Source organism: Reyranella sp. (genome assembly GCF_004296935.1).
Lineage (GTDB): Bacteria > Pseudomonadota > Alphaproteobacteria > Reyranellales > Reyranellaceae > Reyranella.
Map to the genome: position 1 here is coordinate 1 of NZ_SCVH01000013.1, position 53,871 is coordinate 53,871.

General features: G+C 66.7%; 56 protein-coding genes. 26 read left to right on the forward strand and 30 right to left on the reverse strand.

The window, feature by feature from the left end:
- Both EPO55_RS01185 and EPO55_RS01190 read left to right on the forward strand, forming a co-directional pair.
- Positions 1-377: enoyl-CoA hydratase-related protein (locus EPO55_RS01185; RefSeq protein ID WP_296334551.1), on the forward strand; the 377-nt coding region annotated here is incomplete at its 5' end.
- Positions 378-388: 11 nt separating this feature from the next.
- Complete coding sequence (locus EPO55_RS01190; RefSeq protein ID WP_296334552.1) at positions 389-1,321, forward strand: SMP-30/gluconolactonase/LRE family protein; 933 nt, start codon at positions 389-391, stop codon at positions 1,319-1,321.
- Between the two features lie 9 nt (positions 1,322-1,330).
- On the opposite strand, the gene EPO55_RS01195 is transcribed toward EPO55_RS01190, so the two are convergent.
- From EPO55_RS01195 to EPO55_RS01205, 3 genes are read right to left on the reverse strand one after another with little or no spacing between them, the layout of a single operon-like run.
- Entirely contained in the window at positions 1,331-2,725 is a 1,395-nt protein-coding gene (locus tag EPO55_RS01195) for a malonyl-CoA decarboxylase family protein (RefSeq protein WP_296334553.1), read from the reverse strand.
- 55 nt (positions 2,726-2,780) lie between these two features.
- Positions 2,781-3,410, reverse strand: a complete 630-nt coding sequence (locus EPO55_RS01200) for a DNA-3-methyladenine glycosylase (RefSeq protein ID WP_296334554.1) — start codon at positions 3,408-3,410, stop codon at positions 2,781-2,783.
- Positions 3,407-3,955: a methylated-DNA--[protein]-cysteine S-methyltransferase gene (locus tag EPO55_RS01205; protein WP_296334555.1), complete on the reverse strand. Its 549-nt coding sequence runs from the start codon at positions 3,953-3,955 to the stop codon at positions 3,407-3,409. The genes EPO55_RS01200 and EPO55_RS01205 overlap by 4 nt, the downstream gene beginning before the upstream one ends.
- 108 nt (positions 3,956-4,063) lie before the next feature.
- Between EPO55_RS01205 and EPO55_RS01210 the strand changes: the two genes are divergently transcribed.
- The 3 genes from EPO55_RS01210 (at position 4,064) to pcaF (ending at position 7,398) form a co-directional block, all read left to right on the forward strand.
- On the forward strand, positions 4,064-5,296 hold the full coding sequence (locus EPO55_RS01210; protein WP_296334556.1) for a DUF3419 family protein: 1,233 nt from the start codon (positions 4,064-4,066) through the stop codon (positions 5,294-5,296).
- 3 nt (positions 5,297-5,299) lie between these two features.
- On the forward strand, positions 5,300-5,953 hold the full coding sequence (locus EPO55_RS01215) for a class I SAM-dependent methyltransferase (protein ID WP_363718232.1): 654 nt from the start codon (positions 5,300-5,302) through the stop codon (positions 5,951-5,953).
- 242 nt (positions 5,954-6,195) lie between these two features.
- Complete coding sequence (pcaF, locus tag EPO55_RS01220; RefSeq protein ID WP_296334557.1) at positions 6,196-7,398, forward strand: 3-oxoadipyl-CoA thiolase; 1,203 nt, start codon at positions 6,196-6,198, stop codon at positions 7,396-7,398.
- A 3-nt stretch (positions 7,399-7,401) separates the two neighbouring features.
- On the opposite strand, the gene pncA is transcribed toward pcaF, so the two are convergent.
- The 5 genes from pncA to purD are packed head-to-tail and all read right to left on the reverse strand — an operon-like array spanning position 7,402 to position 12,616.
- Complete coding sequence (gene pncA / locus EPO55_RS01225) at positions 7,402-8,010, reverse strand: bifunctional nicotinamidase/pyrazinamidase (RefSeq protein ID WP_296334558.1); 609 nt, start codon at positions 8,008-8,010, stop codon at positions 7,402-7,404.
- A 28-nt stretch (positions 8,011-8,038) separates the two neighbouring features.
- The gene (gene tgt / locus EPO55_RS01230) at positions 8,039-9,163 is read right to left on the reverse strand and encodes a tRNA guanosine(34) transglycosylase Tgt (RefSeq protein ID WP_296334559.1); all 1,125 of its coding nucleotides are present in this window, start codon (positions 9,161-9,163) and stop codon (positions 8,039-8,041) included.
- Positions 9,160-10,173: a tRNA preQ1(34) S-adenosylmethionine ribosyltransferase-isomerase QueA gene (gene queA, locus EPO55_RS01235; RefSeq protein ID WP_296334560.1), complete on the reverse strand. Its 1,014-nt coding sequence runs from the start codon at positions 10,171-10,173 to the stop codon at positions 9,160-9,162. Before queA ends, tgt begins: the two co-directional genes overlap by 4 nt.
- A gap of 5 nt (positions 10,174-10,178) precedes the next feature.
- Positions 10,179-11,306, reverse strand: coding sequence for an MBL fold metallo-hydrolase (locus tag EPO55_RS01240; RefSeq protein ID WP_296334561.1), 1,128 nt, complete (start codon positions 11,304-11,306; stop codon positions 10,179-10,181).
- 32 nt (positions 11,307-11,338) lie between these two features.
- The gene (gene purD / locus EPO55_RS01245) at positions 11,339-12,616 is read right to left on the reverse strand and encodes a phosphoribosylamine--glycine ligase (protein ID WP_296334562.1); all 1,278 of its coding nucleotides are present in this window, start codon (positions 12,614-12,616) and stop codon (positions 11,339-11,341) included.
- Positions 12,617-12,674: 58 nt separating this feature from the next.
- Between purD and xseA the strand changes: the two genes are divergently transcribed.
- From xseA to EPO55_RS01260, 3 genes are read left to right on the forward strand one after another with little or no spacing between them, the layout of a single operon-like run.
- Complete coding sequence (gene xseA, locus EPO55_RS01250) at positions 12,675-14,207, forward strand: exodeoxyribonuclease VII large subunit (RefSeq protein WP_296334563.1); 1,533 nt, start codon at positions 12,675-12,677, stop codon at positions 14,205-14,207.
- Positions 14,208-14,218: 11 nt separating this feature from the next.
- Positions 14,219-14,950 (forward strand): ribonuclease activity regulator RraA, encoded by a 732-nt coding sequence (locus EPO55_RS01255; protein WP_296334564.1) that lies wholly within the window; start codon positions 14,219-14,221, stop codon positions 14,948-14,950.
- A gap of 11 nt (positions 14,951-14,961) precedes the next feature.
- The gene (locus EPO55_RS01260; RefSeq protein ID WP_296334565.1) at positions 14,962-15,396 is read left to right on the forward strand and encodes a hypothetical protein; all 435 of its coding nucleotides are present in this window, start codon (positions 14,962-14,964) and stop codon (positions 15,394-15,396) included.
- On the opposite strand, the gene EPO55_RS01265 is transcribed toward EPO55_RS01260, so the two are convergent.
- Positions 15,397-15,780, reverse strand: a complete 384-nt coding sequence (locus EPO55_RS01265) for a VOC family protein (protein WP_296334566.1) — start codon at positions 15,778-15,780, stop codon at positions 15,397-15,399.
- Positions 15,781-15,945: 165 nt separating this feature from the next.
- Between EPO55_RS01265 and EPO55_RS01270 the strand changes: the two genes are divergently transcribed.
- Complete coding sequence (locus EPO55_RS01270) at positions 15,946-16,626, forward strand: hypothetical protein (RefSeq protein WP_296334567.1); 681 nt, start codon at positions 15,946-15,948, stop codon at positions 16,624-16,626.
- Here the strand turns inward: EPO55_RS01270 and EPO55_RS01275 are convergent.
- Positions 16,609-18,339: an aminotransferase class III-fold pyridoxal phosphate-dependent enzyme gene (locus tag EPO55_RS01275; RefSeq protein WP_296334568.1), complete on the reverse strand. Its 1,731-nt coding sequence runs from the start codon at positions 18,337-18,339 to the stop codon at positions 16,609-16,611. The two genes, EPO55_RS01270 and EPO55_RS01275, sit on opposite strands and share 18 nt — an antisense overlap.
- A gap of 29 nt (positions 18,340-18,368) precedes the next feature.
- On the opposite strand from EPO55_RS01275, the gene asd reads away from it, so the two are divergent.
- Positions 18,369-19,235 carry an archaetidylserine decarboxylase gene (gene asd, locus EPO55_RS01280; RefSeq protein ID WP_296334569.1) on the forward strand — a complete coding sequence of 289 codons (867 nt, stop codon included), beginning with the start codon at positions 18,369-18,371 and terminating at the stop codon, positions 19,233-19,235.
- Positions 19,236-19,252: 17 nt separating this feature from the next.
- Here asd and EPO55_RS01285 read toward each other — a convergent pair whose 3' ends face one another.
- Entirely contained in the window at positions 19,253-20,314 is a 1,062-nt protein-coding gene (locus EPO55_RS01285; RefSeq protein ID WP_296334570.1) for a glycosyltransferase family 1 protein, read from the reverse strand.
- Between the two features lie 5 nt (positions 20,315-20,319).
- Complete coding sequence (locus EPO55_RS01290) at positions 20,320-21,138, reverse strand: UDP-2,3-diacylglucosamine diphosphatase (protein ID WP_296334571.1); 819 nt, start codon at positions 21,136-21,138, stop codon at positions 20,320-20,322.
- A gap of 121 nt (positions 21,139-21,259) precedes the next feature.
- Between EPO55_RS01290 and EPO55_RS01295 the strand changes: the two genes are divergently transcribed.
- The 3 genes from EPO55_RS01295 to EPO55_RS01305 all read left to right on the forward strand — a co-directional run bounded on the left by EPO55_RS01295 (position 21,260) and on the right by EPO55_RS01305 (position 23,526).
- Positions 21,260-22,198, forward strand: coding sequence for a diacylglycerol kinase family protein (locus EPO55_RS01295; protein ID WP_296334572.1), 939 nt, complete (start codon positions 21,260-21,262; stop codon positions 22,196-22,198).
- A 163-nt stretch (positions 22,199-22,361) separates the two neighbouring features.
- Entirely contained in the window at positions 22,362-23,000 is a 639-nt protein-coding gene (locus EPO55_RS01300) for a hypothetical protein (RefSeq protein ID WP_296334573.1), read from the forward strand.
- Positions 23,001-23,073: 73 nt separating this feature from the next.
- Positions 23,074-23,526, forward strand: coding sequence for a hypothetical protein (locus EPO55_RS01305; RefSeq protein ID WP_296334574.1), 453 nt, complete (start codon positions 23,074-23,076; stop codon positions 23,524-23,526).
- Between the two features lie 193 nt (positions 23,527-23,719).
- Here EPO55_RS01305 and EPO55_RS01310 read toward each other — a convergent pair whose 3' ends face one another.
- From EPO55_RS01310 to EPO55_RS01330, 5 genes are all read right to left on the reverse strand, one after another.
- Positions 23,720-24,934 (reverse strand): lytic murein transglycosylase, encoded by a 1,215-nt coding sequence (locus EPO55_RS01310; RefSeq protein WP_296334575.1) that lies wholly within the window; start codon positions 24,932-24,934, stop codon positions 23,720-23,722.
- A gap of 13 nt (positions 24,935-24,947) precedes the next feature.
- Entirely contained in the window at positions 24,948-26,300 is a 1,353-nt protein-coding gene (locus EPO55_RS01315; RefSeq protein ID WP_296334576.1) for a TldD/PmbA family protein, read from the reverse strand.
- A 17-nt stretch (positions 26,301-26,317) separates the two neighbouring features.
- Positions 26,318-26,635 carry a hypothetical protein gene (locus EPO55_RS01320; protein WP_296334577.1) on the reverse strand — a complete coding sequence of 106 codons (318 nt, stop codon included), beginning with the start codon at positions 26,633-26,635 and terminating at the stop codon, positions 26,318-26,320.
- Positions 26,636-26,641: 6 nt separating this feature from the next.
- On the reverse strand, positions 26,642-28,339 hold the full coding sequence (gene leuA, locus EPO55_RS01325) for a 2-isopropylmalate synthase (RefSeq protein ID WP_296334578.1): 1,698 nt from the start codon (positions 28,337-28,339) through the stop codon (positions 26,642-26,644).
- Between the two features lie 278 nt (positions 28,340-28,617).
- Complete coding sequence (locus EPO55_RS01330; protein WP_296334579.1) at positions 28,618-28,953, reverse strand: hypothetical protein; 336 nt, start codon at positions 28,951-28,953, stop codon at positions 28,618-28,620.
- Positions 28,954-29,112: 159 nt separating this feature from the next.
- On the opposite strand from EPO55_RS01330, the gene EPO55_RS01335 reads away from it, so the two are divergent.
- The 4 genes from EPO55_RS01335 to EPO55_RS01350 all read left to right on the forward strand — a co-directional run bounded on the left by EPO55_RS01335 (position 29,113) and on the right by EPO55_RS01350 (position 33,253).
- On the forward strand, positions 29,113-30,306 hold the full coding sequence (locus tag EPO55_RS01335; RefSeq protein ID WP_296334580.1) for a CoA transferase: 1,194 nt from the start codon (positions 29,113-29,115) through the stop codon (positions 30,304-30,306).
- 39 nt (positions 30,307-30,345) lie between these two features.
- Positions 30,346-31,317, forward strand: coding sequence for a tripartite tricarboxylate transporter substrate binding protein (locus EPO55_RS01340; RefSeq protein WP_296334581.1), 972 nt, complete (start codon positions 30,346-30,348; stop codon positions 31,315-31,317).
- A gap of 127 nt (positions 31,318-31,444) precedes the next feature.
- On the forward strand, positions 31,445-32,437 hold the full coding sequence (locus EPO55_RS01345; protein WP_296334582.1) for a tripartite tricarboxylate transporter substrate binding protein: 993 nt from the start codon (positions 31,445-31,447) through the stop codon (positions 32,435-32,437).
- A 165-nt stretch (positions 32,438-32,602) separates the two neighbouring features.
- Entirely contained in the window at positions 32,603-33,253 is a 651-nt protein-coding gene (locus EPO55_RS01350; protein ID WP_296334583.1) for a hypothetical protein, read from the forward strand.
- A 63-nt stretch (positions 33,254-33,316) separates the two neighbouring features.
- On the opposite strand, the gene EPO55_RS01355 is transcribed toward EPO55_RS01350, so the two are convergent.
- Complete coding sequence (locus EPO55_RS01355) at positions 33,317-33,736, reverse strand: DUF2852 domain-containing protein (protein ID WP_296334584.1); 420 nt, start codon at positions 33,734-33,736, stop codon at positions 33,317-33,319.
- A gap of 96 nt (positions 33,737-33,832) precedes the next feature.
- Positions 33,833-34,465, reverse strand: a complete 633-nt coding sequence (locus EPO55_RS01360; RefSeq protein WP_296334585.1) for a TetR/AcrR family transcriptional regulator — start codon at positions 34,463-34,465, stop codon at positions 33,833-33,835.
- Positions 34,466-34,566: 101 nt separating this feature from the next.
- Here EPO55_RS01360 and EPO55_RS01365 point away from each other — a divergent pair, with 101 nt between their 5' ends.
- The 3 genes from EPO55_RS01365 to EPO55_RS01375 all read left to right on the forward strand — a co-directional run bounded on the left by EPO55_RS01365 (position 34,567) and on the right by EPO55_RS01375 (position 37,272).
- Positions 34,567-35,001: a GNAT family N-acetyltransferase gene (locus EPO55_RS01365; RefSeq protein WP_296334586.1), complete on the forward strand. Its 435-nt coding sequence runs from the start codon at positions 34,567-34,569 to the stop codon at positions 34,999-35,001.
- A 37-nt stretch (positions 35,002-35,038) separates the two neighbouring features.
- Positions 35,039-36,130 (forward strand): LLM class flavin-dependent oxidoreductase, encoded by a 1,092-nt coding sequence (locus EPO55_RS01370; RefSeq protein WP_296334587.1) that lies wholly within the window; start codon positions 35,039-35,041, stop codon positions 36,128-36,130.
- A 140-nt stretch (positions 36,131-36,270) separates the two neighbouring features.
- On the forward strand, positions 36,271-37,272 hold the full coding sequence (locus EPO55_RS01375) for a 2OG-Fe(II) oxygenase (protein ID WP_296334588.1): 1,002 nt from the start codon (positions 36,271-36,273) through the stop codon (positions 37,270-37,272).
- 1 nt (position 37,273) lies between these two features.
- Here the strand turns inward: EPO55_RS01375 and EPO55_RS01380 are convergent, their stop codons facing one another.
- Together EPO55_RS01380 and EPO55_RS01385 are read right to left on the reverse strand one after the other, a co-directional pair.
- Positions 37,274-38,788: a UbiD family decarboxylase gene (locus EPO55_RS01380; protein WP_296334589.1), complete on the reverse strand. Its 1,515-nt coding sequence runs from the start codon at positions 38,786-38,788 to the stop codon at positions 37,274-37,276.
- Between the two features lie 112 nt (positions 38,789-38,900).
- Entirely contained in the window at positions 38,901-39,992 is a 1,092-nt protein-coding gene (locus tag EPO55_RS01385; RefSeq protein ID WP_296334590.1) for an LLM class flavin-dependent oxidoreductase, read from the reverse strand.
- Between the two features lie 91 nt (positions 39,993-40,083).
- Between EPO55_RS01385 and EPO55_RS01390 the strand changes: the two genes are divergently transcribed.
- On the forward strand, positions 40,084-40,806 hold the full coding sequence (locus EPO55_RS01390; protein WP_296334591.1) for a hypothetical protein: 723 nt from the start codon (positions 40,084-40,086) through the stop codon (positions 40,804-40,806).
- Positions 40,807-41,215: 409 nt separating this feature from the next.
- On the opposite strand, the gene EPO55_RS01395 is transcribed toward EPO55_RS01390, so the two are convergent.
- The 5 genes from EPO55_RS01395 to ubiA all read right to left on the reverse strand — a co-directional run bounded on the left by EPO55_RS01395 (position 41,216) and on the right by ubiA (position 45,048).
- Positions 41,216-41,671, reverse strand: a complete 456-nt coding sequence (locus EPO55_RS01395; RefSeq protein WP_296334592.1) for a CreA family protein — start codon at positions 41,669-41,671, stop codon at positions 41,216-41,218.
- A 1-nt stretch (position 41,672) separates the two neighbouring features.
- On the reverse strand, positions 41,673-42,593 hold the full coding sequence (locus EPO55_RS01400) for a DMT family transporter (protein WP_296334593.1): 921 nt from the start codon (positions 42,591-42,593) through the stop codon (positions 41,673-41,675).
- Between the two features lie 27 nt (positions 42,594-42,620).
- Positions 42,621-43,367: a hypothetical protein gene (locus tag EPO55_RS01405; RefSeq protein WP_296334594.1), complete on the reverse strand. Its 747-nt coding sequence runs from the start codon at positions 43,365-43,367 to the stop codon at positions 42,621-42,623.
- An 80-nt stretch (positions 43,368-43,447) separates the two neighbouring features.
- Entirely contained in the window at positions 43,448-44,119 is a 672-nt protein-coding gene (locus EPO55_RS01410) for a 50S ribosomal protein L11 methyltransferase (RefSeq protein ID WP_296334595.1), read from the reverse strand.
- The gene (ubiA, locus tag EPO55_RS01415) at positions 44,119-45,048 is read right to left on the reverse strand and encodes a 4-hydroxybenzoate octaprenyltransferase (protein WP_296334596.1); all 930 of its coding nucleotides are present in this window, start codon (positions 45,046-45,048) and stop codon (positions 44,119-44,121) included. The genes EPO55_RS01410 and ubiA overlap by 1 nt, the downstream gene beginning before the upstream one ends.
- Positions 45,049-45,082: 34 nt before the next feature.
- Here ubiA and EPO55_RS01420 point away from each other — a divergent pair, with 34 nt between their 5' ends.
- The 5 genes from EPO55_RS01420 (at position 45,083) to EPO55_RS01440 (ending at position 49,233) form a co-directional block, all read left to right on the forward strand.
- Positions 45,083-45,871, forward strand: coding sequence for a 16S rRNA (uracil(1498)-N(3))-methyltransferase (locus tag EPO55_RS01420; RefSeq protein WP_296334597.1), 789 nt, complete (start codon positions 45,083-45,085; stop codon positions 45,869-45,871).
- Between the two features lie 142 nt (positions 45,872-46,013).
- Complete coding sequence (locus tag EPO55_RS01425) at positions 46,014-47,378, forward strand: glutamate--cysteine ligase (RefSeq protein WP_296334598.1); 1,365 nt, start codon at positions 46,014-46,016, stop codon at positions 47,376-47,378.
- Between the two features lie 14 nt (positions 47,379-47,392).
- The gene (locus EPO55_RS01430; protein WP_296334599.1) at positions 47,393-48,247 is read left to right on the forward strand and encodes a VOC family protein; all 855 of its coding nucleotides are present in this window, start codon (positions 47,393-47,395) and stop codon (positions 48,245-48,247) included.
- Positions 48,244-48,777, forward strand: a complete 534-nt coding sequence (locus tag EPO55_RS01435; protein ID WP_296334600.1) for a hypothetical protein — start codon at positions 48,244-48,246, stop codon at positions 48,775-48,777. The genes EPO55_RS01430 and EPO55_RS01435 overlap by 4 nt, the downstream gene beginning before the upstream one ends.
- Before the next feature lie 36 nt (positions 48,778-48,813).
- Positions 48,814-49,233 (forward strand): cupin domain-containing protein, encoded by a 420-nt coding sequence (locus tag EPO55_RS01440; protein ID WP_296334601.1) that lies wholly within the window; start codon positions 48,814-48,816, stop codon positions 49,231-49,233.
- A gap of 146 nt (positions 49,234-49,379) precedes the next feature.
- Here EPO55_RS01440 and tldD read toward each other — a convergent pair whose 3' ends face one another.
- The 4 genes from tldD to EPO55_RS01460 all read right to left on the reverse strand — a co-directional run.
- Positions 49,380-50,741 carry a metalloprotease TldD gene (gene tldD / locus EPO55_RS01445; RefSeq protein ID WP_296334606.1) on the reverse strand — a complete coding sequence of 454 codons (1,362 nt, stop codon included), beginning with the start codon at positions 50,739-50,741 and terminating at the stop codon, positions 49,380-49,382.
- Between the two features lie 99 nt (positions 50,742-50,840).
- Complete coding sequence (locus EPO55_RS01450) at positions 50,841-51,812, reverse strand: zinc-binding dehydrogenase (protein WP_296334602.1); 972 nt, start codon at positions 51,810-51,812, stop codon at positions 50,841-50,843.
- Between the two features lie 43 nt (positions 51,813-51,855).
- Positions 51,856-52,287 (reverse strand): nuclear transport factor 2 family protein, encoded by a 432-nt coding sequence (locus EPO55_RS01455; protein WP_296334603.1) that lies wholly within the window; start codon positions 52,285-52,287, stop codon positions 51,856-51,858.
- A gap of 58 nt (positions 52,288-52,345) precedes the next feature.
- On the reverse strand, positions 52,346-53,871 hold a 1,526-nt coding region (locus EPO55_RS01460; RefSeq protein ID WP_296334604.1), incomplete at its 5' end, for an AMP-binding protein.

Here is a 53,871-nt window from a genome sequence, read left to right on the forward strand (position 1 = left end):
GCATCGGCCTGCTGCCCGACGGCGGCAGCACGTGGTTCCTGCCGCGCCTGGTGGGCGACCAGCGTGCGCGGGCGCTCGCCATGCTGACGCCGCAGATCCCGGCCGACAAGGCCAAAGAATGGGGCCTGATCTGGGACGTCGTCGACGACGCCGCCCTGATGCCGACCGCCGTAGAAATCGCGCGCAAGCTCGCCGACGGGCCGACGATGGCCCTGGCGCGGATCAAGGGCGCGCTTGCCCAGTCGAGCGCCAACGATCTTTCGGCGCAGCTCGATGTCGAGCGCGACTACCAGCGCGAGTTGGGCCGCAGCGACGACTTCAAAGAGGGCGTTGCTGCCTTCCTCGCCAAGCGCAAGCCGGACTTCGAAGGCAAATAGGGGAAACGACCATGACGACGCCGCACAAGGAAATCACCTCGGGCCTGCAGTTTCCCGAAGGCCCGATCGCCATGCCTGACGGCTCGGTGATCCTGGTCGAGATCGCGCGCGAGACGCTGACCCGCGTCATGCCCGACGGCAAGCAGCAGGTCGTGGCCAAGATGCCGGGCGGCCCCAACGGCGCTGCGATGGGGCCTGCGGGCAAGATCTATGTCTGCAACAACGGCGGCTTCAACTGGATCAAGCGCCCCGACGGGCGGCTGTTCCCCGGCACCCAGCCCGCTTCCTACAAGGGCGGCTCGATCCAGACCGTCGATCCCGAGACCGGCAAGGTCGAGACGCTTTATGATTCGTGCGACGGCCGCAAGCTGAACGGCCCCAACGACATCGTCTTCGACAACGCCGGCGGCTTCTGGTTCACCGATCTCGGCAAGACGCGCGAGCACGACAGCGACCGCGGCGCCGTCTACTACGCCAAGGCCGACGGCTCGAGAATCGAGCAGAAGGTCTTCCCGCTCGAGCGCCCCAACGGCTGCGGCCTCTCGCCGGATGAGAAAACCCTCTATGTCGTGGAGACGCCGACCGCGCGCTGCTGGGCCTTCGAGCTTTCGGCGCCCGGAGTCATCAAGGATGCCAACGGCCCCTATCGCGGCGAGAAGGGTCGCGTGATCGCGGGGCTGGGCGGCTATCAGATGTTCGATTCACTGGCCGTCGACTCGGCCGGCCACATCTGCGTCGCCACGCTGATCACCGGCGCCGTCTCCGACATCTCACCCGACGGAAAATCCGTGACGCAATACAAGCTGCCCGATCCGATGGTCACCAACGTCTGCTTCGGCGGTAAGGACTTGCGCACGGCATACGCCACGCTCTCGATGACCGGCAAGCTTGTGAGCTTCGAATGGCCGCGGCCGGGTCTGAAGCTGAATTATCTGAACAAGTAGGAGCCGCGGCTACCCCTTCGTCAGCGCCCGGACCTCGCGGCTGGCGACGATGCGGCCATTCGAATAGGCCTCGTGGTTGGCGTCGACGTCAGCGAGCTTGTAGCGGTAGTTCACCATCATGGCGTAGGACTGCTTGAAGCCGTTGGCGCTGGTGTCGGCCAGCCAGTTCAGCCGCTCGACGATGGCGCCATTGCCGAGATGGAAATGTGCCACGCGATCGAGCGCGCGGCCTTTGTCGTCGGCCGTCGTGAGATACTGCGCCGCCAGCCGCGACAGGATGGGCCGGAGTGCCTTGTCGATCGCTGGCACTTCCCACCAGTTCGGCCGATCGAGCAGCTTGCGCACAGCGGCGGCGCCCCTGGCCTCGCCGATCACCGGCGCCAGGGAGGCGATCTCGGATGCCGTCAGCGCATCGTCGCCCTCGCTTTTCAGCCGGCTGTCGATGTGCTGGCGCAGGCCGGGAAGGGGGGACAGGGTCGCGAACTCCTTGATCTTCGGCAGCTCCTTCGCGAGTTGGTCGGCCACGCGCTTGATCAGGAAGTTGCCGAAGCTGATGCCGGCCAGGCCCTGCTGGCAGTTGGAGATTGAATAGAAGATCGCGGTGTTGGCCTCGCCGGGGTCGCTGGTCTCCGCGCGCGCGTCGAGCAGACGCTGCACGTTGCCGGCGAGCCCCGCCACCAGGGCGACTTCGACGAAGATCAGCGGCTCCTCGGGCATGCGCGGGTGGAAGAAGGCGAAGCAGCGCCGATCCGAATCGAGCCGGTTCTTGATGTCGCGCCATGACCGGATGGCGTGCACCGCCTCGTAGGCTACGAGCTTCTCCAGGAGCGATGCGGGCGATTGCCAGTCGATGCGCACGAGGTCGAGGAAGCCGACGTCGAACCAGTCGCCGAGCAGGGGCCGCAGGTCCTCGCTGAGCGCCCGTGCGGCGGCATCGCTGCGCCCCAGCGCCAGCAGCTCGGCGCGGAGATCGACGACGAACTTCACGCCCTGCGGCACACCCACGAATTCGCGCAGCAGCCGCACCGCCGGTGGCTCGAGGGCGCGGCGGAGCGCCCGCGCCGGCTCCTTGGAGGTGCGCCAACGGTCGACGGTGGCCATCGCCGCTTCGCGCGGCAGGCCGTAGTCGTGCGCCAGCGTCAGCAGGAACTTCCTCCGGCCGGCGGGCGAGAGCGAGAGGTAAGCCTGGCCGAGCTCGGCGGCGCGGCCTCGCCGTGCCGTCTCGCCGCCCTTGCCTGCGAGGCAGGCATCGATGCGGCTTTTCAGCCGCGGGACGTCGTCGTCGGGCAGGTCGGGGCGAAGCGGGGCGCCCACCACCTCGCGGGCGCCGCGGGCAGTGTCGACGAAGGCGGTCCGCAGGCGTTCCAGCGTGCGGTCGACGGTATTGGAAAACGGAAGAGCCATGCGCCGATTATGTCACGGCGGATGTGTCACTCCAGTGGCACAGATGAACGCAGCTTCATATCTCCAATGCCCGCCACAGATACCAACTCGCCACCGTTCGGTAGGGCCGCCATTTCTCGCCGGCCTTCTCCAGCGCCTGCGGCGAGGGGAGCACGCGCTTCCTGAAGGCCTTCGCATAGGCCTTGCGCAGGCTGTAGTCGTCGAGCGGCAGAACGTCGGGTCGGCCCAAGCGAAACATCAGGAACATTTCGGCGCTCCAGCGGCCGATGCCACGCACCTGCACCAGCCGTTCGATCAGCTCGGCATCTTCGAAGCCGTGCGCCGCTTCGAGCGTGGGCAGTTCGCCGCTTGCCACGCGGCGTGCGAGATCCTGCACCGCCAGCACCTTGGCGCGCGACAGGCCGCAACTGCGCAGCCTTTCGTCCGGCGTCGCCAGGACATGGCGCGGCGTAAAACCCGCCGTCGCCCGCGGATAGAGCGCTTCGACGCGGCCGTAGATGGTGGCCGCCGCCTTGTTGGAAAGCTGCTGGTAGACGATGGCCTCGGCCAGCGCGCCGAACAGGCTGCGCGAAGCCTTGAGCTCCATGCGGAACGGACCGACCGCTTCGATGATCTCCGCCAGCGCCGGATCCGCAGCCTTGAGATGCGCGACCGCCTTGGCGATCTTGAACGGAAAGCCGCTCATCGCGCGGCGAACAGCGGACCGGCGCCCACTTCCGGTGCGCCCTCGATCTCCAGCATGCGCCGCTTGGTCGAGACGCCGCCAGTGGCCGAGAAGCCGCCCATCTTGCCGTCGGCGCCCAGCACGCGATGGCAGGGCACGATGATGGCCACGGGATTGCGGCCGAGCGCCTGGCCGACTTCGCGCGATTCGTGCGGCACGCCGAGACGCTTGGCGATCTCGCCATAGGTCATGGTGCGGCCGGGCGGGATGGTACGCGCCACCTCGTAGACCTTGCGGTGGAATTCCGGCGCAGCTTCCAGGTCGAGTGGGATGTCGGCGAGATCTGCGGCTTCGCCCTTCAAGAGCTGCAGCACGCGTTCGATGGCGCGGCCGACCCCGGGCGGTGGGTCGCTCTCGACCGCGTCGGACCAGCGTCGCTGCAGGCGCTTGCGCGTCGCCTCGGCCGACGCTTCGGGCAGTTGCAGGCCCGCGATGCCGCGCGCGCTCCAGGCGAGGCCGCAGGTACCGATCGGCGAGTCGAACAGGGTGAAACCCAGCGTGCTCATGACCTCAAACTCCCTCTAACCTGACATCCCGTCAAGTGCGTGCCTGTCATCAAACTGGCACCTGGGGTGGATATATTGTGCAGGTCGAGTAGAGCCGGAGTTGTCTGGTTGGCCTATCCGCGGGATGAGAGCAATGTCCGCCTGAAAAAGGCGGTTCGCCGAAATCGGGTTCTATCCCGCGAGGGACTCCTGGAGCATGTCTTCGAACGGCTGTTCCGCGGCCTCGTCTACACCCAGATCTGGGAAGATCCCGAGATCGATCTCGAGGCGCTGGCGCTCGCGCCCGACAGTCATGTCGTGGCGATCGCCTCGGGCGGCTGCAACGTACTCTCCTACCTCACGGCGGGGCCGGCACGCATTACGGCGGTGGATCTCAGCCAGGCTCACGTGGCGCTCAACCGCCTGAAGCTGGTGGCGGCCAGCCGCCTGCCGTCGTGGGAAATGTTCTACCGGTTCTTCGGAGCGGCCGACGACGCGGCCAATGTGGCGGCCTACGACCGGCTGATCGCGCCGCACCTAGACCCGCAGAGCCGCGCCTACTGGCAGGGTCGCAGCCTGCAGCACTTCGGGCGGCGGCGGATCTCGATCTTCGCCCGCCATGCCTACCGCCACGGTCTGCTGGGGCGTTTCATCGGCCTCGCCCATGCCGCAGCGCGCCTTCATGGCGTCGACCTGCGCGACCTGCTGAGCGCCCGCACGATGGACGAGCAGCGCGCCTTCTTCGAGACGGCGCTGGCCCCGCTGTTCGATCGCCGCGCGGTGCGCTGGGCGACTGGCAATCGCCTCTCGCTCTATGGCCTCGGCATTCCGCCGGCGCAGTACGAGGCGTTGGCCGGCGGTCGCGGCATGAGTGTGGTGCTGCGCGAAAGAGTCGAGCGGCTGGCCTGCGGCTTCAGCCTGAATGACAACTACTTCGCCTGGCAGGCCTTTGGCCGCGGCTACAGCGGCGACGGGCAGGGACCGCTACCACCCTATCTGCGGCGCGACCAGTTCGACTTCGTCCGTGCCCGGGCCGACCGGGTCGAGGTGATGAACCGCTCGGTCACGGAGTATCTCGCCGCCTGTCCGGCCGCCTCGCGCGACCGCTATGTGCTGCTCGATGCCCAGGACTGGATGACCGACGACCAGCTGAACGCGCTCTGGACCGAGATCACGCGGACGGCGCGACTCGGGGCGCGGGTGATTTTCCGGACCGCGGCCGAACCGTCGCTGCTGGAAGGCCGCCTCGACCCGGCGCTGCTCGACCGCTGGCACTACGAGGCTGCCGCCTCGCAGGAATTCACGGCGCGCGACCGTTCGGCGATCTACGGTGGCTTCCATCTCTATGTCCTCAGGGATTGATCCGTGAGCGACACTGTCGCCATGTCCAACCTGATGGACCGCATCTACCGCCGGCAGCGCCATCTCTACGACAGTACGCGCAAATACTATCTGCTGGGCCGCGACCGGTTGATCGAGCGCCTGTCGCCGCCGTCCGGCGGCAGGGTGCTGGAGATCGGCTGCGGCACGGCACGGAATCTGGTGGCGGCGGCGGGGGCCTATCCGCACGCCGCGTTCTACGGCATCGATATTTCGGCTGCGATGCTCGAGACGGCCCGCGCCAAGGTCGTGCGCGACGGCCTGTCGCCCCGCATTCGGCTGGCCTGTGCCGACGCCACCCGGTTCGATCCCGCGCTGCTGTTCGGTGTGCCCGGATTCTCGCACGTCTTCCTGTCCTACAGCCTGTCGATGATCCCCGAGTGGCACCTGGCGCTCGGCCAGGCGCTGGCCTGGGTGCAGCCTGGTGGCGAGCTGCATATCGTCGATTTCGGCGGCCAGGAGGAACTGCCGCGCTGGTTCCGCCGTGGGCTGCGGACCTGGCTGGCGCAGTTCCATGTCGATCCGCGCGACGGTCTGGAGGCAGCGCTCGCCACCTTCGACGGAAGCGCCGGCACCCTGCTCACCTTCGAGCGACCCTATCGCGGCTACGCCCAGTACGCTGTGTTTCGGCGGGCCTGACAGAACAGAGTCCGGCCGATCGGAGTTAGCCGACCAAGCCTCAGGGCAGGCCGGCGCATGTCCATTCTCTCCCTCTCCCGACCCCTCGCGCTGCGACATCGCCCTCGCGCCTTACGATCCTGGGAAACGTCGCGGCCGCGGCCTGTCGTGACTCGCATAGCCCCTCTGCCCATGAGGTATTGGCAAGCGGCTGGGCCGGGTGCTAACCCGGCAGCAACGAATTTGTGGTGGGAGTACCCAAGATGACCGAGGCCTTCATTTGCGACGCCATCCGCACCCCCGTCGGCCGCTATAACGGCGGACTTGGCGCCATGCGGGTCGACGACCTGGCCGCCCATCCGATCAAGGCGCTGATGCAACGGAACGCCAATGTCGATTGGGGCGCCGTCGACGACGTGATCTATGGCTGCGTCAACCAGGCGGGCGAGGACAACCGCAACGTGGCGCGTATGGCGGGGCTTCTGGCCGGCCTGCCGGTCGAGGTGGCCGGCGCCACGGTCAACCGGCTCTGTGGTTCGGGGCTGGAAGCCGCTGGCCATGCGGCGCGTGCGGTAAAACTCGGCGAGGCCGAGATGATGATCGCAGGTGGCGTCGAAGGCATGACCCGCTCGCCTTACGTGATGGGCAAGCCCGAGAGCGCCTTCGATCGCTCGATGAAGCTCGAGGACACGGTGCTGGGCTGGCGCTTCGTCAACCCGCGGATGAAGGCAGCCTACGGCGTCGATCCGATGGGCCAGACCGCCGAGAATGTCGCAGGCGAGCACCAGATCAGCCGCACCGACCAGGACGCCTTCGCCTACCGCAGCCAGCGCCGTTGCAAGGCGGCCCAGGATCGCGGCTTCTTCGACAAGGAGATCGTCAAGGTCTGCGTCAAGAAGGGCAAGACCGAGATCATCGTCGACAAGGACGAGCATCCGCGGGGCGACACCACGATGGAGACGCTCAGCAAGCTCCAGGCGGCGTTCCGTGAGGGCGGCTCGGTGACGGCGGGCAATTCCTCCGGCCTGAACGACGGCGCCTGCGCCATGATCATCGCCTCGGAGGCTGCCGCCCGCGCCAATGGGCTGACGCCGCGAGCGCGCATCCTGGGCACCGTGTCGGCGGGCGTGCCGCCGCGCGTCATGGGCATCGGTCCGGTGCCGGCGACGCAGAAGCTGCTGGCCAAGCTCGGCATGACCATCAAGGACTTCGACACGATCGAGCTCAACGAGGCGTTTGCGGCACAGGCGCTGGCCGTGCTGCGCCAGCTGGGCCTCGCCGACGACCAGGAGAACGTGAATCCCAACGGCGGCGCCATTGCGCTCGGCCATCCGCTCGGCGCCTCGGGCGGCCGGCTGATGATCACTGCCCTCAACCAGCTCGAAGCCACCGGCGGCAAGCGCGCGCTCGCCACCATGTGCATCGGCGTCGGGCAGGGCATCGCGCTGGCGCTGGAGCGCGTCTAGGACCTACGCCGTCGCGTTGAGATTGATGCCGCCCTGGCGCATTTCGGTGAGCATGCGCCGTCGGCTGCCCTCAAGATCGAGGGCGGCGGTGGCCTCGACCACGACGGCGATGTCGAAGCCCGCCTGGCGTCCGTCGATCGCAGTCCAGGCGACGCAGTAGTCGAGCGCCAGGCCGCAGATGATCAAACGAGTGAAGCCGCGGGCCTTGAGGTAGCCGTCGAGGCCGGTGCGGGTCATGCGGTCGTTCTCGCGGAACGCCGAGTAGGAGTCGATGCCGGTGTGGAAGCCCTTGCGCACGATCATCTGCGCCTTGGTCGCTTCCAGCCCGGGATGGAAGTCGGCGCCTGAGGTGCCTTGCACGCAATGGTCCGGCCACAGGGTCTGCGGACCGTAGGGGAACTTCACGGTGCTGAAGGGCACGGCATCGGCCCAGGCGCTGGCGAAGGAGGCATGGCCCGCCGGGTGCCAGTCCTGGGTCAGGATCACGTGGTCGTGGCGGCCGATCAGCCGGTTGACCAGCGGAAGGATGCCGTTGGCGCCGGGCACGGCCAAGGCGCCGCCCTCGCAGAAGTCGTTCTGCATGTCGACCACGATCAGGGCCTCGTTCGGCATCCGGTACGCTCCGTTACTAAAGTCGGATTCAAAGGGGTGGGATGTCGCCCAAGTCTTGTTCGCTCGCGAATGCGGCGATCCAGTGGCCGAGTGAGTTGCTTTCGATGGCGCCGCGCAGGCCGCGCATGATGTCCTGGTAGTAGTGAAGGTTGTGCCACGTGAGCAGCATCGAGGCGAGGATCTCCTCGGCCCGGATCAGGTGATGCAGATAGGCACGACTGTGATGAGTGCAGGCCGGGCAGGCACAACGCTCGTCGATTGGCCGCGGGTCGTCGCGGTGGCGGGCATTGCGCAGATTGAGTTCGCCGCGGCGGGTAAAAGCCTGTGCCGTGCGGCCGGCCCGCGTCGGCATCACGCAGTCGAACATGTCGATGCCGCGAAGAACGGCGCCCACGATGTCGGCCGGCCGGCCGACGCCCATCAGGTAGCGCGGCCGCCCGGCGGGCAGCTGCGGTACGGTGGTGTCGAGCGTGGCGAACATCCGCTCCTGGCCTTCGCCGACGGCCAGGCCGCCGATGGCATAGCCGTCGAAACCGATGGCCGAGAGCGCCCTCACGCTCTCGGCCCGCAGCTCCGGAAAGACGCTGCCCTGGACGATGCCGAACAGGCCGTAGCCCGGCCGCTCGGCGAAGGCGCGCTTGCCGCGTTCGGCCCACTTCATCGACAGCCGCATCGACTTTGCCGCCTCGGCCTCCTCGACCGGCCAGGTCGTGCATTCGTCGAACGACATGGTGATGTCGGCATCGAGCAGGTGCTGGATCTCGAGCGAGCGCTCGGGCGTGAGCCGGTGCTGCGTGCCGTCGATCGGCGAACGGAAGGTGACGCCGTCGGGGTCGAGCTTGCGCAGGTCTTTTAGCGACATCACCTGGAAGCCGCCCGAATCGGTCAGGATCGGCCCTGGCCAATTCATGAACTTGTGCAGCCCGCCCAGCGCCGCCACGCGCTCGGCGCCCGGCCGCAGCATCAGGTGGAAGGTGTTGCCCAGCACGATCTCGGCGCCGGTCTCGGCGACCGATTGTGGCAGCATCGCCTTCACGGTACCCGCGGTGCCGACCGGCATGAAGGCCGGCGTCTCCACGGTGCCGTGGGCGGTCGTGATCCGGCCGCGCCGCGCGGCGCCGTCGTTGCCCAGAAGCTCGAAGGAAAGACTCATCGCCGCAACAGACAACAATCGCCGTAGGAATAGAAGCGGTATCGCTCGCTCACCGCATGCGCATAGGCTTCCTTGACGCGCTCCAGCCCGGCGAAGGCCGCCACCAGCATGAACAGCGTCGAGCGCGGCAGATGGAAGTTGGTGAGCAGGAGATCGACGGCGCGAAACTGAAACCCGGGGGTGATGAAGATATCGGTCTCGCCGGTCCAGGCGCGCATCGGCCCGGTTCGGGCGACCGACTCGAGCAAGCGGAGCGAGGTCGTGCCGATCGAGACCACGCGCCCGGCCGCGGCGATGGCCTGGGCGGTGGCCTGCGGGACCTCGCCCCATTCGGAATGCATGACATGCCGATCGGTATCGTCCACCCGCACCGGCTGGAAGGTGCCGGCGCCGACATGCAGGGTGACGCCGGCGGTGGTGACGCCCGCCTCCGCCAGGGCCGCCATGAGCGCAGGCGTGAAATGGAGGCCCGCGGTTGGCGCCGCGACCGAGCCGTCGACCTTGGCGAACAGAGTCTGGTAGTCGGCGCGGTCCCGCGCATCGGCCGTGCCACCGCGGATGTAAGGGGGCAGGGGTACCGCGCCGCCCTGTTCGAGGGCTGTGAGAAAATCGTGACCGCCCCGGTCGAAAACCAGCACGACCGAGCCGTCCTCGTTCTTGGCTGCAACAGTGGCGCCCAGGCCACCCGCAAAGGCCAACGCATCGCCGATCTGCAGCCGCTTGGTCGGCCGGGCGAAGGAGAGCCAATGGCCGGCGCCGAGGTCGCGGATCAGCAGCGCCTCGACCTTGCCGCCGCCGGGCCGCGTGCCCAGCAGCCGCGCCGGAATCACCTTGGTGTCGTTGAAGACCAGCAGGTCGCCCTTGCGCAGCAGCTTCGGCAGGTCGCGCACGCCGCGGTCGTGAAGCCCATCAGGTGCCACGTCGAGCAGGCGCGCGGCATCCCGCGGCGAGACCGGCCGCTGGGCGATGAGATCCTGGGGCAGCTCGAAGTCGAAGAGATCGACTCGCATCGGTGTCAGGTCTGGCCGATATCCATGACCTCGGCGTCCGAATCGTCGGACGGCGGCTGCGGATGGACGTCGACCAGAGCCACGAAGCGATGCACGCCGTCGACCACCGTGCGCTTCACGCGGGCGCGGGTCTCGAGGCAATGCAGATGCGCCAGGGTCTCGCCGAAGGCGAAGACGATCTGGTTGTTGTCAAGATGGCGCGGGAACAGCACCGGCACCATGTCCCAGCCGGTGGCGCCCTCGGCGCCGCGCTGGGCGATGGCGTGGGTGATGTCGTTCAACCGGGCATCGTGATGAGCCACGAGCTGGTCGAGCCGGGTGTGCAGGCCGATGAAGGGGAAGCCGTGGGAGGGCAGCACCAGCGCGTCGGCCGGCAGGCGGCGGAAGCGCGAGAAGCCGTCGAGGAACCAAGTGAGCGCGTCGGCCAGCGGTTCGTTGGGCCACACGCCGACATTGGTGCTGATCTTGGGCAGCACCTGGTCGCCCGCGATCATGACGTTGAGCTCGGGGCACCACAGCGAGGCATGCTCGGGCGCATGGCCGCGGCCCACGATCACGTCCCAGCGGTGGCCGCCCAGGGTGATGGGATGCGCATGGATCATGCGCTGGAAGGTGGTCGGCAGCGGTGCCACGCCCTTGGCATAGCCGCCCTTGTGGCGATGGAAGTTGGCGATGCGGTCCGGCGGCACGCCGTTCCGCGCCACATGCGCGGCGCGCGTGTCCTCGCTTTCGACGAAGTCGTTGCGCGCGGCCTGCGCACTCATGTATTCGCCCAGCGTCATCCACAGCGGCGCGTTCCACTTCTCGCACAGCCAGCCCGCGAGGCCGATATGGTCGGGATGGAGGTGCGTGCCGATCACGCGCGTCACCGGCTTGCCGCCAAGCTTCTCGGCGAAGATCTTCTCCCACAAGTCGCGCGTCGCCTGCGTGTTGATGCCGGTGTCGACGATGGTCCAGCCGTCCTTCTCCTCGACCAGCCACAGGTTGATGTGATTGAGCTGGAACGGCAGCGGCATGCGCAGCCAGTAGATGCCGGGGGCGACGTTCTTGATGTCGCCGGGCTCAGGCACGTCGCCGCAGGGAAAGCGCAGCTGCGCCAGCAGGCGCTGGGATTCGGTGATCATGTCGGGCATGACCCTAACTTAGCGGTCGCGACCCTCGGGTGTCACGGCTTCCGGCCGACTGCCCGCCATGCGATATCGCGCCGGCAGAAGCCCTCCGGCCAGTCGATCAGGTCGACGGCGCGATAGGCCCGCTCCCTGGCTTCCTCGACGGTGGGGGCCATGGCGCTGACGTTCAGCACGCGGCCACCATTGGCCAGGAGGCGGCTGCCGTCGGCTTTCGTGCCGGCATGGAAGATTTCGACGCCCTCGACCTTGGCCGCCTCGGCAACGCCGCGAATCTCGCTGCCATTCTTGTAGGCATCGGGATAACCCCTGGTTGCCAGGATGACGGTGAGCGCTGCCTCGTCGGACCAGCGGAGGTCGAGATGGTCGAGTCCGCCGTCGGCGCAGGCGATCAGCGCCGGCACGAGATCGGACTTCAGCCGCATCATCAGCACCTGGGTTTCGGGATCGCCGAAGCGGCAGTTGAACTCGACCAGCCGCGGGCCCTTCGCGTCGATCATCACGCCCACATAAAGCACGCCCTTGAACGGCGTGCCGTCCTTGGCCATCGCGCGAACGGTCGGCAGCACGATCTCGTCCATCGTGCGCTTCTGCATGGCGGCGTCGAACACCGGCGCCGGCGAATAGGCGCCCATGCCGCCGGTGTTCGGGCCCTTGTCGCCGTCGAAGGCGCGCTTGTGGTCCTGGGCGCCGACCATCGGCAGCACATGCTCGCCGTCGCAGAGCGCGAAGAAGCTCGCCTCCTCGCCTTGCATGAACTCTTCGATCACAACCGAGGCGCCGGCCGCGCCGAAGCGGTTGCCCGACAACATGTCGCGCACGGCTTCGATCGCCTGGTCGACCGTCTCGGCCACGATCACGCCCTTGCCGGCGGCGAGCCCGTCGGCCTTGACCACGATCGGCGCGCCCCACGCCTTGATATAGGCGATCGCCTTGTCGAGGTCGGTGAAGCGCTCATAGGCGGCGGTCGGGATGTTGTGGCGTCGGCAGAGCTCCTTGGTGAAGCTCTTGGACCCTTCGAGCTGGGCCGCCGCCTTGGACGGCCCGAACACTTTGATGCCTGCGGCCGTGAAACCGTCGGCCATGCCCGCCACCAAAGGCGCATCGGGGCCGATCACGACGAAGTCGATCTTCAGGCGCTGGGCCAGCGCTACCTGGCCCGCGATATCCTCGGCGCCGACAGCGACGCATTCGGCGACCTGGGCGATGCCGGCATTGCCGGGGGCGCAGTAGAGCTTTGTGCACAGCGGCGAGGCCGAAATGGCCCAACACAGCGCATGTTCGCGGCCGCCGCCGCCCACCACCAAGATTCGCATGGCGAGGCTTTGACCACAGTTTGCGCCGTGGGCACAAGCGGCTAGGCTGCGCCCACCCATGGATAACCTCGATCCGCCGGGCGCCGCGGGCGCCGCCGCCGGCAATGTCCCGGAATTCTCGGTTTCCGAGCTCTCGTTCGCGCTGAAGCGCGAGATCGAGACGGCGTTCCCGCGCGTGCGGGTACGCGGCGAGATCAGCCAGCCCTCGTTCCCACGCTCCGGCCACTGCTATTTCCGCCTGAAGGACGAGAATGCCGTGATCGACGGCGTCGCCTGGAAGGGCACGATCCCCCGGCTGGGGATCAAGATCGAGGAGGGGCTGGAGGTCATCGCCACCGGCAAGCTCACGACCTATGCCGGCTCCTCGCGCTACCAGATCATCGTCGACCGCCTCGAACTGGCCGGCGAAGGTGCGCTGCTAAAACTGCTGGAAGACCGGCGCAAGAAGCTGCAGGCCGAGGGCCTGTTCGATCCGGACCGCAAGCGGCAGCTGCCCTTCCTGCCCGAGGTGATCGGCGTCGTGACCTCGCCCTCGGGCGCCGTGATCCGCGACATCCTGCATCGCCTGGCCGACCGCTTTCCGCGCCACGTGCTGGTCTGGCCGGTCGCGGTCCAGGGCGAGAAGGCCGCGGCCGAAGTGGCGGCCGCCATCGCCGGTTTCAACAGGCTCGCCTTTGGCGGGCCCGTCCCGCGGCCCGACGTGTTGATCGTGGCGCGTGGCGGCGGCAGCCTCGAAGATCTCTGGGCCTTCAACGAGGAGATCGTGGTCCGCGCCGCCGCGGCCTCGGAGATCCCGCTGATCTCGGCCGTCGGCCATGAGACCGACACGACCCTGATCGATTTCGCCTCCGACCGCCGCGCGCCGACGCCGACCGCGGCGGCCGAGATGGCCGTGCCGGTGCGCGCCGACCTCCTGACCGAGACGCTGGATTACGCCAAGCGGCTGGCCGGCGGCATGACCCGACTGCTGCGCGAATCGACCATGGAACTCGCGGGCCTCGCCCGTGGCCTCGGCGATCCGCGCCGCCTGATCGAGGAACGCCAGCAGCGGCTTGACGTCAGTGGCGAGCGGCTAACGCTGGCCGCGCGCCAGCTCGTCGATCGCCAGGCCAACGCGCTGGCAGCGGCGCGGCTTGCGAGCCCCCAGCGGGTGATCGAGGCCAAGCAGCAGCTTCTCGTCGGCGAAGTGCGGGCGCTCGATGGGGCGATGAAGCGATTCAAGAGCGATGCCCTGCAAAAGTACGACCGGGCTTTCGAGCGCCTCGAGCAGTTCGGCGACCGTCTGAAGCGTCACGGCAGCGACCTGCTGCAGAACGGCCAGCGGCAGGTCGACCAGGCGGCCAAGCTTCTGGAGAGCTATTCCTTCCACTCGGTTCTGAACCGCGGCTTCGCCCTGGTGCGCGACCAGGATGGCCAGCCTGTGCTGGCCGCCGCCGGTACGAGCCTGGGCCAGGCGATCAGCATCGAGTTCGCCGACGGCCGTGTCGGCGCCCGGGTGACGGATGGGGCGGCCGGTACGCCCAAGCCCGCCGTGCCACCGGCTCCGCGTCGCCGCGACGGCGGCAGCGGCAATCAGGGCTCGTTGTTGTAGGGAGAAATTTGATGACGAACGCGCCGCTGTCGGCCGAGACGATGAAGAACTTTTTGTATGCCAGCACGGCCACGGTCTCGATGCAGATGCTGAAGCGCGGGTTCCGCAATTGCGCCATCAGCGGCATCAGGCCGCTCAATCCCAACGCGGCGCGTCTGGTCGGCCCGGCTTACACGTTGCGCTATATCCCGAGCCGTGAGGATCTCGACAAGCCGCCGTCGCCCAGCGATCCGCCAAACGCCCAGCGCACGGCGATCGAGGAGTCTCCGCCGGGCTCGGTGCTGGTGATCGCCACCGAAAGCAACACGCGCTCCGGCACGCTGGGCGATATCCTGGCGCTCAGGCTGAAGGCCCGCGGCATCGCGGGCGTGCTGAGCGACGGCGCCATGCGCGACACGCCGGTGATCGGCAGATTCGACTTCCCGGTCTACTGCGCCGCCGCCGCCGCGCCGCCCAGCATGGCCAACCTGCGCCCTGTCGAGGTGCAGACGCCGGTCGGTATCCGCGGTGTGCCGGTCTATCCCGGCGACGTGATCGTGGCCGATGAGGATGGCGCCATCGTCGTGCCGCGTCCCATCGCTGACGAGGTCGCCCGCGATTCCTTCGAGCAGGAGCGGCTGGAGAAGTTCGTCGCCATCCGCGTCGGCCAGGGCCACCCGATCACCGGCACCTATCCGCCCAACGACGAGACCAGGAAGCTCTACCAGGCCTGGATCAAGGCCGGCGAGCCGGCGGGCGGTTGAGGAGGAGTCGTATGTACCGTCCGATCGCCGCCGCCTTGCTGCTCGCGTTGGCGGGTTGCCAGTCTTCTACCGTGGCGATGGCGCCGCCCGGCCAGGACTCCGCCGGCAAGCAGTTCGGACCGCCGCCGGCCGGCATGGGCGCGCTCTATTTCTTCAATCCGGCGACCGCGAGCCCGGTCCTCAACGTGACGGTCGATGGGCTGGAGGTCGGCCAGCTCGGAACCCGGACCTGGATGCGCGCCGAACTGGCCGCCGGGCATCACGTACTGCGTTGCCGGGGCGGCAATTCGGCGAACGCCCGGTGGGTCAACATCGCGCCGGGCGACGTGCGCTTCTTCGACGTCCAGATGCTGCCTGGCCAGTACGTCTGCTCGGTGCGCGAGACCGATCCGGGCACCGGCCGCGCCGGCGTGCTGAGCGGCAGCCGCGCCCTGCAGGGGCAGTAGTCACCTCTTGGCGAGATCGCCGTAGGGTTTGGTGATCAGCTCGAGCAGGTGGCCGTCGGGGTCCTCGAAGTAGACACCGCGGCCGCCCCAGTAGCGGTTGATCTCGCCCGGGCCGCTCTTGTCGGGGTGTGCGTAGTAGGCAATGCCCCGGTCCTTCAGCTTCGCGAACCCGGCATCGAATTCCGCGTCGTCGACCAGGAAGGCGTAGTGCTGCGTGCGCACGTCCTTGGAATCGATGAAGTCGAGCGCAACGCCGTTGCTCGTACGCACTGGCACGAAATGGCCCCAGGGCGCTTCGGGTTGTACGCCGAGGATGTCGGCCAGAAACTTGGCCGAGGCATGCTTGTCTTTGGCCGGAACGATGATGTGATTGAGGGCTGCCATGCGACCTCCTGCGGACTTTTCTTGAATTTGGGATCGCCGCCCCGGCACGCAAGGTGCGCCGTCGCTCAATTGTAACGGGTGTGCGTTATAAAGTCAGACGGTGTGGTCGACCCAAGGAAGAAGCAAGACTCCGCTGTCCCCTCCACAAACAAGGAAAGCACCCACATGAGTGGCTTTTTCGATGCGCTGCGCGTGCAGCGCTGGGACGATCATCGCTATTACCATCACAGCCTCGTCAACCAGTCGCTGCATTTCGTCAGTGCGACGAGCTTCCTTGTCGCCTACGTGCTGGCTTTCTCCGACCCGGCGATGGCGGCCCTGATCGGCTGGCTGGTCGCCATGACGACCCGGCAGATCGGCCATCTGTTCTTCGAGCCCCGGGGCTACGATCAGGTCAACCAGGCCACCGACGACTACAAGGAAGAGATCAAGGTCGGCTACAACATCAAGCGCAAGCTCGTGCTGCTCGCGATCTGGGCGGCCTCGCCGCTCCTGCTGGTTGCCGATCCGACGCTGCTCGGCGTCTTCGCAGCCCACGCCGATACGGCCGAGCTCGTCCGCCATGTCGGCGAGCTCTGGCTGGTCGTCGGCCTCGCCGGCATCGCCTTCCGCGCAGTCCAGCTCTTCGTCCTGCAGGATGTCCAGACCGGTCTGGTGTGGGTCACCAAGATCGCCACCGACCCGTTTCACGACATCAAGCTCTATCACCGCGCGCCGCTTCAGGTGATGGCCGGCAAGCGGCGGGGCGACGCGATCTCCCACTCGATCTCGGAGTCGATTTCCGAGGTCATCGATGAGGAGGTTGTCGAGCCGATCCCCGTCGAGGTCTCAAAGTCGGGCGTCTAGGGGACGGCCGACAACGCCGTCTGGCTTCCGGCTGCCGGCCTTCCAGGAGGCGGTGTAGTGGCTGAGCATCTCGCGCAGGATCCGCCGCTTGATGGCGCGGTCGGTGCCCAAGGCACCGATTTCCCACCAGGCGCCGCGCTGCATCGCCTCGGCCGCGGCGATGAAGCGTTCGGCCACGGCCTCGAAGTCGGCCTCGGTGTAATTGAGGCTGAAGATCAGCCGGCCGGTGCCGATCCAGCTCAGGGCCAGCCCTTCGGCCCTGAGGTAGTACTGGAACATCCAGTTGTAGCGCGACGAGCGCGTGTAGCAGACCGTCCAGATCGACGACAGGTGCGTGATCCGTACAGGCAATCCGCGGTCGGCGAGCCGGTTGTTGAGCGCGGCGGTGCGCCGGTCCCAGGTGGCGTCGAGGTCGCGGTAGAGGCCCTGCATTTCCGGCGTGTCGAGATGGCGGAGGAATTCGTTCATCGCCGCCATCACGTAGGGATGGGAGTTGAACGTGCCGCGCGCAAAGCAGATGTCGGCGGGGCGATCGTCGCGGAAGCGCTTCATGTAGCGGTGGTGTCCGCAGACGACGCCGATGGGAAGCCCGCCGCCAACGGTCTTGCCGTAGGTCACGAGGTCGGCCTCGACGCCGAAATATTCCTGGGCGCCGCCCATGGCCAGGCGGAAACCGACGAAGATCTCGTCGAAGATCAGCACGATGCCGCGCTCGCTGCAGACCGCGCGCAGCTCCTTCAGCCACTGGGCATAGGCGGCGCGGCCGACACTGGCGTCCGGCCGGCTGTGGACCAGGGTCGAATCGGCGGGCGCGCCATGGTTGGGGTAGAGGGCCTGCGATGGGTTGACGAGCACACAGGCGATATCGGTGCGGCTGCGCAACACCTCGAGGGTGGCTTCCGACATATCCGCCAACGTGTAGGTATCATGCGCCGGAACCGGGTTGCCCACCCCGGGCTGCACGTCGCCCCACCAGCCGTGATAGGCGCCGCACAGGCGCACGAGCTGCGGGCGCCGCGTGTGGTAGCGGGCGAGCCGCACGGCCTGCATCACCGCTTCGGTGCCCGACATGTGGAACGAGACCTCGTCCTTGCCGGAGATGCGCGCCAGGCGCGCGACATTGTCGGCGACCAGCGACGGATAGGAGCCCAGCACCGGCCCAAGCGTGCTCACGCGCTCGGCACCGCGCTCGAGGCATCCCTTGTAGAAGTCGTAGCCGAGAAGGTTCACGCCGTACGAGCCGGTAAGGTCGTAGCTGGCATTACCGTCGAGGTCGGTGACCTTGACGCCCTCCGACGAGGCGAGAAACGAGCCCATGGGGAAGCTGGTCTTGGCAAGCCGGCTGAACTGGAACGGTACGCGGTAGCCTTCGGTGAACTGCAGGTCGGAGATGTGCCGGGCCGCGTCCGCGGTCTGCTGCAGCGTCCGCTGGTATCGTGTCCGGAACAGGCGCGAGAGCCGCTCGAACTCGACGCGCCGCCGGCCGGCGACCTCGGTCGAGGCATCGTCGGCACGAAAGAAGCGGGCGTCGTCGAAGCTGTAGCTCGGCACCAGGGCGGCGATGCGGCGCGACAGCCGCGAGTGGCCGCCCAGCGAGCGGTGCTTCGCGCGCGAGAGGGTGAGCCGCGCGCGCGCTTTCACGGCCAGCAGGGCAAGCAACGGTATGGCGAGGGCGAGACCGAGTACGGTGGAAATGCCCAGGTCGATGGCCATCGGTTCTACCTAGCCTCCTCAGCTGTCAAATGACGATTCGTTCCGAACTCGCGAAAGTCCTGCAGCACGAGGACATCAACTTCCTGCTGACCAACCGTATTCCGCGCCGGCTTGCGACCCGGTTTCTCGGCTGGTTCAGCCAGATCGAGAATCCGCTCGTGGCACGGGCGTCGATCGCGGTCTGGCGTCTGTTTGCCGATCTCGACCTCAGCGATGCGAAGGCACGGACCTTCAACAGTCTTCATGCCTGCTTCACGCGCGAACTGAAGCCCGGCGCGCGACACATCGATCCTGACCCGCAGGTATTGACGAGCCCGTGCGACGGTATCGTCGGTGCCTGTGGCACCATCTCCGGCACCGAACTGCTGCAGGCCAAGGGGTTTCCCTATTCCTTGCAGGACCTGATGCACGATCCGGCGCTGGTCGAGGCCTATCGCGACGGCCGGTACGTGACGCTGCGGCTCACCTCGAGCATGTACCATCGGTTTCATGCGCCTCACGACGGTGCGGTTGAGCACGTGACCTACATTTCGGGCGATACCTGGAACGTCAATCCGATCGCACTCCGGCGCGTCGCCGAGCTGTTCTGCAAGAACGAGCGCGCCGTGATCCGCACGCGGCTCCGCGGCTCCGGTCATCTCGTGACCCTGGTGCCGGTGGCGGCGATCCTCGTCGCCAGCATCCGGCTGCATTTCCTCGACGTGACGATGAACATGAACTACCGCGGCGCCGCTCGGATCGATTGCGACGCGTCTTTCCGCAAGGGCGAGGAACTCGGCTGGTTCGAACATGGCTCGACGATCATCGTGTTTGCGCCCCGGGGCTTCAGGTTGTGTGACGACACCCGGGAAGGCGCCGTGCTCCGGATGGGCCAAGCCCTCATGCATCTGCCCTGACCGCGGGTGGCGTCCCGTCAGGACGCGGCCGCGTCCGGCATGACGCGGCGCTTCAGCGGTTGCCAGACACTGCGCGGGACCTGGCGCAGGTTGGCTTGGAACTGCTGGGCGCATCTCGACCAGGTAAAGTTCTCGGCGTGGCGCCGGCAGGCCGCGGGATCGCCGGTCACGGCGGCGAGGCAGGCGGCGCGCAGATCCTCGTCGACCGCGCCCACGTCCGGCACCGTGACGACGTCGAGAGGGCCGGGCACGGGATAGCCCGCCACCGGCACGCCCGACGCCAGTGCCTCGACCATGACCAGGCCGAAAGTGTCGGTGCGACTGGGGAAGACGAAGCAGTCGGCCTGGGCATAGCGCATCGACAGCTCTTCTGTGTCGACGGAGCCGAAGAATTCTGTTCCCTTGTCTTGGCCGTAGCGACGCTTGAGTTCGGCGAGCTGCGGCCCGCCACCCACGACCCATTTGGTGCCGGGCAGGTCGAGGTCGAGGAAGGCTTTTATGTTCTTCTCGATGGCGACCCGGCCGGCGTAGAGCCAGATCGGCCGTTCGCCTTCGTGCGCGTCCCTGAGGCGTGGCTTGAAGGCCGTGATGTCGACGCCGCGCGACCATGGCACGAGGTTCTTGAAGCCCTGCGCGGCCAACTCATCGCGGATCGTCTGCGCCACCACCAGCACGCCCGCTGAAGGCGCATGGAAGCGCCGCACGAAGGCGTAGCTCCAGGAGATCGGCAGGCGGATGCGGGCGTGCACGTATTCGGGGAAGCGCGTGTGATAGGCCGAGGTAAAGGGAATGCCACGCTTCAGGCAGAAGGCGCGGGCGGACCAGCCCAGCGGGCCTTCGGTCACCACATGAATGGCATCGGGCGCAAACAGCTTCAGCATGTGGGCCAGGCGCGCCGACGGGAACAGCGAGAGGCGGATCTCCGGATAGGTCGGGCACGGCAGCGTGTGGAAGCGGTCGGGGCCGAAGACTTCTACGTCGTGGCCCTCGGCGCCCAGGATCTGCGCCACCGTCTCGATGGTGCGGACGACGCCGTTGATCTGCGGGCGCCAGGCGTCGGTGACGATGGCAATGCGCAACCGGTCTACTCCGCCGCCAACTGGACCGGCGCCAGCCGTGTCGGCAGCCTGGAAGAGCGCCGCGCGCTTTCCTCGGCCCAGCGCACGATGCGCAGCCGGCCCTCGAAATCCTCGACCAGCGCGGTGCAACTTTCGACCCAGTCGCCGTCATTGCAGTAGAGGATGCCGTCGATGTCGCGGATCTCGGCATGGTGGATGTGGCCGCAGACCACACCATCGACGCCGCGCCGGCGCGCCTCGTTGGCCACGGCGTGCTCGTAGTTGGCGATGAACTGCACGGCGTTCTTGACCTTGTGCTTCAGGAACGCCGACAGCGACCAGTAGGGCAGGCCGAGCCTGCGCCGGCCCCAGTTGAACCAGGTGTTGAGGCGCAGCGCCGCGCCATAGGCCCAGTCGCCCGAGATGGCGAGCCAGCGCGCGTAGCGGACGACGCCGTCGAACTGGTCGCCGTGGATGATCAGCAGTTTGCGGCCTTCGGGCGTCTCGTAGATCGCCTCGTCCTCGACCCGCACGTCGCCGAAGGTGAGCTGGCAATATTGCCGGGCCGCCTCGTCGTGGTTGCCAGGGATGTAGACCACGTTGGTGCCCTTGCGCGCCTTGCGCATGATCTTCTGCACCACGTCGTTGTGGCTCTGCGGCCAGTACCACCAGCGTTTCAGGCGCCAGCCGTCGACGATGTCGCCGACCAGGAACAGATGCTCGCTCTCGTTCTTCTTGAGGAAGTCGAGCAGGAGCTCAGCCTGGCATCCGCGCGTTCCGAGATGGATGTCGGACAGGAAGATGGCGCGATGTCGGGCAGGTGGATGACGCTCGATAACTGTCATGAGGTCACGGTCATGTGGATAAATCTCGACCGGCACTAAATCTGTCGGGCGCGATTGCACGACACGCAGCGGATTGTGTATGGAGGCCGTTGCGTGGCCGTGAATCGGTTGTGACAACTAGATGACATTCGCCTCGAATAGCGCCGTCCTGCTCATTCTCAATCCAACCGCCGGCCGCCGCCGCCGCGGGCTGGTGAATGAAGTGGTGCGCCATGTGCGGGCGCTCGGCTGGGCGGTCGACCTGGTCGAGACCGCCGCGGCGGGCGACGCCCGGCGGATCGCCGAGACCTGCGATGCCGCCCGCTATGCCGTGATTGCCGTGGCCGGCGGCGATGGCACCATCAACGAGGTGGTGAACGGGCTCGCGGGGCGTAGCGTCGCTGGGCCGGCACTGGGCCCCGCCTTGGGCATCGTGCCGCTGGGGACCGCCAACGTGCTGGCACACGAGCTGGGCCTCGGCTTCTCGGCCGCCGCACTGGCTCAAACGCTGACGGCCGGCCGCGAAATCCTGATGCAGCCCGGCGAGGCGAGCGGGGCCGGCCGGACCCGTCAGTTCTCGCTGATGGCGGGCGCCGGCTTCGACGCCAAGGTCGTGGCCGGCGTCAGTGCACCCCTGAAGCGCCGCCTCGGCAGGGCGGCCTATGTCTGGCGCTCCCTGGTCGAGGCCCGCCGCTACCGCCCGGTGCGCTATGCCGTCGAGGTCGATGGCGTGCGCCACGAGGCGGCGTCGGTGATCGTGACCCACGGCCGCCTCTATGCCGGGCCCTACGTCGTGGCGCCCGACGCGGCGCTGGGCAAGCCGCTATTGCATGTGTGCCTGTTTGAACGCTGGGGCCGCTCGCACACTCTGCGCTTTGGCCTCGCCCTGCTGCTCGGGAGGCTGCCGCGCACCGCGGGGTATCGCGTGATCGCCGGCCACGATATCCGGGTGTCGGTGCTGAGCGATGCCGGCGAGGACCGCCGCCAGCCGGTCCAGATCGACGGCGACGATGCACTCACCCTGCCGGTGTCGATTGCCCTCGCCGCGGGCGCCGTGCGGCTGTTGCGGCCGGCGTTGTGATGACAGGAAAGATAGAGTTGACAATTCAGCAGGTTTTAGGCTAAATTTCTGTCATGCTGACGGTACTGCGTCAGAGCGCCCGCCGGCTCCGTCGCGCGGGCTTTTTGCTGTCTGCAATCATGAGGCCGCCCCGACCGGGCGGCCTTTTCTTTGGGAGAAAGCCATGACCGATCCGAAAAGCGATGCCGAGACGATGTACGGCCCGGACGAAGCACAAAATCCATCGCCGGGAACGGCGCGCATAGAGCTGTGGTATTGGCCCATCGGCTACCATGGCCACACTTTTCTCAGGTTCATCGAGGCCGACGGGAAAGTCCAGGAATTGCACGGCTATCCCGAGTCCAGAAATCCTGGCTCCAAACCCAGCTCCGACGATAGGCCCGACAGATCGATCGCCGATGGTTCGAAGTTGAGTGTCGTTCATGACTCGTTCGGTCCGTCGGGCAAGACCAAGTACGACGATTCCCGACATATTGCGACGGTGGCCTCGGGCCCGTCCGATCGAATCTCCGAAATCTGGCAGCGCGGGATGGGGGCGCGGAACGCGATCAACGACGACAAGCGCACATTCGACTACAAGGTTGCGGATCCGAGTTACTTCCTGGGCAGTAACGGCGGACAGATCCAGAACAGCAATTCCGCGATTTATACGCTCGGTCAGGCGATGAAACTCGATCTCGATGGTCCGATCCGGAAAGCGGGTATCATGCGAAAATTTCCCGGCTGGGGCCGAGACTTGTTCGATCCGACGTACGACCGATACCTAGCGTCGCCACCCTTTCCGGTAAAGGATGCTCGATGAATACAACCAGAGATTGGTAGATCGAGAAATGCGCGCCCAACATTGTAGAGACCGAACTTCGAGGGAGCAGGAAATGCCGCTTCATGGAAAGCACGGTTTCGCTGCGATGCTGGTCGCTTTTCTCGCTATTGGCCTGGCAGGGTGCGAGCGCGAATACTGGCCGCAACGAACCTGGGTGACGAGCGCGGCTGAAAACGGGTACGAAAAGTTACCGGACGGCACTCGGCAGTACCAGAAGCCGTTCAATACATGGGTCGACAACCCGGAGCTGGCAAAGGCCCTGCAGGAAGAGATCGCGAAGAGCGGTCTCGATCGTGTCCTCGACAGGTATGAATTCGAGTGCAAGCCGCGGCCAACCGAGGGCTTTTGCGACGATTGCCGTAGCTGCGCGGCGGCCTTTTGGCAATGGGAGCGGAGCACGACTTCGTTCATCAAGCCCGGCTTCAAGCATCGAGGCGATGCGTTGGTCAGCATCCAAATTGGCCCGGGCAAGGCCGTGAGCGCGATGACCTACTGGACGAAGTAGGTCGGCAAGTGTGTGTCCGGGGGAACGGTCGGCGGCACAACTCCGCGATTCGGGCCTGTTCGCCAAAGCCATCAGCGTTGTGTCGCGAGGTCGTGCCAAGTCCTTGAAGCAGCGCACCAATCGCGGCGTCGCGGCACACGCTGCGGTACGCCTGGTGCGGCTTTGCGGCACATTTCGTGTGCCGCTCCTATGTCTACCGCACCGCCTGCAGGCGTCGCACCGTCTCGGCCGAGGGGTGGCCGTCGGCCGGCAGGCTGGTCTGCTGCTGGAACAGGCGGAGCGCCGAGCGAGTCTTGGGGCCGAGCAGGCCGTCGGTGTCGTCCTTGTAGAGGCCGAGCCTCGCCAGCCGGGTCTGGATGTCGATCACCGTCTCGCGCGACAGCGGCTGGTCGTCCTCCGGTGCCGCCTGCTGGACGCCAGGACCGCCCGCGATCTGGCGGGCGAGGATGCCGACCGAGAGCGCATAGAGCGTGGACCGGTTCCAGTTCATGACCGCCTTGAAATTGGGATAGATGATGAAGGCGGGGCCGCGGAAGCCGGCCGGCAGAAGGATCGACGCGGGCTCGTCAGATGCGGGCAGGGCAGCGCCGCCTGCCCTCTTCACGCCCATCGCGGCCCAGGCCTTCACCGGCTTCTCGACGGTGGTGTCGGCCTGATCGAGCGGGAAGCCCTTGGGCAGGAACACCTCCTCGCTCGACGGCAGGCCTGGCTTGAAGCCGATGCCGCGCAGGAAGTTGGAGGCCGAGGCGAAGGCGTCGGGCAGGCTGTTCCAGATGTCGATGCGGCCGTTGCCGTCGCGGTCGACGGCCCACTTGGTGAAGGTCGAGGGCATGAACTGCATGTTGCCCATGGCGCCGGCCCACGATCCGCGCATCTGTTCACTGGTCATGTGGTTCATGTTGAGGATACGCAGCGCCTGCACGGTCTCATTGCTGAAGAAGACAGTGCGCTTGGTCATGCAGCCAAGCGTCGCCACCGAGCGCACGACGCGGAAGTCACCCATGTAGGTGCCGTAGTTGGTCTCGATGCCCCAGAAGGCCATGATGTATTGCGGCGGCACGCCGTACTCGGCCTGCAGCGCATCGAGCAGGGCGCGGTGCTGCGCCATCTTCTGCTGGCCCTTGGCGATGCGGTCGGCCGACACCGTGCCGCCGACATACTTGGCGTAGGTCAGCGAGAATTCCGGCTGCCGTCCGTCGAGGTCGATCACCTTCTGGTCGGGCGTCAGGCCCTGGAAGGCCTTGTCGGCGATGGCGGCCGGCACACCCTGGCGCGTCGCCTCGGCCTTGATGCCCTGCAGGCAGTCGCGGAAATCGCCGCCCCCTTGAGCAAATGCGGGGGCGAAGACTGGTGTGGAAAGAAGCGCCGTCGTTGCGGCGAGGAGGGAGAATTTTGCGAAGGGGGTCATGGCCGCGAGAATATCACGAGCCGGCGACGGTCAGCCCTTCAATTCTCACCGTCGGGGCGTTGGTCGAGCTCTTGAATTGCAGGTCGCTGGCCGGTGTCATGTTCAGGAACATGTCCTTGAGGTTGCCGGCCACGGTGATCCCGCTCACCGGCCAGGCGAGCTTGCCCTTCTCGATCCAGAAGCCCGAGGCGCCGCGACTGTAGTCGCCGGTGACGCCGTTGATACCAAAGCCGATCAGATCGGTGATGAAAAGGCCGCTCTTGATGTCGCCGATCAGCTCGTCGACCGACACCTTGCCCTTTTCCAGGTAGAAGTTCGACGTGCTGGGCGAGGGCGGGCCGGAAACGCCGCGCGAGGCATGGCCGGTCGGCTTGAGGTTGAGCTGGCGGGCGGCGGCGAGGTCGAGCAGCCAGGTGGTGAGGCGGCCGTCGTCGATCACCGCCATGCGCTTGCTGGCCAGGCCTTCGGCGTCGAACGGACGGCTGCCCAGCCCGCGCTTACGTAGCGGATTGTCGAGGATGCGGATGCCGTCGGCGAAGACCTTCTTGCCCATCGCGTCCTTCAGGAAGGACGTGCCGCGCGCCACGGCGCGGCCGTTGATCGCGCTCGCGAGATGGCCGATCAGCCCGCCCGAGACACGGCGGTCGTAGACCACGGGCACGCGGGCGCTGGCGGCCTTGCGTGGGTTGAGGCGGCGCACGGCGAACTTGCCGGCATTGCGGCCGACCCTGGCCGGCGCCATCAAATCCTCGAAGTGGACGGCGCTCGTCCATTCGTAGTCGCGCTCCATGCCGGTTCCTTCGCCGCCCACGACCGAGCAGGAGAGCGACCAGCCGCCGCGGCTGTAGCCGCCGGAAAAGCCGTTGCTGGCGGCCAGCATGACGGAGGAGCGGCCCCAGCCCGCCTCGGCGCCTTCGGAATTGGTGACGCCCTTGACCGCACGGGCTGCATCCTCGGCCTCCGCGACCAGGGAGAGCAGCTTCCTGGCCGAGGGTCGGCCCCTGTCGTCGAGATCGAGGTCGGGCCATTTTCGAGCCAGAAGTTCTTCCGGGGCGATGCCGCAGACCGGGTCCTCGGGCACGGCGCGGGCCATGTCGACGGCGCGCTGGGCCACGGTCCGCAGCGCCTTGGGCGTAAAATCGGTCGAGGAGACGAAGGCCTGGCGCTTGCCCACGAACACGCGCAAGCCCAAGTCGCGGCCCTCGCTGCTTTCGAGCTTCTCGCGCCGGCCCAAGCGCTGGGCGACCGAGATCGACTCGCCGTGGACGTAAAGCGCGTCGGCCGAATCGGCGCCGGCGGCTTTTGCCCATTTCAGGAGGTCGGAGAGGAGATCGGCGTCAGGAGCGGATTTCTTTGCTTTGGCCATGACGCCGGTTCTACGCGCTAACGGGAGGTGTCGTCGAGATAGTACGAAAAGAAGAGGACACCCGTGGCGCCGGCCCCGAGGAGCCAGAAGAACGCCCGCGCCGCGTCGGCCACGAAGGCCGTCTCGGGCCACAGGCGGGCGATGGCCTCGGCTGCGAACTGGTGGCCGATCAGGCCGATCATCGTTCCCAGCATCAGCGAGATCGCCGCGTTCCAGACGTTGCGCGCCCCGCGCATGACCGGCCCCTCCCGCCGCTTGAGCGGCGAGGCGGGATCGGTCGGCACTGCCACGTTGGCAGCGGCGGCCGGTCGCGGCGCGGGGATCGGTCTTGCCAAGCCGCCCTACCTTGCGGCGCGAAGGGCGCGGTTGGCGGCGCAGCTCACGGCCTTGAGCGAGGCCGTGACGATGTTCGCATCCATGCCGACGCCCCACAGCACGCGGCCATCCGCGGTCTCGGCCTCGATGTAGCTTACCGCCGTCGCGTCGGAGCCGGCGCCGGCGGCATGCTGGTGATAGTCGCGCACCTTGATCTTGACGCCGCAGTTGCCGGCCAGCGCGTCGACGTAGCCGGCGATCGGGCCGTTGCCGCGACCGCTGATCGTCTGCTCCTTGCCGTTGAACGTCACCTTGGCATCGAGAAGACGCACGTCGGGATGGCCGGGCTCGGGCACCGTGGTGTGGCTGACGAAGGCGACCGGCGTCTTGTTCTCGAGATACTCCTTGCGGAAGGTGTCCCAGATCAGCGCCGGCTGGATCTCCTTGCCGGTCTCGTCGGCGATCTGCTGGATCACCTTGGAGAATTCGACCTGGAGGAGCCGCGGCATGTCGATGCCGTAGTCGCTCTTCAGGATGTAGGCGATGCCGCCTTTGCCCGACTGGCTGTTGATGCGGATGATCGCCTCGTAGCTGCGGCCGAGATCGGCCGGATCGATCGGCAGGTAGGGCACTTCCCAGACCTTGCTGTTCGACGCCTCGAGCGCCTTGAAGCCCTTGTTGATGGCATCCTGGTGCGAGCCCGAGAAGGCGGTGAACACCAGGTCGCCGCCGTAGGGATGGCGCGGATGGACCGGCAGCTGGTTGCAGTATTCCACCGTCTGGCGGATCTCGTTGATGTTGGAGAAATCGATCTCGGGATCGACGCCCTGGGTGAACATGTTGAGGCCCAAGGTGACGAGATCGACGTTGCCGGTGCGCTCGCCGTTGCCGAACAGGCAGCCTTCGATGCGGTCGGCGCCGGCCATGTAGCCCAGTTCGGCCGCCGCCACGCCGGTGCCGCGGTCGTTGTGCGGATGCAGGCTCAGGATCATCGAGTCGCGGTACTTGAAGTTGCGATGGCACCACTCGATCTGGTCGGCGTAGATATTGGCCGAAGCCATCTCGACGGTCGCCGGCAGGTTGATGATCATCTTCTTCTCGGGCGTCGGCTTATAAACGTCGCCGACGGCGGCGCAGATGTCGCGCGCGAACTCGAGCTCGGTGCCGGTGAAGCTCTCGGGTGAATATTCGAACACCCACTCGGTCCTGGGATCGGCGTCGGCCAATTGCTTGACCAGCTTGGCGCCCGACACGGCGATGTCGATGATGCCGCTGTAATCGAGGCCGAAGACCACGCGCCGCTGCAGGGTCGAGGTCGAGTTGTAGAGATGGACGATGGCGCGCTTGGCGCCGCGGCAGGCCTCGAAGGTGCGCTCGATCAGCTCGGGCCGGCTCTGCGTCAGCACCTGGATGGTGACGTCGTCCGGGATCATCTTCTTCTCGATCAGTTCGCGCACGAACTCGAAATCGGTCTCCGACGCCGCCGGGAAGCCGACCTCGATCTCCTTGAATCCCATCTGGACGAGGAGCTTGAACATCCGCGTCTTGCGGTCGGAGTCCATGGGCTCGATCAGCGCCTGGTTGCCGTCGCGCAAATCGACCGCGCACCAGATCGGTGGCTTGGTGATGACGGCGTTGGGCCACTTCCGGTCGGGCAGCGGAACCGGCTTGTAGGCGACGTATTTTTCGCCGGCGGTCGGCATCATCGGTTTCTGGACGGACATTTGAAACTCCTCGCGCCGCGCACGGCCAAATGGCTCTTGCGATCTACTGCGATGGAAAGGGGGCTGGCGGCGACTTGTGACGGTAGAGAGACGGACGACAACGCGACCCGCAGGGCCCCGGGCGTGGGGCGGCGGATCAGCCGATAAGTCGAAGCGTCTTCAGTCGCAGCATGATGGGGGCGAACTTCCCCGATTTGGGCGCATCCGTCAACCCAACGCACGGCAACACGCCCCGCCCGGCGATGTCCCGGGCGGGGCGGCCGTTTGAAACCTCTCGCCTAGCGCAGGGGCAAATTGAGGCCGATGCTCAGGCTGCCGCCCGGATAGCCGTAGGCTGGATAGGCCGGCACATAGGCGACAGGCGCCGGGTAGACCATGACCGGCTGTGGGACGGCGTAGACCACCGGTGCCGGCGCATAATAGCGCACGTGCCCCGGCGGGACCTTCACGTAAGCCGGGCCATAGTAGCCGGGGGCGTAGTATCCACGGCCCTTCTTCCAGCCATCGCCGGCCTCGGCGGTGCCGGCAAGGCCCAGGACGGCCACGCAGGCCGCGCAGGCCGTCAGAATGCTTCGGCCGCTCAGTCCACTCGGGAGCTTGTTCAGGTCGCGCATTGCAGCCTCCATCAACTACAGGAAAACGCCGGCAAGTGCTGAACGTTGCGTTCGGATTATGGCGGCTATGAGGAGAGGCGTGCCCGGATCCTGCCAAGTTTCGCAGCCGCCTGTGAGCAGTCTGTGCTAGTCGGAAGGAAATCAGGGGAGGAAACAGCGATGGCGGGTCCGTTGGCCGGCGTCAGGATTCTCGATTGCACGACGGTGGTGCTGGGACCGTGGGCCGCGCAGCAGCTGGGCGACCTCGGCGCCGACGTGATCAAGATCGAGCCGCCCGAGGGCGACACGACGCGCCAGCTCGGACCGGGCCGCAATCCCGGCATGGCTGCCTTCTATCTCGGCTGCAACCGGTCCAAGCGCTCGATCGTGCTCGACCTCAAGCAGGACTCCGGCCGCAAGGCGCTGTTCAAACTGGCCGAGACCGCCGACGTGCTGATGCACAACTACCGGCCCGACCCCGCCCGGCGCCTGGGCGTCGAATACGAGGCCTTCGAGAAGGTCAATCCGCGCCTGGTCTATCTCGCCACCTACGGCTATCGCGCCGCCGGGCCGATGGGACCGAAGGCCGCCTACGACGACATCATCCAGGCGGGCTCGGGCCTCGCCGCGCTGCAGAGCGTGGTGGCGGGCCAGCCGCGCTTCCTGCCCACCATCGTGGCCGACAAGACGAGCTCCAACGGCGTCGTCTCGGCTTTGCTGGCGGCCCTGTATGCGCGGGAAAAAACCGGGCAGGGCCAGTCGGTCGAGGTGCCGATGTTCGAGACGCTGGTCTCGTTCGTCATGGTCGAGCATCTCTACGGCGAGACCTTCCGGCCGGCGCTCGAGACGGCGGGCTACAAGCGCGTGCTCAACAAGGAGCGCCGGCCCTATCCGTCGAAGGACGGCTACTTCGCGCTGCTGCCCTACACCGACGGGCACTGGAAGGAGTTCTGCGGCCTGATCGGCCGGCCCGAGCTCGCTGCCGATCCGCGCTTCACCTCGCTCGCCAATCGCTTGAAGAACGTCGAGCACTACTATTCGACCCTGGCCGAGATCTGCGCCACCAGGACCAACGCCGAATGGGTGGCGCTGCTCGGCAAGTCCAACGTGCCGCACGGGCCGGTCAACACGCTCGACGACCTGTTCGTCGATCCGCAGCTCGAGGCCACCGGTTTCTGGAAGGAAGTCGATCATCCGACCGAAGGCCGGCTGCGCATGCCCGACATCCCGCCGCGCTTCAGCAAGACCAGGCCCGAGGTGACGCGCCTGCAGCCGCGGCTGGGCGAGCACAGCGTCGAGGTCCTCCAGGAGGCCGGCTTTACGGCCGGTGAAATCGACGCCATGCTGAAATCGGGTGCGACCAAGACGGCTTAGACCGCCGGCAAAATCAAAGTGCGCGCCGGGGAGGCGTCCATGATCTATCGGCGTAATCTTTTGGCCGTCGGCGCCGCCGCCATGCTGCCGGCGCCCGCCATCGCCCAAGCGCCGTGGCCCAACAAGCCGATCAAGATCATCGTCACCTATCCGCCGGGCGGGCTGACCGACGTCTTTGCCCGCGCCTATGGCGACTATGTCTCGCAGAAGACCGGCCAGCCGGTCGTGGTCGAGAACAAGGCGGGCGCCGCCGGCGCGATCGGCGCCGAGCTGGTGAAGCAGGCGCCGCCCGACGGCTACACGCTGATGTTCACCAACTCGACCACGATGATGCAGAACAAGGTGCTGTTCAGGAAACTGCCCTACGACCCCGACAAGGACTTCACCCTGGTCGCCTGGTTCAACACCGGCCACCTGCCGACGGCGGTCAACAAGGACGTGCCGGTGAATACCATCCCTGAGTTCGCCGCCTGGGCGAAGGAGCGCAAGGTGTCGGCCGCGACCTACGGCGCCGGCTCCTACGCCCATGTCGTGGCGGTGACGCTCAACAAGCACTACGGGCTCCAGATGGAGCCGGTCCATTATCGCGGCGAGTCGCTGATGTGGCAGGACATGGCCTCCGGCGCCGTCCAGATCGCCAGCGGCAGCTATGCGACCATGCTGCCGTTCGTGCAGTCCGGCGCCGTCAAGGTGATCGCCGTGCCGACCATGGAGCGCATGAAGAAGCTGCCCAACGTGCCCACCTACTACGAGCAGGGTCTGACCGAGAAGGCGTTCCAGGTGCGCGGCTGGGTCGGCTGCGCGGCACCCGTCGGCACGCCGGATGCGATCGTGCAGAAGCTTTCCGACCTGATGGTCGAGGGCGGCAAGACCGAGCGCATCCAGGGGATCATCAACACCTTCGGCATCGACGAGGCCGCCCGCGACCGTGTCTATTTCAAGAAGGTCATCGACGACGAAGGTCCGGTCTGGCTCGAGGTCATCAAGAGCCTGAACATCGAGCCGCAATAGCGACCGCCACAACTCCGCCTTGAAGCCGCCTTTACGGCTGCCGCAATCGCAGCCATGCTGCAGGCTGGCGCGACAAAGACGGCATAGACCGTCGCAGTAAACCCGTCGCGCCGCAGGGAGGAAGAGAATGACCGTTCGTCCGTCGCGGCGTGAAGTGCTGCGTTTTGGTTCCGTTGCCGTCGCCGCCGCGGCTCTGCCGGCTACCGCCATCGCCCAGGCCCCCTGGCCGAGCAAACCCATCCGCATCATCGTCGGCTATCCGGCCGGCGGCCTCACCGACACCTTCGCCCGCGCCTATGGCGACTTCATCTCGCAGAAGACCGGCCAGCCGGTCTCGGTCGAGAACAAGGCCGGCGCCAGCGGCGCCATCGCCGCCGAGCAGGTGAAGAACGCGGCACCGGACGGCTACACGCTGATGTGGACGATCTCGACCACGATGATCATGAACAAGGTGCTGTTCAAGAAGCTGCCCTACGATCCGGACAAGGACTTCGCCCTGATCTCGTGGATGGATGCCGGCCACCTGCCGTTCATCGTCAACAAGAACGTGCCGGCGAAGAACCTCGCGGAATTCGCCGCCTACGCCCGCAACAACAAGGTGAGTGTCGGCACCTATGGCGCCGGATCTTATAGCCACGTCGCCGTCGAGGCGCTGAACCGCCACTACGGGCTCAAGATGGAGGCCGTTCACTATCGCGGCGAGGCGCCGATGTGGACCGACGTGATGTCGGGCGCGATCCAGGCCGGCAGCGGCAGCTTTGCCGCGGCGTCCAGCGTGCTGCAGAGCGGCAACGGCCGCGCGATTGCCGTGCCGACCAAGGAGCGGATGAAGAAGCTGCCGGACGTCGGCACCTTCTACGAGCAGGGCGTCACCGACATCGCCTTCCAGGTCCAGGGCTTCATTTGCCTGGTCGGCCCGGCCGGCATGCCCAAGGAGATCGTGAAGAAACTCTCCGACATGATGATCGAGGCCGGCAAGAGCGAGCGCATCCAGAAGATCCTGGATACCTTCGGCATCGACCGGGCGGCCCAGGACCAGGCCTTCTTCGAGAAGTTCATGGCCGAGCAGGGCCCGGTCTGGATCGACCTGGTCAAGGGGCTGAACCTCGAGCCACAGTAAGTCCCGTATCGGACGGCCGGCGGGCAGGGGAACGCCCGGGCGGCCTCCGCGTTTGGTTCTTCAGGTATTTACTTTCGGTTGTTTGCACGGGATAAAAGAACGTGTAGAGCAACTGAAAGTTGTATGGCGCCAAGGCGCCTTCAGACCTGAAGAGGATCTCGCTTCATGGCTCTCGACGTCTATGTCGGGTCGCTCACGCGATACTATGGCGGTTCGGACAACCCGATCGCGGCCTTTGCAAAGAGTCCCGAGCGTCTTCATCCGGCTGTTCTCGCCTGGCGCTCGGCGTTGACCGAACGGCTGGGCGGCAATATTGCCGCGCCGCTCGACTGGGATGAAACAGCCGGGGCGCCGCATTTCATCGGCCGGCCGGGATGGGACGGATGGGCGGCGCTGGTGCTGTGGGCGGCCCATGCCGAGCATCCGCTGGTCGGTCGCCCCGACACCCTGCCCGACGAATGGGAGAACGACGCGGCGCTCGCGCACAGCAACGCCGAGGGCTTCCGCTCGCGCTATTCCCATCTCGTGCGCCATGTCGAGCTGTGGTTGCCCAGCCCGTTTCCCTTCACCTTCGACGGCCAGGATGTCGGCGGCCGCCGGGCGGTCATCGGCTCGGCGCCGACGCTTCTGCGCCAGCTTGCCGATCTCAATGGCGCAACCTGGAAGGCCGGCGACGGTATGGTGGCGGGATGGGGTCGCAAGCCGCCGCCCGACAAGGCGCCCCTGGAATTGCGTGCCCGCTACGGCTTCGCGGCGATGGTGCAAGCCGCACAAAAGGCGGTCGACCACCGCCTGCCGATGAAGCTCGACTACTGACAACAAACCGCCCGCAACGTGGGTACGTTGCGGGCGGTCTTTCCGCCGATCAGGGACGGGAGATCAGGCCGTGGGAGGCACGGCCGGCGGCGCGGGCGGACGGCCCTGGCGGTCGGCCATGAACTGGTCGAACTCGGCGCGGTCCTTGGCGGCCCGCAGCTTGTCGAGATAGTCCCGGAACTCGCGCTGATCCTCCTCGAGCTTGCGCAGCGTCTCCTCGCGGTATTCGTCGAAGGCGACGTTGCCGCTCGAGGCGTCGCGGCCCCAGCGATGACGGCGCTTCCAGTCGCGGAACTCGGCGCGGGCGGAGCTGCCGTCCGGCGTATTCCAGTGGCCATAGCGCTTCGAGCAAAACATGCGTCCACTCCATTTCAGATAAACCAGAAGGGCGATGCCGACCGGCCAGAACAGGATGAAGCTGAGCACCATCAGGGCGATCCATGCCGGCCTGCCGATGTCGTCTATTTTCGAGATCAGGCCCATGTGGAGCCCCCCTTTTGCTGCTGTTAACGATGTAAATGTTAACGACATTTACATTGGGTACTCCCGCCCCGGGAGTCAAGGGGGCCCCGGCGGTAATCAGGCCTTTTGTGGGAAGCCCAACCCCTGGAGATAGATGAGGACCTCCGATTCGAGCAGTTCCTCGGCCGTCATGGGCAGCGGCCGGCGGCCGGCGTCGCCGCGCCCGAACAGCGAGGCGATGCCGTGCGACATCGACCAGATGTGCAGGCTCATCATCAGGGCGGGCGGCCGCTTGCCGGCCGGCAGCAGGGTGACCAGCACGTCGGCCGCCGACCGCAGCACGCCGAAGGCGCGGTCGGAGGCGGCGCGCAGGTCGGGGCTGAGATCGGGCGGCAGGCCCGATTCGAACATGGCGGCGTAGTAGGCGGGCTCGGCGCGGGCGAAGGCGAGGTAGGCCTTGCCGACGTTGTTGAAGGCCGTCATCGCGTCGGGCTTGCCGCCGTTCCAGCCGGTGGCGAGCATCGCCTCGAAGCGCTGGAAGCCCTCGCGCGCCACGTCGGCCAGCAGCGCCTCGCGGTCGCGGAAGTGGCGATAGGGCGCGGCCGGGCTGACACCCGCCGAACGCGCGGCGTCGGCGAAGGTGAAGCCCGCCGGGCCCTTCTCCTTGATCAGGTCGCGCGCGGCCTGGATCAGCGCCTCGCGCAGATTGCCGTGATGGTAGGCGCGCTCGGCGCGCTTCTTCCAGCTCATGTTAAGAGAGTTTACATTAAAGCGCCCCGCAGCAATAGCGGGCAACAATAGAGAGCAGCTTGTGCGTTGCGTCGCGCCCGTCCATGTGGCCGGATGCGGGTATGGCTCTCATTTTTGAACTGCGCTCCTCAAACTCCTCCGACCTGGCTTTCTGCTGGCCGATTTATCGTGAGGCGACGCAACCGCTGACCGAGGCGCTGACGCAATGGAACGAGGCGGCCCAGCGGAAGCTCATCGAACAGGCCGTCGGGCACGCCGGGACGTCGATCCTGAAGGCCGAAAACGCCGATGCGGGCTGGTTGCAGGTCGAGGAAACGCGAAACGCCGTGCAGCTCCGCCATCTTTATCTGGCGGCGCCGATGCGCAATCGCGGCCTGGGCAGCGCCTTCCTCGTCTGGATGAAGGAGCGGGCCGACCGCAAGCGCAAGGATCTCGTCCTGGAAGTGATGACCAACAATCCGGCGCAGCGGCTCTACGAGCGCCTGGGCTTCAAGCCGCTGACGACCGCCGGCAACAAGGTCACCATGCGGTACTGACCGCGAGTCGGACGGACAAATCGGGCGGAGACTCACAATGGAACTGTGGACGACGACCGTCGCCTCGGCACGCGGCGCGCAACGCAGTGCGCAGGAAATCGAGGCGGCCGGGTGGGACGGCATGCTCGTCGTCGATTCGCAGAACCTCTCCGGCGATCCCTATGTCTCGCTCGCCCTGGCTGCGACCGTCACCACGCGCATCGGCCTCGGCACCGGCGTCACCAATTCGGTCACGCGCCATGCCGCGGCGACCGCGACGGCGATCGCCAGCGTCAACCGCATCTCCAACGGCCGCGCCGTGCTCGGCATCGGCCGCGGCGATTCGGCCCTCGCCCATCTCGGCCGCGCGCCGGCGCGCTTGGCGCAGTTCGAGCGCTACCTGCGGCAGCTCCAGCTTTACCTCGCCGGCGACTCCGTGAGCTTCGACGACATCGACATTCCGGCCGACGTCGCGCCGCCGTTGTCGGCTCTGCATCTCCACGACGCCCCACCGGCCAGCCGCATCGGCTGGATCGCCGATGGCCTGAAGACTGGTGCCAAAGGCAACACCAAGATCCCGGTCGAGGTCGCCGCCAGCGGTCCCAAGGTGATCGCCATGTCCGCCCTTCATGCCGAGCGGGTGATGTTCACCCTCGGCGCCGATACCGAGCGCCTGGCCTGGGGCATCGAACTGGCAAAGAAGACCCGCCGGGACGCCGGCCTCGATCCCGACGCCATCGCTTTTGGTGCCTATGTGAACCTGGGCTGCCACAGCAATGTCGCGGCAGCGCGCGGCCTGGTGCGCGGCGGCCTCACGACCTTCGCACGCTTCTCGGTGATGCACGGCAAGGCCAACGGTCCGGTCTCGACGGGAGATGCCGCCGTGCTGGAGAGACTGCGCAGCAACTACGACATGCGCAAACACACCCAGGGCGATTCGCGCCAGGCCGGCACGCTGACCGACGACTTCGTCGACCGCTTCGCCATCGTCGGCACGCCCGACCGCTGCATCGAGCGCCTGCGCTCGCTGGCTGCCCTCGGTCTCGACAAGGTGGCGATCAGCGGTGGCATGCGCGGTGCTTCGGCGGAAGATGCTGCGGTGAGCAAGCAGTTCGTCGCCGAGCAGGTGCTACCGGGGATGCACTCGTAGTCTTCCGAACCGCGCGCGGTCGGGAAAATCGCGAGCACTCCTTGTCAGGTTCATGAAAGCTGTCGCGCCTATAGGAGGAACAGGCGTGCAGGGCTTTGCAGCGTCGCAGCGAGGGATCGGCCAATGACGGCGAGACCACAGTGCCCGCGAGTGTGACCGTCGGCGATCCGATGCCGCGCATCACCCTGCCCCTGGCGTCCGGCAACCTGTTCGATTCCTGGGCCCCGGTCACCTGGGGGCTGGCCATGATCTATTGGCTGGGCGCGCCGCCCGAGGCGTTGGTCCTGGCGCAGCTGGCCGACAAGCTGGCGGCCTGCGAAACGCTCCTGTACCTGGTGACGGCGGCGCTACCGGAGGCCCTGGGCGGCTATCCCTCGTGGCTGCTCGATCGGGCGAACGAACTGGGCCGGGCCTTCGGCACAACCGGGCCTCTGGCGATCGCCGTCGATGCCGGCGGCCGGGTGGCGGGGGTGCTGCCGGCACCGACGTCCGCGGGTGTCGCGGCGCTGGCGGCGCGGCTTTACTCGGCGAGCACGCCGGCCATGGTGCAGGCCAAGGCACCGGTGCTGCTGCTCGACCGGGTGGTCGAGCCGCCGCTCTGCCGAACCCTGATCGAGCATTGGCGGCATCACGACAAGGTGGCCGACGTGGTGGGCTCGGCGGCCGGCAACGTCGTCAATGCCGACGTGAAGCGCCGTCAGGATGTCCAACTGGGCGATCCGAAGTTGTTCGTCGAGGTCCGCGACCGCGTGGTGCGTCGCGTGATGCCGGCGATCGCGCAGGCGTTCCACAGTCGCATCAGGGTGATCGAGACGCCGATCATCGGCTGCTACGACGCCGCTTCCGGCGGCTGCTTCCGCCGTCACCGCGACAACACCAGCAGTCGCAACGCACATCGGCAATTCGCGCTCAGCCTCAACCTCAATGCCGACGACGAATACGACGGCGGCGAGCTGCGGTTTCCCGAATTCGGCCGCGAACTCTACCGCCCGCCCGCCGGTGGCGCGCTGGTGTTCTCCTGCTCGCTGCTACATGAGGTCATGCCGGTAATCCGCGGACGCCGCTTCGGCGTCTTCACGTTTTTGTCGACGTCGGCTCCGTCGGTCAGCCGAACGGCTTTGCCACAAGGCAACCGGCGATAGATCAGCGCCAAATCTTCTTTCCGCTACCCGGCAGCCCCAGCTTGCTCCACATCGCGTCGACCTTGTCGACGACGGCCTGGTCCATCTTGATCTGCCGGCCCCATTCGCGATTTGTCTCGCCGGGGAACTTGTCTGTCGCGTCGAGGCCGATTTTTGAGCCGAGGCCCGAGACGGGACTCGCGAAGTCGAGATAGTCGATCGGCGTGTTCTCGATCACGGTGATGTCGCGCGCCGGATCCATGCGCGTGGAGAGCGCCCACATCACCTGCTTCCAGTCGCGGGCGTCGATGTCGGCGTCCACCACGATCACCCACTTGGTGTACATGAACTGCCGCAGATAGCTCCACACGCCCATCATCACGCGCTTGGCGTGGCCGGCGTAGGCCTTCTTCATCGAGACGACGGCGATGCGGTAGCTGCAGCCTTCGGGCGGCAGCCAGAAATCGACGATCTCGGGGAACTGCTGCTGGAAGAGGGGGATGAACACCTCGTTCAGCGCCTCGCCCAGCACCGAGGGTTCGTCGGGCGGCCGGCCGGTGAAGGTCGAGAGATAGATCGGCTTTTTGCGCATCGTGATCGCGCTGATCGTGAACACCGGGAACTGCTCGACGCTGTTGTAGTAGCCGGTGTGGTCGCCGTAGGGGCCCTCGTCGCCATAGTCGTCGAGGCTGACATGGCCTTCGAGCACGATCTCGGCTTCGGCCGGCACTTTCAGCGGCACCGTCTTGCAATCGACCAGCTCGACCTTCTTGCCCCTGAGGAGCCCGGCGAACTGATATTCCGACAGCGTGTCGGGCACCGGCGTCACGGCGGCCAGGATGGTGCCGGGGTCGGCGCCGATCACGGCCGCCACCGGCAGCGGCTCGCGCTTGCCCGCCCCCTTCCAGCGCTGGTGATGCTGCGCCCCGCCGCGATGTTTTAGCCAGCGCATCAGGGTCGTGTTCCTGCCCGTCACCTGCAGGCGATAGATGCCGAGGTTGTAGCTGTCCTGTTTATCGCCCCCTTTGGTATTTGGTGGATTCGGGCCTTGCGTGACGATCAGCGGCCAGGTGATCAGCGGCGCGGGCTCGCCGGGCCAGCAGGTCTGTATGGGCAATTTCCCGAGATCGATGTCGTCGCCGGTCAGCACCACTTCCTGGCAGGGCGCGCTGCCGACGGTCTTGGGCTTCATCGCCATGACGGTGCGGACAAGCGGCAGCATGTCGAGCGCCTCGCGCCAGCCGCCCGGTGGTTCGGGCTGGCGCAGGAAGGCGAGCGTCTCGCCGACGGCTCGGAGCTGGCCGGGCTCGCGGTCCATGCCCCAGGCCACGCGCTCGACCGTGCCGAAGAGATTGACCAGCACCGGGATGTCGGAACCCACGACGTTCTCGAACAGCACGGCGGGGCCCTTCTCGGCCAGCAGCCGGGTCTGGATCTCGGTCATTTCGAGGACGGGCGACACGGGCGCCTTCACGCGCACGAGGCGTCCGCTCTTTTCCAACAGGTCGATGAAGTCGCGCAGCGAAGCGAAAGGCATGCGGCTCTTTAGAGGAGGAAGCCCTCAGTTGTCATCCCGAGGCTGTAAGCCGAGGGATCCTTAAGGCCATGAGCAAAGATGCTTCGCTTCGCTCAGCATGACACCGCATGCCTCAGGCCGCCTGCGCCGCCTTGACCGGTCCCCACGACTTCAGCACCGGCAGCACTTCCTTGGCGAAGAGTCTCAGGCCGCGCTCGGAGACCTCGAAGGGCGTGCCGCCGAAGCGGAAGGCGACGTTCATCTCGAAGTCGCCGACGATCTTCCGCCGCGCCTCGATGCCGCGCAGGATCTTGTCGGGCGTGCCCCAGCTTGCCGCCTGCATGAAGCCGTCGACCGCGCCCTCGATGCCGCCCTTGCGCGCGATCTCGGCCTTCTGCTGGTAGGAGTCGTAGCCCTTCACCGTCTTGAAGTGCTCGCCCAGGAATTCATAGTGGTAGAAATTGCTCTCGACGAACTTGCCCTGGTAGCGGCGCGCCTCGTCCTCGATCGTGGCGCTGTCGGGACCGCAGACGCAGAATTCGGTCAGCATGACGGTGGGCGGTGCGGTGCCGTGATACTTGGCGTGCAGCTCGCGGCCCTTCTCGATCATCGGCGCCCGCATCTCCCACGGCCGGTCGGCGAACATCACGATATGGGCGCCGAGCTTGGCGGCTGAGTCGATCGAATCCTCGCTCGACGCCACGGCATAGATGCGCCCGTCGAAGGAGTTCTGCGGCCTGGGGCGGATTTCCACGCGCGGCTGCTTGTAGTACTTGCCGTCGCCTTCGATGAAGCCGGTCTTGAGGGCGTCGATGATCATCGGCGCCGCCTCGTCGAAGCGGCCGCGCGATTCGTCCATGCTGAGGCGGAAGGCGTTGAATTCGCGCCGGGCGAGGCCACGGCCCATGCCGAGGCGCAGCCTTCCCTTGCTCAGCATGTCGAGCACGGCGGCATTTTCGGCCACGCGCAGCGGATCGTGCCACGGCAGGATCACGGCCGCGGTGCCGACGTCGATGTTCGGGCAGAGCGCCGTCAGGTGGGTCATCAGCGCGAGGTTGTCGGGCACGAACGAGTAGTCGTTGAAATGGTGCTCGGCCGACCACAGGCAATCGAAGCCCGAGTCGGCGGCGATCCGCGCCAGGCGGATCTCCTCGTCCCACACACGCTGATCGGGGCAGTCGTCCCAGCCGTAGCTGGCGAACACCATCATCATGCCGACGTCCATGGGAGTTCCTCCTGGGTCGTTTCTCGTCTTGGAGAAATGCTTTCATGGGAAGGTGCTTCGCGTCACCCGCCATGGCATTCTGACGTTTGGCATGCGGAACACAGCCTTCCCGAAAGAATTCGAGGACCTGCTGAGCAGGGTCGGCCGCCGGGTGCTGGCAGGCACGCATCCGCTGTGTGGGGCGCTCGCCAACCCGCGCACCCGCTTCCTCGCTCAGGACGATCTTCTAGACCGGACCAAGGCCCAGCGCGTACGCCGGGTGCTGGAGGAAAACCTCGCCGACAAGCTCGAGACGATCGAGAAGCCGATCCCGCCCGACAGCATCTGGGGCATGCGGCACGACTACGGCGAGCGCCTGCCCAAGACGAGCCGCGCCCGCACCATCTACTTCGAAAGCCGGCGCGAGCCCGGCGTGAAGCCGGCCGAAAAGCTCGGGCTTGTCCGGATGATGCGGTCGCAAAGTTTCCGTGCCTTCGCCGAGGCCTTGGCCGGCCGCAAGCTGGCGTCGGGCTGGGGCCTGCAAGTGCTGCGCTACGGGCCGGGCGACTATGCCGGGCCGCACAACGACCACCATCCCGAGAACAAGGATGCCAAGGGCGGCTATATCGACCTGCATCTCAGCCTCGCCTCGCCGGCGGTGGCGCACCAGTGGCTGGTCTATAGCCGCGCCGGCCATTTCAGCGAGATCGTCTCAGTGGCCAGGCCGGCGGCGGTGACGGCCTACCGCCTGCCGTTCTGGCACTACACCACGCCGCTGGTCGGCAAGCCCAACGCCGCCCGCTGGGTGCTGCTGGGGACGTTCCTCTATCGGTAGGCTGGGAGCGCGCCACTCCAGTGGCGCTCATGAATCATGAGAAGAAGCGCCACTTCGGGTGGAGCAACCTCCGCCCTTGAGTGGCGCGCTTCCAGCCAAAGACAAAGATGCCAGCGTTGCTGGCACTACATAAAGTTGCAAGTTCAGCAGGTTTTTGCTAGTTTCTTTGGCATGATGGGAGACGCCCGCGGAGAGATCCGACGGGCTTTTTTGTGGTCCATTTTGCATCGAGTTCGGCGGTGATTTTCCAGACACTCATCCTGCGAAGCAGCCGGGCTCGGTGGCACAGTTTGTCAGGGGGCGATCGGGCAACCGGATCAAGGGCTTGATCCGGCTTTTTGGCACAGCTTCCGGGACACTGCGTGGCACAACGAGGTGTGCCAGGAAATGGTCCACTAGTTGAGTCCGGCTACTTGAGTCCGACGGGCACCACGCTGATGGAATTCTGCGGGCTGCCCTCGATCACGCGGTCGGTATAGGTGAGGTAGACCAGGGCGCGGCGCTTGGGGTCCCAGAACCGCACGACCTGGGTGGTCTTGAAGATCAGCGAGGCGCGTTCGCTGAAAACCTCGTGCGGGCTCTTGAGCTTGTCGAGCATCGACGGATCGATCGCCCCGGTCTGCTGGCAGGAGATCGAGGCCTGGGCCGGGTCCTCGGCAACGCCGAAGGCTCCCTTGATGCCGCCGGTGCGGGCGCGGGCGATGTAGCAGGTGACGCCTGCCACGTCGGGGTCGTCGAAGGCTTCGACTGCGATCTTGTCGTTGGGACCCAGCCATTTGAAACGGTAGCTGACCGAGCCGATCTCTTCCGCCATGGCGGGAAGCGCCAGCAGCAAGGCCAGCGAGGCGAGGACGGCACGAACCATGTCAGGCTCCTTTGACGGGCGGGCGCGTGGCCAGGAACAGGCCGGGCAGCACCAGCAGCGTTCCGATCAGATGGTACCATTGCGGCGCTTCGCCAAGGGCTGCCCAGGCCATCAGCCCGACGTAGAGCGGTCCGAGATACATCGACACGCTGGTGACCGAGGGGCCGAGCTCGCGGATGCAGAAGGCGAAGGCGCCGTAGGCGCCGACACCGGGCACGATGGCGAGCACGATCCAGACCGCCCAGGTGCGCCAGTCGGCGAAGGCGGGACCCTGCCAGAACGCCGCCTCGCCGATCGCGAAGGGCAGCAGCACCAGCGAGCCCGCGAGGGAAATGGCGCAAAGCCTGGTCAGGGGATCGAGCGCGCTTGGCCGGTGCTTCAGCAGCACACAGTAGATTCCCCAGCAGGCCGAAGCGGCGGCGATCCAGAGATCGCCTTCGGTGAAGTGCACGGAGAGGAGGTTGTCGAACCGGCCCTTGGCGAAGACCGAGGCGACACCGGCCAGGCAGAGCACGATGCCGGCGATGCGGGCCGCCGTCAGCCGCTCGCGGTAGAGCAGGCGGCCCAGCGCCACGACCAGGATCGGCGAGGCGGCATAGATCAGGCCGATGTTGAGGGCCGGAGTCGTGCGGCCGCCGATATAGACCCAGGCGCCGCAGATCCACATGCCGATCGCGCCCAGCATCAGCAGATCAGGCCATTCGCGGGCCAGCGCATGGCGGTGGCGGACGAGGCGCGGCCAGGCGAAGGGGAGCAGGAGCATGGCGACCAGGAGCCAGCGGCCGAGTGCCAGGGCGTTGGGCGGCACGAAGGTGGCATAGCGCGCCATCAGCATGTTCACGCCGAAGAAGGCCGGCGACAGGAACAGCAGGATCCAGGCGAGACGACGGCGGTTCAAAGGATGGCGATTGAGAGACGGCACGACGACCTATTGTCAGGCGGCGCGAGGTCAGCTCGGACGAAGGCCTTCCTTGGGTACCTCGCCGCCAGCTTCCTTCACCGCCTCACGATACTCCTTTTCGGAGGTGAAGGGCTTGGCCTTGGGGAAGTCCTTCTTTCGGCCGGGCCTGATCTCGCCACTCGAAGGGGCGACGATCAGCAGCTCGCCGTCGCGGCCGAGCAGCGGGATCTCGCGCTTCCAGCGCGAGTAGACGCGCCGCGCCGAGGCGGAGAAGTCGACATAGGTCGCGAACTCGCTCGCGTCCTTGACGAACAGCGCCTCGTAGGTGGCGACGAATTCGCTCACGAACTTGGCGTCGACGATCTCGAGGTTCGACATCATCCAGCAGCGGTCCTCGAACACCCAGTAGGTGCCGACACCGACGAACTGCCGCTCGCGCGTGATGTAGGGATAGAAGGGGAAGCCGCGGCAGGCGATGGTGCGGTTGTCGCGCTCGCAGTGCCGGGCGCCCTTGCAATGGATGGCCATGCAGTCCGACGTCAGCTCGGCCACGATCTGCTTGGTGGCGTAGTCGTAAGGCTTGAACTTGGACCACAGGTCGGTGCGGGTCTTGAGCAGGTCGAACTCGACCTTGTGGACAACGGGCACCGCATTCTGGGTCGAGCAGCAGACCGGCTCGCCATCGTTCAGCGGCGCACACTTGCGGCCGCAATCGAAGCGCGAGACCGGGGCGTTGAAACCCTCGTAGAGGCTCGCGAAGTCGGCGGGCTTGATGGTGGACTTCGGGGTTTTCACTTTTGGGTTTTCTGGGGCATGCGCGAGGGCGTTTAGCCCAATCCTATGTGAAAGAACAGTGAAGGAATTCTGACTGCTGCCTAGGGATGAGGCAGTACGCGCCACACCACGGTCTCGCGCATGCCCCGATTCTCGAGCTGGAGCGAAGTCGGGATGTCGTAGCGGGCGCGTTCCTCGAGGCCCTGGGCGCTGAAGTAGTTGCGGCCGGGGTCGCCCAGCAGCACCAGTCGGCCGAGCCTTGCATGGCTGCGCAGCCAGGCCAGCGCCCGCACCGACATCTCGCGCTCGTAACAGACGTCGCCCGCAATCACCACGTCGGCATCAGGGAGGCCGTCAGGCCCGGCCAGCCAGTCTTCCGCACTGACATTGAAGGCAACGCCGTTGGCCTCGCCGTTGAGGCGCGCCGCCACCAGCGACAGCGCATCGATGTCGTTGGCGATCACCGAGGCGGCGCCGGCGCGGGCCGCGGCCATCGACGAGACGCCGGAGCCCGCGGCGAAGTCGATGACGCGCTTGCCGCGCGCCATCTCCGGATTGTCGAGCAGGTAGCGCGCGATCGCCTGGCCGCCTGGCCAGCAGAAGGCCCAGTAGGGCGGATCGACGTTCTGCTCCTCCAGCCACGCTTCGGTGGCCTGCCAGATCGGCACATATTCGGTGGCGAGCCAGAGCTTGAACTCCGGCACCATGGCCGGCGCCTCGAGGGCGGTGTTGTTGCGGATGAAGCCCTCGGGATCGACCGGCAGGCGCGCCATCAGCGCAAGGTCAGGTGGCCGGCGGCAATCGCCGCCAGCAGCAGCCAACCGATCAGGGCATTGGCCTTGAACTTGAAATGGCAGTTGGCCGGGTCGTTCTGGCGCAGGAAGGCGATCTGCCAGGCGAAGTGCAGGGCAACGGCAGCCAGGATCGCGAAATAGAGCGGACCCAGCGCGGCGAGATGACCGGCCAGGGCCCAGGCGGCGAGCGCCAGCACCGCGAACAGCGCGAGCCAGCGCCGGGGCGCAGCGGCAAAGCGCCGGGCCGTCGAGCGGACGCCGATGACGGCATCGTCGCGCTGGTCCTGCATGGCGTAGATCGTATCGTAGACCATCGTCCAGGCGACGCCGCCGGCGTAGAGCGCCACCGCGGCCCACGAGAGTTCGCCGGTGACGGCGGCGAAGCCCACCAGCGCTCCCCAGTTGAAGGCGAGGCCGAGCACGACCTGCGGCCACGAGGTGAGGCGCTTCATGGTGGGGTAGATCGCGACCAGGATCAGCGAGGCCAGAGCCACGCCGCCCGCGAACTTGTTCAGCTTGAAGAGGATGGCGACACCCACCAGCGACTGCAGCGCCGTCCAGATCAGCGCATTGCGCAGCTTCACCTCGCCCGCCGGCAGTGGCCTGGTGCGCGTGCGCTCGACCTGGGCGTCGATCTTGCGGTCGACGATGTCGTTCCAGGTGCAGCCCGCGCCGCGCATGGCCAGCGCCCCCAGTGCAAACAGCGCCATCCAGCCGGCCAGGCGGCCCCATTCCGGCGCCAGCCCCAGGGTGAGCGACCACCAGCAGGGAAACAGCAGCAGCCAGGTGCCGATCGGCCGGTCCCAGCGCGACAGCCGGCCATAGGGCCGGGCCCAGGGCGGCAGGTAGCGCAGCGACCAGTGCTGGCGGTCGATGTCGGTAAAGCCGGTTGTTCCGTCGGCGGTCATGGCGGCATCATGCAGCCATGAAGGCGGGAACTCCATGAGCGTATCGCGTCTCTTCGTCGAAGCCGATCTGGCGGCCGGGATCGAGGCGCCGCTCGGCGAGGCGCAGGTCCACTATCTGCGCCATGTCATGCGGCGCCCGGACGGCGCGCCGCTGCTGCTGTTCAACGGCCGCGACGGCGAATGGCGGGCGACGCTGGCCGGCCGTGGCAAGAAGTCGGCGGTGGCCGAGGTCGGCGACTGCACGCGCGTGCAGGCGGCCGAGCCCGACGTCTGGCTCTGTTTCGCGCCGGTCAAACGTGCGCGCATCGACTATATCGCCGAGAAGGCGACGGAACTCGGCGCGTCCGTCCTGCAGCCGGTGCTCACGCGCCACACCGCCGTCGAGCGGGTGAACATCGAGCGCCTGCGCGCCAATGCGATCGAAGCAGCGGAGCAGACCGAACGCTTGAGCGTGCCCGAGGTGCGTGAGCCGGTCGATCTCGCGCGGCTGCTCGGCGGATGGCCGGAGGGAAGGCGCCTGCTGATGTGCGACGAGACCGGCGGTGGTCCACCGATCGCCGAGGCGCTGGGCGGCCTCGATGCTGCGGCCCGCGCGGCGCCGTGGGCGGTCGTGGTCGGCCCCGAAGGTGGCTTCGCCCAGGAGGAACTCGGCGCCCTTCGTCGCATAAAGGATGTCATGGCAGTCGGGCTTGGTCCGCGCATTCTAAGGGCCGATACAGCGGCCCTGGCGGCGCTTGCCTGCTGGCAGGCGCTGGTCGGCGACTGGCGCCAGCCGACACCCCGTCTGCACGCTGATTATCGCACATCCAGGGTTACCGTCTGACCGCTTGCGCTTGCCCCCGTCGGCATGGGAGACGGGAACCTGAACGCCATGAACCAGCCGCGTGCTCGCGTGAGAGTTTCTCATGCGGCCGCGCCACTCCCGGCCCCAGAAGGCCGCGGGTGACCAGGGAGTCGACAACGCAATGTCCGCACCACCGTCGGGCGGCGGCGCGCCGATCGAGAATCGGCGGCAGCTGATCGAGTACTTCATTGCCGGCAACAAGCCACGGGCCGCCTGGCGCATGGGCACCGAGCACGAGAAGTTCGGCTATCACAAGGCGACACTGACGCCGCTCGCCTATGAGGGGCCGGACGGCATCCGCGCCTTGCTGGAAGGCCTGACACGTTTCGGCTGGGAGCCGGTCGTCGAAGGCAACAACCCGATCGCGCTGCTGCGCGGCAAGGCCAGCATCACGCTTGAGCCGGGTGGCCAGTTCGAGCTGTCGGGCGCGCCGCTCGAGACGCTGCACGAGACGGCAGCCGAGAATTCGCAACACCTGCGCGAGGTCGGCGAGGTTGCCGGCGAAATCGGTGCCGGCTTCATCGGGCTCGGCTTCGCGCCGCAATGGAAGCGCGAGGACGTCCACTGGATGCCCAAGGGGCGCTACAAGATCATGCGCGAGTATATGCCCAAGAAGGGCAAGCTCGGCCTCGACATGATGCTGCGCACCTGCACCGTGCAGACCAACCTCGACTTCGAGTCGGAAGCCGATATGGTGAAGAAGTTCCGCGTGTCGCTGGCGCTGCAGCCGGTGGCGACGGCGCTGTTCGCCAATTCGCCCTTCGTCGAGGGCAAGGCGGTGGGCTTCAAGAGCTACCGCAGCCACATCTGGACCGACACCGACCCCGACCGCTGCGGCGTGCTGCCGTTCGTGTTCGAGCCGGGCTTCGGCTTCGAACGCTATGTCGACTATATGCTCGATGTGCCGATGTACTTCGTCTATCGCGACGGCAAGTACATCGATGCCTCCGGGCAGAGTTTCCGCGACTTCCTGAAGGGCAAGTTGCCGGCCCGGCCGGGCGAGCTGCCGACCCTCAACGACTGGGGCGATCACGTCACCACGGCGTTCCCCGAGGTCCGGCTAAAACGCTACCTCGAGATGCGCGGCGCCGATTCGGGGCCGTGGGCGGCGCTGAACGCCTTGCCTGCCCTGTGGGTCGGCCTGCTCTACGACCAGGGCGCGCTCGACGCCGCCTGGGATCTGGTCAAGGACTGGACGGCCGCGGATCACGATTTCCTGCGCGCCGAAACGCCCAAGACCGGCCTGGCCACGATGTTCCGCGGCCGGCCGCTGAACGTGTTGGCGGGCGAAGTCGTGGCGATCGCCCATGCCGGGCTGACGGCCCGCCGATGTCTGGATGAGCGCGGCAACGACGAGACCATCCATCTCTTTCCGCTCGACCGTGCCGTCGACAGCGGGCTGGCGCCGGCCGACGAATTGCTGGCGAAATGGCAGGGCGAGTGGCAGGGCTCCTTCGCGCCGCTGTTCCGCGAGTATTCCTACTGAGGTAGTGTCGGCCCATGCTCGACCGTTGCGACCGCGTGCAGATTGTCGTCCACGACGCCGCCAAGGCGGCGCAGCGCTACAGCCTGCTGCTCGGCTGCCAGGTTGCGCGCCGTGATCACAGCCGCCATCTCATGGCCAAGCGTACCATCCTGGCGGTGGGTGAGAGCGAGTTCGAGCTCTGCGAGCCCGACGGCGCGGGCCTCACCCAGGATTTCCTCGCCAGGCGCGGCGAGGGGCTGATGACGGCAGGATACTGCACCGCCGATCTCGACAGCATGGCCAGGCGCTGGGAAGGGCTCGGCATCGCCTATGACCGCGACGCCGAGCAGCTCTATCTCAGCGCCGAGGCCACCTTCGGGCTGCCGATCGTGATTTCCGAAAGCACTTATCGGCCGCGCGTCGGGCCGGTGTCGTTCCTCTACGAGACGACCAACACGCTGATCAGCGACTGGCGGCGCGTCGCGGCGGTCTATGCCGGCCTGTTCGGCCTCGACCCGGCGCGGTTCAGCGAGATCGGCAGCGAGCGCTTCGGCTACATCGGCACGCTGACTTTGTTCGATCCGCCCAACCGGCTCGATCGCATCGAATTGAGCCAGGTCACCGACAACGTGCATGCCATGGGCCGCTACGCCCACAAGCACGGCGACTCGCTCTACATGTGCTACGTCGAGGTCCATGACTGGCCGGCCGTGCGCCAGCGCCTGCTCGACGCCAACGCCCGTTACACGCCGCGTGGCGCCGATCCCGTCACCGAGCCCGATGGCGGCTGGGTGCACCCGAAGGAACTGCACGGACTGCTGCTCGGCATCTCGCGCACCGGTGTCGCCTGGGACTGGTCGGGCCGCAAAGACCTCGTGCCCCCAGCATGAAGCGTCGTTTCCTCGTTTTCTCTCTCCTGACGGTGCCCTTGATGGCGAGTGCTCAGCCTGCCGATTGGCAGACCGTCGTCGGCAGCGATCTCAGGTTCCGGCTGGAAATGCCGGCGCCGGCCGCCAAGACGACGGCGGCCGAGAAGGAGAAGGGCCACGCCGGCGAGCGCGTGGCCTGGCAGTCCAAGCGCGACGACGAGCTGTTCGATTTCGACTATGTCGACTACGACGCGGGCTGGTTCTCTAGCCGTGACACCAAGGAGGTGGCCCGAGACCTCGGCCGCGGCGAGGCGGAAAAGGCCTTTCCCCGGGCCCGCTTCAAGTACGTGCTCGACGAGCCGGTCGCGCTGCAGGGCTGGGACGGCTATGCGCTCGACATCGAGGACACCAACGGTTCCCGCGTGATGATGCGCACCTACATCGTGAAGGACCGGCTCTACCGCTTGCTGGTCACGACCAAGGGCGACATGAAGTCGATGAGCGCGGCGACTCGTTTTCTGGAGTCGCTACGGCTGGCGGAGACGCGTTAGAATTGGACTTCCCACGCAAGAGAGGGAGGAGCCATCATGCGCCCAAGAATCATGCGAGCCGCGTCCCGCCCGACCGCCAAGGCGGAAGTGGCGAATTTCGTCGGCGACGTGCTGTCCGATCCCGTCTACGCCCCCGAGGGGCCCTCAAGGTTGCGCGCCTCGCGTGTGACGTTCATGCCGGGCGGGCGCACGAACTGGCACCAGCATGCCGTCGGCCAGATCCTCTATGTCCTGTCGGGTGTGGGCCGCTACCAGCTCGAGGGTGAGCCGGTACAGGAGATCGCGGCGGGTGACACGGTGGTCATTCCGCCGAACGCCCGGCATTGGCACGGCTCGGCGCCCGGCACGATGATGTGCCATCTCGCCATGTCGGAGACCGACGACCAGGGCCGGGCCACCAGCTGGTTCGAGCCGGTGAGCGAAGCCGACTATACGAAGGCGCCGGCCAAGGCCTAGAGCACGTCCCGATTAGACGGAGTCATTGCTGGGAGCGCGCCACTCCAGTGGCGCTTCTTCTCATGAACATGAGCGCCACTGGAGTGGCGCGCTCCCAGCGAAGAAGGCTGGGCTCATCCGACCGGAATACGCCCTAGGTCGTCCGATCAGGTCGCGGTGCCGCCGACGGTGAGCGCGTCGATCCGCAAGGTTGGCTGGCCGACACCGACCGGCACGCCCTGGCCGTCCTTGCCGCAGGTCCCGATACCGGGATCGAGCGACATGTCGTTGCCGACCATGCCGACTTTGGTCAGCGCTTCCGAGCCGGCGCCGATCAGCGTGGCGCCCTTGACCGGCCGGCCGAGCTTGCCGTTCTCGATCATGTAGGCCTCGGTGCAGCTGAACACGAATTTGCCCGAGACGATATCGACCTGGCCGCCGCCGAAGTTGGCGGCATAGAGGCCCTTCTTCACCGAGGCGATGATCTCCTTCGGGTCTGCGGTCCCGCCCAGCATGAAGGTGTTGGTCATGCGCGGCATCGGCGCATGGGCGTGGCTCTGGCGGCGGCCGTTGCCGGTCGGCTTCACGCCCATCAGGCGGGCGTTCTGGCGGTCCTGCATCAGCCCGACCAGGCGGCCGTTCTCGATCAGCACGTTGCGCTGGGTGGGCGTGCCCTCGTCGTCGATGGTGAGCGAGCCGCGGCGGTCGTTGAGCGTGCCGTCGTCGACCACGGTGACGCCGGGCGAGGCGATCTTGTCGCCCATCATATGGCTGAATACCGAGGTCTTCTTGCGGTGGAAGTCGCCTTCCAGCCCGTGGCCGACGGCTTCGTGCCACAGCACGCCCGACCAGCCGGCGCCCAGCACGACCGGCATCTCGCCGGCCGGCGTATCGACCGACTCGAGATTGACCAGCGCCTGGCGGATCGCCTCGTCGGCCTCGCGCTTCCAATATTCCGGCTTGAAGATGTCGCCGTAGGCGGCGCGGCGGCCGCTGCCGGTGCTGCCCGCCTCCATGCGCGTGCCGTCGCCGCAGACGACGCTGACGTTCAGCCGCACCAGCGGGCGCACGTCGGCGGCGCGCCAGCCGCCGGCACGGATGATCTCGACCACCTGCCACGAGCCCGCCAGCGAGATCGAGACCTGGCGCGCCTTGGGCTCCTTGCCGCGTACGTAGGCATCGATCTCTTCCAGCAGGGCCACCTTCCGGGCGAAGGCCTCGCCGTCGATCGGATTGTCGTCGGCATAGAGCAGGCGGTTGGTGCCGCGCGGCGATTCATCGGCCTTGACCGAACGGCCGCCGCGGACCGCCTTGACCGTCGCGGCGGCGCGCTTCAGCGCCTGCTCGTCGAGCGCCGAGGCGTGCGCAAAGCCCGTCGAGTCGCCCGCCACGGCGCGCAGGCCGAAGCCCTGGGTGGTGTCGAAGCTGGCGCTCTTCAGCTTGCCGTCGTCGAACGACAGGCTCTCGCTCTGCACATATTCCAGGAACAGCTCGCCGTCGTCGGTGCCTGCCAGCGCCTCGTCGACCATTTTCGAGGTCTTGCGCTGGTCGAGCGCCCCCTTGCCGAAGAACAGGCCGTCGGCGGTGGCGAGATGGTTGATGGATTTGCTCATGATGGAAGCCTTTCGTCAGACGACGAGGACGATCTTGCCAAAATGGGCATTGGCCTTCATGTGCGCAAGCGCCTCGGCCGCCTGGGCGAGCGGGAAGGTCTTGTCGATCGGCAGGCTGAGCTTGCCCGCCTCGATCGCCGGCCACAGGTCGGCGCGGGCGGCCTTCACGATGTCGCGCACCTCCTCGGGGCTGCGGGTGCGGAAGGTGACGCCGATATAGTCGATGCGCTTCAGCGCATGCAGGTCGTAGTTGAACTCGCCCTTCATGCCGCCCAGCCGCCCGACATTGACGATGCGGCCGAGGATGGCGGCGGCCTCCATGTTCTGGTTGGCGACGCTGGCCGAGACCTGGTCGACGATCAGGTCGACGCCCTTGCCGCCGGTCGCCTCCTTGACCTTGTCCGGCCATTTCGGATCGCGCGTGTCGAGCGCCAGGTCGCAGCCGAACTCTTTCAGCCGCGCGCGGCGGCCATCGTTGGTCGAGGTGCCCATGACGATCGATGCGCCGAGGAATTTTGCGATCTGCATGCCGAGCAGGCCGACACCCGAGCTTGCGCCCTGGATCAGGACCGACTCGCCCTTCTTGAGGCGGCCGGCGCCGACCAGGGCGTTGTGCATGGTCTGCACGGCGACCGGCATGCAGGCCGCCTGCTCGTAGCTCATGTTGTTGGCGGGAATCTTGTGGGCGCGGCCCCAATCCGCGACGGCATACTCGGCAAAGCCGCCGGCGGCGGAACTCATGACCCGGTCGCCGGGCTTGAAGTCCTTCACCTCGGCGCCGACCGCCTCGACTTCGCCGGCGCATTCCAGGCCGACGATGGTGCCCGGGCCACCGACCCGGCCGTGCGCTTGACCCGAGGCGACCGCGAGGTCGGCGCGGTTGAGCGAGGCCGCCTTCACCTTGATCAGGATTTCATTGGGCTTGGGTGAGGGCTTGGGCGCATCTTTGTACTGAACGCCGCTCTCGGTAACGACTGCTGCCTTCATGGCGGTTCTCCCTAAAACAGGGGGAACCATTAGCATGCCCCCGCTAGGGCTGGAGCTTTCCCCTGACGTATTTCTTCACGATCGTTTCGTCGGGCGGGTAGTTGGCGGGCGCCACCGGCGTGATCTGCGCCTGGACGCACTTCCACGCACCGTCCTGGCGCACATAGGTGTCAGTGTACATCGTCATGCCGATGCTCTCGACCCCGTCCTTCACCCGGATGCTCTTGTTGGTCGAGCGCAGCAGTGCCGTCGCGCCGAACACATGGATCAGCTCGTCGCGATAGTCGAAGTAGGGGATGCGCCCGGGGTCGAAGCCGGTCGCCCAGTCCTTCAGGTACTCCGCCCGGCCGACGCGGGCGCCCGTCGGCGTGATGCAGATGAAATCCTTGTGCAGGATGGCGTCGTGCGAGGCCACGTCGTTGGTGATGAAATTATGGATGAACCTGGCGTTGAGCGCGCGCAGTTCTGCGGTCATGGCTAGCCTCCGTCGAATGACTAACCATATAAGAGGTTATTCAGAAAGAGTCCAGATGTCAGATCTTGGCCGTCCGGCCCTCCCAGTAGCGGTCGCGCAGCAGGCGCTTGTAGAGCTTGCCGGTGGGATGGCGCGGCAGTTCGGCCTCGAAATCGACGCTGCGCGGACATTTGATCGCCGAGAGATGCTGCCTGCAGTAGGCGATCAGCTCCTCGCCTAGGGCGGGGCCCGCGTCGGCCATGCTGCGGGGCTGCACCACCGCCTTCACTTCCTCGCCGAAATCGTCGTTGGGCACGCCGAACACGGCGCAGTCCATCACCTTGGGATGGTTGATCAGCAGGTTCTCGCATTCCTGCGGGTAGATGTTGACCCCGCCGGCGATGATCATGAAGGCCTTGCGGTCGGTCAGGTGCAGGAAGCCGTCGGCATCGACGTAGCCGACGTCGCCCAAGGTGGTCCAACCCTTGGGATGGCGCGATTCGGCGGTCTTCTTGGGGTCGTTGTGATACTCGAACGGCCGGCCCTCGGCGAAGTAGACCGTGCCGGGTTCGCCCGTCGGCAGCTCGTTGCCCTCGTCGTCGCAGATTTTCAGCTTGCCGACGATGGCGCGGCCGACCGTGCCCTTGTGTGCCATCCATTCCTGGGCGTTGCACATGGTGAGGCCGTTGCCCTCGGTGCCGCCGTAATATTCCCAGATGATCGGACCCCACCACTTGATCATCGCTTCCTTGGTCGGGATCGGGCAGGGCGCGGCGGCGTGGATGACGCATCTGAGCGAGGACATGTCGTATTTCGTGCGGACCTCCTCGGGCAGCTTCAGGAAGCGCACGAACATGGTCGGCACGACCTGGGTGTGGGTGGCCTTGTACTTGGGCACGAGCTTCAGGAATTCCTCGGCGTCGAAGTGCTCCATGATCACCGACGTGCCGCCCAGCCGCATGACGCTCATGTTGAAGCGCAAAGGAGCCGCATGATAGAGCGGCGCCGGCGAGAGGTAGATCGTGTCCTGGTCGATGCCGTAGAGCTTGCGGCTGATGGCGAGCAGCGGGTTGTCGTAGTCGATCGGCTGCGGCTCGACGACCGGCATGACGCCCTTGGGCCGGCCCGTCGTGCCCGACGAATAGAGCATGTCGTGGCCCGCGGTCTGGTCGGCGATCGGCGTCGCCGGGAACCTGGCGACCGTGTCCTCCCACGACTGATAGCCGGCAATGGTGCCATCGATCATGAATCGGCTGGTCACGCCCTTCATCAGCGGCGCCAGCTCGGCGGCTCTCTCGGCAAGGTATTTCGAGGTGACGAACAGCTTGGCGCCGCAGTCGGTCACGATGTAGTCGACTTCGGCGGCCGTCAGCCGCGAGCTGATCGCGGTATAGACCAGGCCGGAGCGCTGGGCGCCCCAGCAGATCTCGAAGAAGCGGGCGTTGTTCTCGAGGAAGAGGGCGATGTGGTCGCCGGCCCTGAGCCCCAGCGAGCGGAACAGTTGCGCGATGCGATTGGATTGTTCGTCGAGCTGCCGATAGGTCACCGTCTCGCCGCTGCCGGCCATGACATAGGCCGGTTTGCCCGGATTCCTCTGGGCGTGGA

Bases quoted from the DNA above. Each gene is read 5' to 3' on its own strand.
- EPO55_RS01190 (WP_296334552.1), top strand. From the start codon at position 389: ATGACGACGCCGCACAAGGAAATCACCTCGGGCCTGCAGTTTCCCGAA.
- EPO55_RS01195 (WP_296334553.1), bottom strand. From the start codon at position 2,725: ATGGCTCTTCCGTTTTCCAATACCGTCGACCGCACGCTGGAACGCCTG.
- EPO55_RS01200 (WP_296334554.1), bottom strand. From the start codon at position 3,410: ATGAGCGGCTTTCCGTTCAAGATCGCCAAGGCGGTCGCGCATCTCAAG.
- EPO55_RS01205 (WP_296334555.1), bottom strand. From the start codon at position 3,955: ATGAGCACGCTGGGTTTCACCCTGTTCGACTCGCCGATCGGTACCTGC.
- pcaF (WP_296334557.1), top strand. From the start codon at position 6,196: ATGACCGAGGCCTTCATTTGCGACGCCATCCGCACCCCCGTCGGCCGC.
- pncA (WP_296334558.1), bottom strand. From the start codon at position 8,010: ATGCCGAACGAGGCCCTGATCGTGGTCGACATGCAGAACGACTTCTGC.
- tgt (WP_296334559.1), bottom strand. From the start codon at position 9,163: ATGAGTCTTTCCTTCGAGCTTCTGGGCAACGACGGCGCCGCGCGGCGC.
- queA (WP_296334560.1), bottom strand. From the start codon at position 10,173: ATGCGAGTCGATCTCTTCGACTTCGAGCTGCCCCAGGATCTCATCGCC.
- EPO55_RS01240 (WP_296334561.1), bottom strand. From the start codon at position 11,306: ATGCCCGACATGATCACCGAATCCCAGCGCCTGCTGGCGCAGCTGCGC.
- purD (WP_296334562.1), bottom strand. From the start codon at position 12,616: ATGCGAATCTTGGTGGTGGGCGGCGGCGGCCGCGAACATGCGCTGTGT.
- xseA (WP_296334563.1), top strand. From the start codon at position 12,675: ATGGATAACCTCGATCCGCCGGGCGCCGCGGGCGCCGCCGCCGGCAAT.
- EPO55_RS01255 (WP_296334564.1), top strand. From the start codon at position 14,219: ATGACGAACGCGCCGCTGTCGGCCGAGACGATGAAGAACTTTTTGTAT.
- EPO55_RS01260 (WP_296334565.1), top strand. From the start codon at position 14,962: ATGTACCGTCCGATCGCCGCCGCCTTGCTGCTCGCGTTGGCGGGTTGC.
- EPO55_RS01265 (WP_296334566.1), bottom strand. From the start codon at position 15,780: ATGGCAGCCCTCAATCACATCATCGTTCCGGCCAAAGACAAGCATGCC.
- EPO55_RS01270 (WP_296334567.1), top strand. From the start codon at position 15,946: ATGAGTGGCTTTTTCGATGCGCTGCGCGTGCAGCGCTGGGACGATCAT.
- EPO55_RS01275 (WP_296334568.1), bottom strand. From the start codon at position 18,339: ATGGCCATCGACCTGGGCATTTCCACCGTACTCGGTCTCGCCCTCGCC.
- asd (WP_296334569.1), top strand. From the start codon at position 18,369: ATGACGATTCGTTCCGAACTCGCGAAAGTCCTGCAGCACGAGGACATC.
- EPO55_RS01290 (WP_296334571.1), bottom strand. From the start codon at position 21,138: ATGACAGTTATCGAGCGTCATCCACCTGCCCGACATCGCGCCATCTTC.
- EPO55_RS01295 (WP_296334572.1), top strand. From the start codon at position 21,260: ATGACATTCGCCTCGAATAGCGCCGTCCTGCTCATTCTCAATCCAACC.
- EPO55_RS01300 (WP_296334573.1), top strand. From the start codon at position 22,362: ATGACCGATCCGAAAAGCGATGCCGAGACGATGTACGGCCCGGACGAA.
- EPO55_RS01305 (WP_296334574.1), top strand. From the start codon at position 23,074: ATGCCGCTTCATGGAAAGCACGGTTTCGCTGCGATGCTGGTCGCTTTT.
- EPO55_RS01310 (WP_296334575.1), bottom strand. From the start codon at position 24,934: ATGACCCCCTTCGCAAAATTCTCCCTCCTCGCCGCAACGACGGCGCTT.
- EPO55_RS01315 (WP_296334576.1), bottom strand. From the start codon at position 26,300: ATGGCCAAAGCAAAGAAATCCGCTCCTGACGCCGATCTCCTCTCCGAC.
- leuA (WP_296334578.1), bottom strand. From the start codon at position 28,339: ATGTCCGTCCAGAAACCGATGATGCCGACCGCCGGCGAAAAATACGTC.
- EPO55_RS01330 (WP_296334579.1), bottom strand. From the start codon at position 28,953: ATGCGCGACCTGAACAAGCTCCCGAGTGGACTGAGCGGCCGAAGCATT.
- EPO55_RS01335 (WP_296334580.1), top strand. From the start codon at position 29,113: ATGGCGGGTCCGTTGGCCGGCGTCAGGATTCTCGATTGCACGACGGTG.
- EPO55_RS01340 (WP_296334581.1), top strand. From the start codon at position 30,346: ATGATCTATCGGCGTAATCTTTTGGCCGTCGGCGCCGCCGCCATGCTG.
- EPO55_RS01345 (WP_296334582.1), top strand. From the start codon at position 31,445: ATGACCGTTCGTCCGTCGCGGCGTGAAGTGCTGCGTTTTGGTTCCGTT.
- EPO55_RS01350 (WP_296334583.1), top strand. From the start codon at position 32,603: ATGGCTCTCGACGTCTATGTCGGGTCGCTCACGCGATACTATGGCGGT.
- EPO55_RS01355 (WP_296334584.1), bottom strand. From the start codon at position 33,736: ATGGGCCTGATCTCGAAAATAGACGACATCGGCAGGCCGGCATGGATC.
- EPO55_RS01360 (WP_296334585.1), bottom strand. From the start codon at position 34,465: ATGAGCTGGAAGAAGCGCGCCGAGCGCGCCTACCATCACGGCAATCTG.
- EPO55_RS01365 (WP_296334586.1), top strand. From the start codon at position 34,567: ATGGCTCTCATTTTTGAACTGCGCTCCTCAAACTCCTCCGACCTGGCT.
- EPO55_RS01370 (WP_296334587.1), top strand. From the start codon at position 35,039: ATGGAACTGTGGACGACGACCGTCGCCTCGGCACGCGGCGCGCAACGC.
- EPO55_RS01380 (WP_296334589.1), bottom strand. From the start codon at position 38,788: ATGCCTTTCGCTTCGCTGCGCGACTTCATCGACCTGTTGGAAAAGAGC.
- EPO55_RS01385 (WP_296334590.1), bottom strand. From the start codon at position 39,992: ATGGACGTCGGCATGATGATGGTGTTCGCCAGCTACGGCTGGGACGAC.
- EPO55_RS01390 (WP_296334591.1), top strand. From the start codon at position 40,084: ATGCGGAACACAGCCTTCCCGAAAGAATTCGAGGACCTGCTGAGCAGG.
- EPO55_RS01395 (WP_296334592.1), bottom strand. From the start codon at position 41,671: ATGGTTCGTGCCGTCCTCGCCTCGCTGGCCTTGCTGCTGGCGCTTCCC.
- EPO55_RS01410 (WP_296334595.1), bottom strand. From the start codon at position 44,119: ATGGCGCGCCTGCCGGTCGATCCCGAGGGCTTCATCCGCAACAACACC.
- ubiA (WP_296334596.1), bottom strand. From the start codon at position 45,048: ATGACCGCCGACGGAACAACCGGCTTTACCGACATCGACCGCCAGCAC.
- EPO55_RS01420 (WP_296334597.1), top strand. From the start codon at position 45,083: ATGAGCGTATCGCGTCTCTTCGTCGAAGCCGATCTGGCGGCCGGGATC.
- EPO55_RS01425 (WP_296334598.1), top strand. From the start codon at position 46,014: ATGTCCGCACCACCGTCGGGCGGCGGCGCGCCGATCGAGAATCGGCGG.
- EPO55_RS01430 (WP_296334599.1), top strand. From the start codon at position 47,393: ATGCTCGACCGTTGCGACCGCGTGCAGATTGTCGTCCACGACGCCGCC.
- EPO55_RS01435 (WP_296334600.1), top strand. From the start codon at position 48,244: ATGAAGCGTCGTTTCCTCGTTTTCTCTCTCCTGACGGTGCCCTTGATG.
- EPO55_RS01440 (WP_296334601.1), top strand. From the start codon at position 48,814: ATGCGCCCAAGAATCATGCGAGCCGCGTCCCGCCCGACCGCCAAGGCG.
- tldD (WP_296334606.1), bottom strand. From the start codon at position 50,741: ATGGTCGACGAGGCGCTGGCAGGCACCGACGACGGCGAGCTGTTCCTG.
- EPO55_RS01450 (WP_296334602.1), bottom strand. From the start codon at position 51,812: ATGAAGGCAGCAGTCGTTACCGAGAGCGGCGTTCAGTACAAAGATGCG.
- EPO55_RS01455 (WP_296334603.1), bottom strand. From the start codon at position 52,287: ATGACCGCAGAACTGCGCGCGCTCAACGCCAGGTTCATCCATAATTTC.